This is a genomic window from Paenisporosarcina sp. P4_D4, from assembly GCF_056401835.1.
Window position 1 is genome coordinate 1 of sequence record NZ_JBFUIO010000015.1, and the last position, 45,709, is coordinate 45,709.

Here is a 45,709-nt window from a genome sequence, read left to right on the forward strand (position 1 = left end):
CAATAAGGAAGCCCCCTTCCATATGATTAATAGATGGGAAGACTCAATTGCCAAGAAACACCGAATCGATCGTTAATCCATCCAAACTTTGGACTGAATGGATAGGCACCCAGAGGCATTAACACTTCTCCGCCTTGAGATAATTTCTCGAAAGCTTGATCAATTTCTTCTTCGGAGTCACATGTCACAAACAATGAAATCGACGGGGTGAATGTAAAAGCATGCTGAACATAACTGTCACTAGCCATGAACTCTTGTCCTTTAATAGAGAATATAGCGTGCATAACTGAACCTTCTTTGCCGCCTTGGTTCGCTTCGTAACGAGTAATATTAATGATTTCGGACTGATCAAATAGTGACGTATAGGTATTGATTGCTTCTTCCGCAGCCCCTTCAAACATTAAAAATGAATGAATCTTTTGTTTTGCCTGTTCCAATGTAATCGCTCCTTGAGAGTGAATTTTTTTTGTGTAAGCGCATAAAAATGAAAACACGACTATCTTTTTTCAACTCTTTCAATATTACCACCCGAATTGAAATACACGTCCATGAATTCTTCATATTTAGCAACCTTGTTTGTCAGTTCGATAGAAGCATTTCCAACAAAAGCCGACACATATACCATATCCCGAGACTTTTCGTAAACGTACCTGTATTCTATATCTGGATCGTCGTTGAAATATATATCTTTTACATATCCGGAATCGAAGTGGTCATAGAAATCTCTTTCGATTCTTGCTTCCCCCAGATTTGCCCCTTGTAATTCAATTACCTTGCCAATCCGATCATCCGCCAATTTTTTGTCATGAAACGAATTTAACTTAATCACCACAAAACAGATCAGGATGGTTGAAACCACTTTAAGGAGAAATTTGGGGAACTTCCTCATTATCATTTCGATGCCCCCATTTTATTTTTACATAGTCTATACAAAAAAACTTCTAGTCTGTTAAGCGTAGTTTACTATTAACCTATAAATTTTCATAGTTCCAGAGTAAATTTAACACCAACCCAGAGTGACTGCACATATTTTGCCAAGCTCCATATGGTATCCAAAAGGAGTGATTTTTTATGAACTGGCAACAAAAAATCTGGCACTTAATTGGTCAGCCGATAGGTGTTTCATTTACAAATGGTCAAGGAACTTCCGGTATATTATGCAATGCTGATGGTGATCAACTTTACATCATGGAGTACTTATATCACACGCAATTTGCGATTAAGCATTATGAATATCAAACGATTCAAGACATAAATCCATTTCCACCTTGTCAGCAGCGCTTATATTAAGTAGGAGACGCTGAAATGATCATCGTTAATGACATGTTAAGGTGAATAGATAAATGGTATAAGCCATTCTGCTTTTTTCATGCCTTCATGCTACAATAAAGGCAATTGAAATGGAGGAAGTTGAATGTCTTTACCAGTACAAAAAAACGACCGAATCACGGTTCATATAGAAGATCTGACGCATGACGGAGCGGGAGTCGCCAAAGTAAATGGCTACCCGTTATTTATCGTGGGCGCACTGCCTGGAGAAATGGCAGAAGTCCATGTCCTGAAAACCTTGAAATCGTATGGCTTTGCCAAATTGATTGAAGTTATCAAACCATCTGAACACCGTGTTGCACCACCGTGCCATGTATTTGATGAATGTGGAGGCTGCCAAGTTCAGCACCTATCCTACGAGGGACAGCTTCTGTGGAAACAGCAAATGGTTAAAAATGCGATGACTAGAATCGGCAAGCTGCCAGACGTGCCTGTCCTTCCTGTAAAAGGAATGGACAACCCTTGGCGTTACCGCAACAAATCTCAAATTCCATTCGGTTTGCAAGATGGACGAGTGGTCGGTGGGTTCTATAAAACCCGTTCACATGAAATTGTCGACACGGATATCTGTATCATCCAGACCGAAGAAGCGGACGACATCCTGCGTGAACTGAAGAAAGAACTAGGCAACCTAGGCATCATGCCGTATGAAGAAAAATCTCACCAAGGGATGCTGCGACATGTTGTTGTGCGCAAAGGCCGTGCAACTGGTGAAATCATGGTCGTGCTCATTACGAAGAAAAAGAAATTCAAGGAAAAAGACGAAGCAGTGGCCGTTATCCAACGTATCTTGCCACAAGTCACTTCCATCGTTCAAAACGTAAACGAAGAAAAAACAAACGTTATCTTCGGCGACAAGACCATCACACTTTGGGGCAAAGACGCCATTGAAGATTTGATCGGTGATGTGCGTTTTGAAATTTCAGCTCGATCATTCTACCAAGTGAATCCAGAACAAACCGAAGTGTTGTACCAACAAGCACTGGACTACGCTCAACTAACAGGTGGAGAAACCGTCATTGATGCCTACTGCGGCATCGGCACCATTTCTTTGTTCCTCGCTAAAAAAGCGAAACAAGTACTGGGTGTGGAAATCGTTCCACAAGCCATCGAGGACGCTAAGCGAAACGCTGAAATCAATGGCTTCACGAACACTTATTTCGAAGCTGGCCCAGCAGAAGTCGTCATCCCAAAATGGTATAAAGAAGGAAAAACTGCCGATGTACTAGTAGTCGATCCTCCACGTAAAGGATGCGACGAAGCATTATTGCAGACGATTTTGGAACAAAAGCCGAAACGTGTTGTTTATGTATCATGTAATCCAGGTACCTTGGCAAGAGATTTACGCATATTAGAAGATGGTGGATATGTTACGCAAGAAGTACAACCAGTCGATATGTTCCCACAGACGACACATTGTGAAGCGGTGGCTTGGTTGGAGTTAGTATAATATATAGAAGAACGTATTTCCCATCGAGGATACGTTCCTTTTTTCATTTGGATTTATATTTTTTGACCGAGAGTTTGAAGTTGTATCCATAGTGAGAGGATTTGAGTTCGAAATGATAGATAATTTTTGGCGTGATTTACCACGACCATTTTTTGTACTTGCACCAATGGAAGATGTGACAGATGTTGTTTTTCGTCACGTAGTAAGTGAAGCCGGTCGACCGGATGTATTTTTCACAGAGTTTACAAACTCGGATAGCTATTGTCATCCAGAGGGCATGAAAAGTGTGCGTGGCCGTTTGACTTTTACAGAAGATGAACAGCCATTGGTGGCACATATTTGGGGGGATAATCCCGAATATTTCCGTCAAATGAGTATTGGCATGGCAGAGCTAGGATTTAAAGGCATTGATATTAATATGGGCTGCCCTGTACCTAATGTGGCATCGAGAGGGAAGGGTAGTGGCCTTATTCTGCGTCCAGACGTTGCGGCAGAACTTATTCAAGCAGCAAAAGCGGGCGGACTGCCTGTCAGCGTGAAAACACGACTTGGCTATGAGGATGTAAATGAGTGGGAGGAGTGGCTAACGCACATTTTAAAACAGGATATTGCGAACCTTTCTATTCATTTACGTACAAGAAAGGAAATGAGCCAAGTAGATGCGCATTGGGAGCTAATTCCGGAAATCAAAAAATTACGTGACCGTATCGCACCAAATACGCTGCTAACAATCAATGGAGACATTCCTGACCGTCAAACTGGGATGCAGCTTGCTGAACAATATGGTATTGATGGCGTTATGATCGGGCGAGGTATTTTTAAAAATCCTTTTGCTTTTGAAAAAGAGCCAAAAGAGCATAGCAGTAAAGAATACCTTGATCTTTTAAGACTGCAGCTTGATCTTCAAGATCAATATGCGGAAGCACTGCCACGTTCAATCACAGGGCTTCATCGTTTTTTCAAAATTTATGTCAAAGGATTCCGTGGAGCTGGTGAATTAAGAAATCAATTGATGAACACGAAATCAACAGATGAAGTGCGTACATTGCTTGATAACTTTGTAAAAGAATGTTGATGTTAAACAATAGCAGATGGCAACGAGAATCTATAAAAGATTCTCGCTGTTCCGTCTGCTTTTATTTCTAACCTTTCGATTAGGCGGTGCAATAACTCTGGTGTTAAACTATCCAACTTTGTAATGTGAGCAAGCTGTTTCTGAATTATTATCACTTGCTTATGGTTTGAGGAATTATTAAGTTTCTTTTCTAATTCCAATTTAGTGTGACCAAGTTGCTGCAAAATCGACTCATTTTGCTGTATTACCTCTCTATAGTCTTGCTGGGTAATTATTTCGCTGGCACGTAGTTGAATGAAATTTGTTTTCTGTTTTTTTATAGTGCTTATTTATAGTGTTTATTTGCAAGTAAAAGGAATGGCTTATGGAAAAACAATTAGACATTAAATTTAAAAATCCTTAGTAAATTTGACAATGATTATCAATTTCATTTAACATGAATTAGTTACATTAAATTGACATGATTTTTGTTTTTTAAAAAAATCTACTTTTTTATTTCTTAATGTATTAGATTTCTATTAAGATATCACTTTCAAGAACTATCAAAGGGGTAAAATATAAATGAACTGGAAAAAAAGCGGATTATGGATTATTATTTTTTTCACTGTAAAAGGTACGCTTTCTACACTATTAATTGTTACAGGTGCTAAATATTTTAATTTATCATATATGCAAATTTTAGTACTAGTACTGGTCTTGTTACTGATTTCTCTAACAGGTCGTAAATTCCTTCATAGACGTAAACAAACCAGTAAAGCAAAAATGTAAAACGGAGTGCCAAAGAATTGGCGCTCCGTTTTTGTTATATATTTAGCATATGCTTCTACTTGTTGTGGAGGGACCAAAGATGGTGGTGGTGAAGTTGGTGCTCCTGCATCTGGTCATTTACCTATCAACTTGTACTCACATACATGTGTATTTTAGCTATAAAAGATTTACTTACCCTTATGGTGTCATATAAGTATTGATCTGCATATGGTACACCAAGTAATTGCCAAGTGATTATAGAGGCGAAGTCCTTTCTTCTAATGGATGAGATCGAATTGTTACGAATCAAAAAGATATGAATTATGGAATCGTATCATACATTTATGGAGCCTAACTTTTTTTTTACACATAACAATAATTTTATAGGGAGTGGTTTGGGCTGGTATGCTCATTGTGGTAGGGCCATATACGAACAAGTAAATTTCGGTTTGCAGGATTTAAGGTGAAGGTTTGATTGTTCGGTAATAATATCGGGGCATAAGATATTACTTAATAAATACTAATAAACAGTAGCTAGAATTCTTTTAGAACGTAGGAAAATGATGATTATAGGTATTATGTAAAGGAGCATGTTATGAATAATTATTACGATTGGACGGATATGAATCCTCCGAATGTAGTTTCGTTTGCTCGTGGAGATGTAACTGGGGATAGAGTACCTGATAATGTCTATTTAACCGGCATAATGACTCCAGATAGTCCATTTATTCAAAATATCACCCTGCTCGTTCAAGATGGAAGATCCGGAGAGTTAAGAAGTGTCTCACTTCGTGAAAATGCAGGCTACAATCCTACTGTATTCTTGGGGGATTTTACTGGGAATGGAGTAGATGATATTTTCATAAGTATTGCTACAGGTGGTAGTGGTGGAATTATGTACCATTATATTTATTCCTTTGTGGATAATACAGCACAATTATTATTTGATTTTAATGTATATAATGAGCAGTACCAATATGAGGTTACTTATCAAGATTATTACAAAGTGGAAGTTGTTAGCATGATAAATAATAAAAAGTACATTATAGACATCTCAACAAAAGGCAGCGAGTATTTAAATGAAATATATGATGAAAATGGCAAACTGAAGAGTCCTATTACTGGATTTGTAAATCCTCTTAGTGGTTTATATCCTGTAGATTTTGATTTAAATAAACGGTATGAGCTATTGGCCTATCAGAAAATTACTGGAAGATATAATGCTGATTCTTTAGGGTTTGTTTTGAATACTTTAGCATGGTTGGATAATAGGTTTGTTTTGCAAAATCAGTATGTTGCTATTTTGGGATATTAGGATATCAAATTTAAAACCTCATTTAGATACACCACGGGGAACCTTACCACAAATAAGTGCGGTTTTAAATTAAATTAAATAAAAAACTAAGGCTGATTTTCTTTACTAAAAGAAAATCGGCCTTTATAAATCATATACAGATTTTTTCATGTACTTTTATTACTGTGTAGTTAATCCACCATTTTATTTAACAATCTAGGCGCATAGATCTAATAGATCAAGCGTCTTTTTTTTGTGTCAGATTGTATTATTCTACGGACTGTTCTTGCGAGAATATATGATAACGTTAATCAAATGAATTTCATATTTATGAAATTATTTCATAATAGATTGAATTTTACTCTGATATATATTATATTATTCACGAATATGAAATTTGGGGTGAAGAGATGAATATAGGAATGGAAATAAAGAAATTGAGGACTGAAAAAGGAATTACTTTGAAAGAGTTAAGTGAAAAAAGCGAACTATCTGTTGGATTTCTGTCTCAATTAGAAAGAGGGCTTACTACCATAGCTGTGGATTCACTTGAAAAACTAGCTGATATTTTGGAAGTACATTTAACACATTTTTTTGATTATCCACTTAAAAGGAAAGATATGGTTTTAAGAAGTTATGAACAAAAAATAATGGATTCAGTAGAAGGTGGTTTTATTAAGTATAGTTTAAGTACAAATTTGGAAAATAAACAACTTGTTCCAAGGCTTATAGAAATTCTTCCTCAAAAGAAAGATGAAGAAATATTATCCTATAAGCATGAGGGAGAAGAGTTCATTTATGTTTTAGAGGGTATATTAACAGTTTACATAAATGGTGAGAGGCATGAAGTATATCCTGGTGACAGTGTTCATATGGACTCAAATATTGCCCACAATTGGGCTAATTATACTAATAAAATGGTCAAGCTTATAGCTGTTAATACGCCTAATTATATCTACAATAGAGGATTTGATAATACAGATGCTTACTAGTAAAGACATTATATAAAGTTAATAGAAAGTGGTAATTACAATGGATAAATTAATATTATATCTAATTGGTTCTTTTTTTGTAATCGGAGCTATTGATTATATTACCGGAAATCATTTGAAACTAGGTGGGAAATTTGAGGAAGGCATAAAGACCATGGGGGCTTTAGGGCTTGGCATGATAGGAATAATTTCATTAGTCCCTATATTTACAAATTTTTTATCTGTTGTGATTATTCCAATCTGTAGATTTTTTCATCTAGATCCCTCTATAGTTCCAGCAGCATTTTTAGCTGTAGATATGGGGGGCTATCAAATGGCTAATAAGCTAGCATTGACAGAGGAAATGGGGGCATTCTCAGGAATTATCATTGCATCTACTTTAGGAGCCACAATTAGTTTTACAATACCTGTCGCGTTAGGGATGCTTTCTAAAGAGGATGAAAAATACTTTTCTAAGGGTGTGTTGGTTGGAATTATTACTATACCAATAGGATGTCTTGCAGCAGGCTTATGGCAAAAAATAGATATCAATATATTAGTATGGAATCTGGTACCTATATTTGTTTTTGCCATTATTTTAGGGGCAGGATTATTAAAAGTTCCTCATGTTTTTATAAAAGTTTTTAATGTATTTGGAAAGCTTATAGTGAGTTTGAGTACTGTTGGGTTACTTTTACAAGGTATAGAAGTGATATTTGATGTAAGGCTTGTATCAGGATTAGCACCACTATCTGAATCTACTGTTATAGTAGCCAAGATCGCACTTGTTTTAGGTGGAGCATATCCTATGCTAGCGCTTATTAATCGAATTTTTAAAAATAGTTTTGAAAAAATAGGGGAGAAATTTGGAATTAATTCAGTGTCAGTAGCAGGCATTCTAGGAAGTTTAGCTAGTAATCTGCTGATATTTGGAACATATAAGGAAATGAATCCTAAAGGAAAAGTGGTATGTACTGCCTTTGGAGTAAGTGGAGCATTTGTATTTGGTGGCCAACTTGGATTTGTGTCAGGAGTAGCACCAGATATGATAGGAGCATTTATAATATCAAAGCTTACAGCCGGAATAATTAGTATAGTACTAGCCGCATGGCTGTATGACCGTGAAAGTAAAGAATTTAGTCTTAAGGAAAATGGAGGTATTAGTAATGAATATCAGAGATAGGGTCGAAAAGTTAAGGCAGCTAATGAAAGAAAATCAAATGGATGCTTATATAATTCCCAGTTTTGATGCACATCAGAGTGAATATGTAGCAGAACATTGGAAATGTAGACAATGGATATCGGGATTTACAGGGTCAGCAGGTACTGTAGTTATTACATTAGAGGATGCTGGGTTATGGACAGATGGTAGATACTATATTCAAGCTGAAGAGCAGCTTGAGGGTTCAGGAATCAGATTATTTAGAATGATGGATCCAGGGGTACCATTTTATTCAGAATGKCTAACAGATGTTCTTAATGAAGGAGGCATTGTGGGCTTTGATGGAAATGTTTTTTCAATTAATATGGTTAAAAAGATGGAAAAAGATCTAAAAGCAAAGAGAATCGCATTAAAAATGGATCAAGATTTAATTGGTGATCTGTGGGAAGATAGACCGGAGATTCCTAAAGGACCAATGTTTACTCATGACATAAAATATGCAGGCAAATCACGAGTAGAAAAATTAAGTGAAGTAAGAGAAGAAATGAAAAATAAGGGAGCAAATTATTATATTTTAACTTCCCTTGATGACATTGCATGGCTTTTAAATATAAGAGGAGCCGATGTGCCTAACAATCCAATTGTAATAGCTAATGTAATCGTAGCAGAACATAAATGTTATTTATTTATTGATTCTTGCAAGGTTCCCGCTTTGGTTAAATTAGAACTGGAGGCTGAAGGAATCGAGTTAAAAGCGAATCATGAAATACAAACATTCTTGAGAAATCTTTCAGACGGAGATGCCGTTATTTTAGATACGAATAAAACAAATATCAGTTTATATAATGCCATTAACAGTAATACAAAGAAAATTGAAATTCCTAACATCACGACTAATTTAAAAGCTATTAAAAATGAAGTTGAGATAAAAAATTTAAAATGGTGTGAAATAAAAGATGGTTTAGCCATGGTGAAATTTATAAAATGGCTAAAAAACTCTGTAGATAAAGAAGAAATTACAGAGATTACTGCAGAAGAAAGATTAGAAGATTTCAGAAGGGGGCAGGAAGGATTTGTTGGACCTAGCTTTGATACGATAGCGGGTTATAAAGAACATGCTGCGATGATGCATTATAAAGCCAATAAAGAAACCCAATATACTCTTAAGAATGAAGGTCTTTTTTTAATTGATTCAGGCGGACAGTATTATGATGGAACAACAGATATTACAAGAACGATTGTTTTAGGAAAACTTACCGATGAACAAAAAAGAGATTTTACTTTGGTGTTAAAAGGATTTATTGCATTAAGCTCAGTAAAATATTTATACGGAGCAACAGGCTCTAACTTAGATGTTTTAGCAAGACAACCAATTTGGCAGTATGGTTTGGACTATAAATGCGGGACTGGACATGGGGTAGGTTTTTTCTTGAATGTTCATGAAGGACCACAAAGCATAAGGAATGATAATAATAATGTTATATTAGAAAAAGGCATGATTATTACGAATGAACCCGGAATTTACCTCGAAGGTAAATATGGAATTAGAATTGAAAATATGATGTTAGTAGTTGAAGACGAGAAAACAGAGTTTGGTCAATTTATGAAGTTTGAAACAATCACGTATTGCCCAATTGATTTAGCCGGTATCAATAAAGATATGTTAACAGAGAGTGAAAAGCAATGGTTAAATAATTATCATCAAGAGGTATACACAAAGCTAGCTCCTTATTTAAATGAAGAAGAGAGAGTATGGCTAAGGGAAGAAACTAGGGAAGTATAAATAGGTATTGCCGAATACAAGTAATATTTATCACCTTAAAGTATAAAATCAATGAAATTCACTAACCTTGCAGATTCATTTAAAGTACAAGTAGAAATTACAAAAGAGACATATGGCTTAAATGGAATTCTAGGTGTTTACTTTATGATTAAGTTGGATCTAATCATTGATTTTAGAGAAAAAGCAGCGATTCGAAAATAAAAAAAAATTCATATAGATGTGCCACGAAGAAGCGTATCATAATGTTATTCAATAATATGGCACTGTAATGGAGCAATGAAAAATAAGCCTAATTTCTCAGCGTTAAAATGAGAAATTAGGCTTTTTAATATTGAATTTTCCTTAACCATAGTAGGCTTCCGATTAAAAGGGGAAAAGTTCCATTCTCTCGAATAAAGCAAGAGTTAGTGCAGCGAATAATTAACCCCCTCAATGAAATTATTTAATGAAAAGGGCGGCACCAAGACCATTTACTTATTTATATTTACTTTCTCTTATTATCATATTAATCAAGGATTTACATCAATCATCTAAACTTATAAGAGTAATAGATTTTATAAGGAGATGAGCAATATGAAGAGGAAAAATTTTATATTAGCAACAATGGCTACCCTTATGGTGTGTTCAGCGGCAAGCCAAGTGTCAGTTCAACCAGCCTCAGCCGCTATAAACCCGTCTTGGTCACACAACTCGAAGAGCTTTGGTCCCAAAGAGTTTGATCTTCAGGCGCACCGCGGCGGACTTGGGCTCACCGTTGAGTCCACAATTGCATCGTTTTCCAAGGCCCTCGAGCTCGGGGTGAGTACACTCGAACTTGACGTGCAGATTACCGAAGACCATCAAGCAGTTATTACTCACGACCGTAAGATATCGGGTGCCAAGTGTAAAGACAAAGGCCCGGCATTTGCTGGCGACCCCGAGTACCCTTATGTTGGCAAGTATATAAAGGATCTAACTCTTGCTCAGGTACGTACGCTGGACTGCGGTTCACAAATGTTGCCGCAATACCCAGGTCAGGCCCTGAGCACTGGTGCACAGATACCACTTCTATCCGAGGTTTTCGATCTTGTCAAGCTCTACAACGCTAATAATGTCTGGATGAATATCGAGACGAAGGTGGAAGCCGGGGCACCGGAGCAAACAGCTCCACGTGAAGAATTCGTGCAGATTGTTGCCCAAGAGGTTCGCGAAGCCGGAATGCTTAACCGAGTTTCAATCCAAAGCTTCGATTGGGGTGCGCTCATGCGAATGAAAGAGGTTGAACCTCGCTTGCCCCTAATCGCACTGACTAACGGTCCTCAATTCCTGCAACCAGGTCAGCCGGGTGCATCTCCTTGGTTGGGTGGTATTGACATAGACGACTTTGGGGGAGACCTCGTTGCGGCGGCCCACTCGTTCGGCGTTGACGCCATTTCACCAGTTCATGGTTTCCCGCAGAATGGAAAAGTCACTGATGAGAGCTATGTGCCATATGTGACAAAGAGTATGGTTCAGGATGCGCACAAGTACGGCATGAAGGTCATTCCGTGGACAGTCGACGACGAGCCTACTATGGACAAGCTTATCGATGATGGCGTAGATGGAATCATCACTGACTACCCAGACCGCCTACGTGTGGTCATGGAGCAGCATAATCTTAAACTACCTAAGAGTTATTCTGCTCGCAAAGAGTAATGGAAATGAAAAATTTTTATATAGTTGAAAAAGGAACCTGGACTATAGATAGAGAATACTTACATGATAGAAACTCCTTTTATCAAGGTGGAAGAATGTCCATTTGCCTTTGGTGAAAGACAATGTATGTAACAATTAATAGGAGGTAATTATGGGGAGATTAGTTCATTTCGAAATTCATGTGAATGACATGGAACAAGCAAAGAAATTTTATGGAGAGGTATTTGGATGGTCATTTCAAGATTATAGTGAATATGCAGGAATGCCTTACTTTGGAGCTGTGACTGGTGATGAAAAGGAACCTGGAATCAATGGCGCTTTAATGCAACGTCAAAGTGCTCCGCCGGAAACAAACCAAGCTTTAAATGGATTTGCTTGTACAATGGGAGTGGAAAATTACGATTTAACGGAAGCAAAAATTATTGAGAATGGCGGCAAGGTCGCAATGCCCAAATATGCTCTGCCTGGAATGGCATGGCAAGGATACTATAATGATACCGAAGGCAATATATTCGGAATTCATCAGCCCGATGTGAATGCAAAATAGAATCTTTAACCCTATGGCATTTACATGAAAAGACAGCTTCTCCGGATTAAAGGAGAAGCTGTCTTTTTTGCACTAATGATAGGGATGATGATAATCGTATTCTAATACAGAAGAGATGCCGCAGAAGAGGATAACTTCTTGTTCCACTTCACACTTAGAAAACTAGGATCGTCACAAAACCTCAATAATAGAATGAATACTAGAAGATAAACTCGACTCTAGCAGTTCGTTCTAATCCGATGCTACTAAAGAGCCTCCTTGATCACCTTCTTGGAATACAGAACTGACAATAGTCCAAAGATCGAATACAAAGCTGTGTAAATCCCCATGACGATAAACATCGGAGCCCATAGCTCGGTCCCGAACAGGAACCAGCCTGATTGGACCGCAAAGTAGCTGTGTGCGAGTCCCACGATTAAAGGAATGCCGAAATTGAACAGCTGTTTATAGCGGATTCCTTTCAGCAAATCGCTTTGTGTAAAACCAAGCTTTCGCAGAATGGTGTAGTTCGGTTTTTCTTCATCACTCTCGCCCATCTGCTTGAAGTACAGGATACAGCCGGAAGTGATTAGGAAAGTGAGCCCGAGGAATCCAACAATGAACATGGCTAGGCCCATCGTATTCTTCTGCTTCTTGCTTATATCCAGGCGGGAATCGTTGTTATAGTTGCCACTTAATCCGTTTTCTGCAAACAGTTCATTCGCACGAACGATTTCCTTTTCATCGGCTATGTCGATGCCGATATAAACCATGGATTCTTTTTGAATAGCGGGATCCACATCATTTTTCAATCGCTCGAACACAGTTTTGTCGACGACAGCGATTGGAAGTCCACCATCCGTGAAGTACCAGGAGACGACGAAGTCCTTCTCCATCCCTATGAACTTCTGTGGTATACGTTCTGTTTTGCCAATCAGCTCAATGTTTCCTGAGTCTTTAATTTTGATGATTTTCTGGAGCAAATTGCTGGTCCCAGTGAAGACCGTTTCATCCTCCTTGACATCAATGCTTTTGACACTGCTGTCGCTGACGACAGGAAGCGACATGGCAGCTGCATCCTTCGCAAGCTCCGGCAGTTCTGTTTCCATAATGTCTGAGGCATTGATTTTCACAGTGAGGACGTCGATCAAAGTTTCACGGTACTTGATGCCCTCTGTCTCAAGTGAATACTTGAATTTATCAGCGGCAGCTGTATCCGTCAGTGAAAAGTGAGCGGGGGAATAATCCGTTGCCGTCTTTTCTGCTGAATAATAAGAGATATAGCTTAAGCACAGCAAGCCAATTGCCAGTGCCGATACTGCCGTGATAATCGTCAGCAGCAGTGCGTTTGATTTCAGCCTAAACTGGATGGAGGACAGTGACAGCACTTCATGGACGGTTAAATGACCATCTTTTTTCTTTCGGATCAAATTGGCAAGGAAACTGACCGACCCTTTATAGAACAAGTATGTCCCGATAATGACTGAAGCGAGTGTGTATGCCATGGCAATGAAAAGCCCAGTCATCCCCGAGAAATCGCCTTCGAACAATCTGGATGATACGAAGTATCCTGAACCGATTAAAAACAATCCTGCAATGCCAATGGTGATTTCCCATTTGGATGTTTTCTTCACATGGCTTTCTGTGGAGGAAGTCAAAGTGAATAAGGATAATATGCTTTGCTTTCGGATGAACAAATAATTCATCACCAAAATCAATAAAAAGATCCCGATGAAAACAGCCAGTGTCTGGATGAATGCCTGTGTTGAAAACTGGAGGGTGGCCGCAGTATCCACTGCCGTCAGTTTAAATAGAATCATCAAAGCCAATTTAGAGAATGAAAACCCGATAAAAATCCCCAATACGATCGAGCTAAAATAAAGGATGAGATTCTCGATGCTTAGGATGCGGAATATTTTCGCTTTGGTCATGCCGATTAGTTGGAACAAGCCGATTTCCCGGCTGCGCCGTTTGATGAAAATCGTATTGGCATACAGCACGAATATTGTAACAATCGCCACGAGCAGGATGGAGGCTACACGGATGGAAGCCCCGCCTTTGATTGTGCCTTTCGTTGCATCCATCGCCGGATCGTATTGCAGGGTGACGAATGAGAAATACAGTGCGACACTGAATACGAGTGCAAATACATATAGATAATAATTTTTGAGATTCTTTTTCAGGTTGCGGAAGATGATGATGTTAATGTTCATTCTGAACTCCTCCAAGCACACCCTGCGTTTTGATGATATCTTCGAAGAACGTCTTTCTGGATTGATTCCCTTTATGCAGTTGCGTATACACTTGGCCGTCTTTGATGAAAATCACCCGGCTGCAGAAACTGGCAGCGGTAGGGTCATGTGTCACCATGGCAATAGTTGACTGTCTCTGCCTGTTCAATTCACTCAGTTTGTTCAGCAAGTCTGAAGCGGATTTTGAGTCAAGAGCGCCGGTCGGCTCATCCGCGAAAATAATGCTTGGTTCATGGATGAATGCCCGTGCTGCGGAAGTCCGCTGCTTTTGGCCGCCTGATATTTCGTTCGGATATTTATGCGCAATCTCCAGAATGCCGAGCCCACTAGCCAATGCCGTAAACTTGTCTTCGGCTTCCTTTTTCGGCAATTTGGTGATTGATAGCGGTAGTAGGATATTTTCCTTTACCGTCAGAGTGTCAAGCAGGTTGTATTCCTGGAAGATGAAACCGAGATGGTTTTTGCGGAACTCGGCCAGCTGTTTCTCCTTCATTCGGTTCATTTCACTGCCATTGATCTGGATGGTACCTTCGCTTACATGGTCGATAGTGGAAAGAACATTCAGCAAAGTCGTCTTGCCGGACCCGGATGCGCCCATGATGCTGACGAATTCTCCCTTCTGGATACTGATGTCTATGCCTTTCAGTACTTCCTGTCTATTTAACTTGCYGCCGTAGCTCTTACGGATTTTTCTTGCTTCCAATATGTTCATATGTCCATACTCCTTTTGTTTTGTTGGGATGAGTTAATTATAAAAAGGAATGACATGTTAATCCTGCGATTGGCCGAACAAAAAACAAAAGCATGTGACACTTTTGTCACATGCCCTGTAAGTTCACAAATTCATTTTGTCTTGGGAATGATAAAGTGGCAGTCGTCCCTTGGCCAATCTGAGACTCCACATCAATTTTGATGAGAAGGGGGGCAGCTGCTTTTTTCGCCAAATAGAGGCCGATGCCGGTCGAGGCCTGTTCCYGGTGATTGGTCGTTGAAGTGAACCCTTTGTCAAAGATTCTTGGAAGGTCTTTCGGATCGATTCCTCTTCCTTGGTCCACTATATCCAGGAAGGTCTGGCCGTCTTGACTGTAGCTTCGAATCTGGATGTCGCTTGCCTCACTATATTTGATAGCATTGGTCAACAGCTGTCGGATGATGAAGGACAGCCACTTAGCATCACTCAGTACGTCGGTTATGTCGAGCTGTATGTCAAAGCCAATGCCTTTTTGTATGCACCATGATTGCACGGTTTTGATTTCAGTGAAAACAATCGATTCAATATTGATTTGTTCGATATAAAGGTCGTTCTCGATGACCATCAGACGTTTTTGGTGGAGTTGCTGGTCCAAAAGTAAGTGAATCCGAAGCCATTCTTGGTTCAGCTGGGCTTTCAGCGATTCATTTTCGACGCGTCCAATCATCAATTGCATGGCGGTCAAAGGAGTTTTGACTTCATGAATCCAGGATAGAAGATCGTCTTTCTCCTGCTCCAAATGGATGCGGTTTTCTGACAGCTCTGCTTTCAGCAGCGCAGTTTGCTCCGTGATGCTGCGCTCGACAATTGTTTCAAAAGGGCTAACAGGTTCGGCAACTTCCGAAAGGTCGAGGCTGCTTTCCCAATCTTCCAGGCTTCGGTAAAATCTCGTTTCTTTAATATAACGGAAGCACAAAAAGACGACAAAAAGTAGGAAGGACAAGAAAGAAATATAGAGTATGGGGCCGAATGGGATCGCCGCATCAATATAGGCAATGAACAGGCCGAAAACTTGCAATGCAGCGAACAGGAGAATCCAGCTGACTCGTTCGGTCAGGAAGTTACGAATCATAATTCTTTGCCTCTTCAAGCGCCATATATCCCTGTCCGACTTTCGTTAGTATGTATTGTCCGAGTCCTAGCTCATCAAGGCGCTTGCGCAGCCGGTTGACATTGACCGTCAGCGTATTGTCGCTGATGAAGCGCTTGTCGTCCCAAAGGCTGTTCATCAACTGGTCCCTGGTGACGATTTTATTCTTCTGCTCTATGAGGAGCTGAAGGATGAAGCTTTCATTCTTGGTCAGTTCAATTGATCCTATATCATTCGAAACCGTATTCTTTTCAAAATCAACCGCGGCACCGCACCAAGTCCTCAGGCTTACAGGATCAGAACTATAGTTGTAAGCACGGCGAAGAATCGCCTGGATCTTCGCAATAAGAACCTCAAAATGGAAAGGCTTCTGGATAAAGTCATCAGCCCCAAGCTGCATTGACATGACCATGTCTGTGGGATGGTCACGGGAGGACAGGAAGATGATTGGCACATTCGAATGCGACCGTATCATCCGGCACCAATGAAAGCCATCAAATTTGGGCAGCTGGATATCAATAATGACCAGATCAGGCTTAACGGATATAAACTCATCCATGACATTGTTGAAATCATGGATTCCGAAAACTTCGTAAGACCACTGCGAGAGCCTGTCCTGTATTTCATCAAACAAGGAAGCATCATCTTCAATTAACAACAATTTGAACAAAAAAATCACCACACAGCCGTTTAGTATTACTTAAATTGTATAGCAATTTCTGTCAGTTTGCTAATTGAAATTAACAGCAAGCAAACGAAAAACACTGCCCGGGGGCAGTGCTAATATACGTTCATTAATTTATTGATCTTGTTTTTGAAGCCCTCCGTCATCAAGGAATCTAATACGCCCGATTTTTCCTTCTTCAGGACAAATGGCATCTCCAGTAATTTTAAATTCCATGGATTTCTCACCTTTTTTGGTGTACTCAACCAGCACGGTAAAATCGTAAGTTAGAGGTGTATTCGGGTTTTTGCTTTTTATCACCTGAATGTCGAGGACCTTTATTTCATAAGAATAATCTTCCCCCATGTGGTGAGGATGCAACGCAAGGGATCTAATGTAGAAATCATACTCGCTATCCGTGAAATATGGTCCATACGCCTTTTTAAAGAAATCCATATAAGCCTCCCGTTCAGGAGTGCCTTCTGTTGGGTCCGAAGTATAGACCGTTCCTTCTGCATCATTTTCGTAAATCTCATCATATTTTTTGGAAAGGTTTTCCCATGATTTTATATATTCCTCATTCGGAACCGTATAATCATGTTCAATTACAGCCGTGATCGCAGCTATGTTTTTTTCATCGTTCAACACAACGTCATCCGCGCCTTGATTTTCAACTTTTTCATCGGTCGACACAACTGTAGTTTCACCTTGAACTTCAGTTTTTTCCTTCGTACAGCCAGTCATCAGCAAGCAAGCAATTAGCATGAAGCCACTTATGCACCTTAGCTTATGCAATATCCCATTCCTCCTTCATTTAATACACCTTTCCTTGGTATACGAATCAGCAACTAAAAAGTTTCAGTATTCTGATAAATATTCCTGTTTATGGAAAGGGTGGACTTAGCCACTTTAGATCGCAACAAAAGAAGGACCGGTAAGCAAAAGCTAATGGAATTCGGCTTTACAAATTTCTGACTATCTAGTTTACACGGAACATTCGCAGACTTGAACGTTGAGCAAAATAGTAATATGAACACAAAAAACTGGAGCCCCCAAAAGGCTCCAGTTTTATCGATTCAAATATTTTTAAAGGAAGATGGCGTCGTTTTCCTTACCACTGTTCTATGACTTTTACTTCTTGGTTGTATGTCCAATTCACTTTGCAGTCCTTTCAGCAAGGAGTAGCACATGAAGATCATAATGATCGCAAATGGAAATGCCGCTGCAATAGATGCAGTTTGCAATACTTCTAATCCACCCGATATTAGCAGGACAGCTGCCACTGCGGATTGAATGATGCCCCATGTCATTTTGATTTTATTGGAAGGATTTAATGTTCCACCTTCACTCAGCATACCTAATACAAATGTAGATGTATCTGCAACGGTTACGTAATAAATGGCAACTAGAGCAAATCCCATGATGCTTAATACGGAACTTAACGGAAGATGATCAAAGAATGTGAAAATTGCCAGAGACACATTGTCCTTTATATAAGTGGCCAGTTCATGGTTTCCTGAGTCGACTACCATATCAAGAGCGGAACCGCCAAAGATAGACATCCAAATACATGTACCAAGGGTCGGAACGATTAACACGCCTATGACAAACTCTTTTACCGTTCTCCCCCTCGATATTCTAGCGATGAACATCCCGACAAATGGTGCCCATGCAATCCACCAAGCCCAATAAAATAATGTCCAGGATGCAATCCATTCGCCTTCACCAAATGGTCTCATCCTTAAACTCATTTGGACAAAATCATTGATATAGAGCCCAGTAGTATTGAAGAATACTTTAATGATGGTCAGGGTTGGACCGACAATAAGAATTAATAATAAAATGGCAAACGATATAATCATTGCCGCATTGGATAAGTATTGAATGCCCTTCTCCAAGCCAGTGTTGATTGAAATGAGGAAAATAACTGTAGCCACGACAATGACAATCAGCTGAACAGGTAACGTATTCGGAGCACCGAATATGGAATGCATCCCTGCAGTAACTTGCAAGGCTCCAAGGCCAAGAGATGTTGCAATGCCAAAGACAGTTGCAAATACCGAAAGAATATCAATTGTTTTCCCAATGGGTCCATAGATTTTATCTTTCAGAATCGGATAGAAAACAGAACTAATGGCTGCAGGCAGTTTTTTGTTGTATTGGCAAAGAGCAAGAGCCAGTCCAATAACCGTGTAAATCGCCCATGGATGCAGACCCCAATGGAAAAAGGTATATTTCATGGCAGTATTGGCTGCATCAATAGTATAGCCTTCTCCGTATGGAGGGGTCGTATAATGGGTGACAGGCTCGGCGACACTCCAGTAAACAATCCCTATTCCCATCCCAGCTCCAAACAACATAGCTAGCCAGGAGGCGGTATTGAAATCAGGCCGGTCTGTCGTTTTCCCTAACCGAATATGGCCATATTTAGAAAACAACAAATAGATGGAAAAAATCACAAAGAAAAGGGTAGCGCCGATATAAACCCATCCAAGATAATCAATCGATGCATTATAAATGGTATCGGTCACTTTCGTAAGAAGATCTGTGAAAAAGATCCCCCATGCAATAAAGATTAAGGTCAGTAACAGTGAGATGATAAATACACTGTTTTCTTTTAGCTTGTTAACGTTCATGGAAACCTCCAACAGAAATAAAATGTGAAATTAAAAAGGCAGATAAGTCCGATTGTGAAGATGAAATATAGAAATCATTGATCAAGAAGGTTATATAGAAATTCCCATTTTTCAGTGTTCATCAACTCTTCAAGTGCCAACTCTAAATTGCCACCGAGAAATACAGAATTGCCTTGGATGGCAATAACCATTGCTTCGATTGATTCATCTTTATCATTGCTTCTATACACATCGCCTATAGAAGGTAGCATATCAGCATTAAAGTTTGACAGGTCATTCAAGTTACTATCATCAATATTTTGAAGGTCTCGGTATTCAATCGGGTTGCTGTGTTCATGGCGGCCCGGAACCATCAAAAGATACTCATTATGCTTAACCCCGTTAGACTTGCTTGTAACAACCCCTTTAGATTCAGCGGATGCCACTACCTCAATTTCATTTAAAGAATAATGATCCAAGTAATCAGGGTTGGGGTGTGTAATTAAGATGTAATCTCCTTCTTCAGCTTTTCGATCCTTGCTGAGGGTATAGATGTTTTTATTGAAAATAAAGCTATCCAGCTCCTTTGGCTGGTACTTATCGATTTCCGCCGCACTGCTTAAATGCTGTGATAAATCCCTCAATTTCATAAGATGGACAGATTTTCTATACATAGGTTTTACCGAATAAACCTTGTGCAATTCATTTTGAAAATATACAATTTGCCCTTTTCTAACCTGATACAGTTTCACAGAAACCTCACCCTCCAAATAATTACGCATTTTATTTCTAGTTTTTTTATAGACCCTATGATTATTTAAGGATACTAAATGTCCATATTAAGTATCCCCTAACCAATTAAACTTAAACATAAACATTGATTTACAGAAAAATTCGACTGTTAGATAATAGAGGGAATTCTAGAGAGGGAATATTTCCAAACAGTAAAATTCCATGTAATGCTAATTGGCTAAAGGATGTACAGAAAAGACTAAGAATTTATAGCCAGCAATCTTCATATGTTTAATTTACATATGAAGGAGGCTTTAAAATGTTCGAATATAGAAATAGGCATTCTAAAGGCTTCATGCATCACAATGATGAATTCCATACATCATCAATTAATTTAGAGATTAAAAACAACTTTGATATGATTATGGAATTTACTCAATCAGTTTTGAAAGAGGTAAAGGATTTTAATAATGGAATACATGAAGAGTATAATCATCCATTGATCGATGTTATTAGATTAATTGGAAAGCAACTGCAATCTATCTATTTATCGAATCTTTTATATGTAATAGATGAATCCGATTTACCGAGTTTATATCCAAAAGAAGTGCTATTTGATCCAATAACCAGGATTTCTTTGGATGGTACAACGTTTACAGATGTAATGAGAGAACTAAAAACGGATAGGGTCATTTCTTTAGATCGGGATTTAGTACTACCATGGTCTTGGAAAAAATCTAGGTTGGTCACTTGTATTGCTCTGATTGGGGAAGGAAGAAGAATGGGGCAGTGGCGTCAAGATCACAATAATCATTATGTGGATTTGTGGTTACCAATGGGGGTAGCATTTGTTTATGGAGGAAATCATTCAATATCAGCTGGTATCATACAAGGCAAAGGAGAAATAATTCCTAGGTATGTTTATGACATTAGTGATGTGTATGATTATGTGTATTGTGATGGCTTCCACTATTATCGAATCGAAGATGGGTCCATCATTTCTAAAGTTATAAATGCTGAATTTGCAGCGATTTTTGAAATAGGCCGAATGATGAGGGAAATGTCCATAAGTTATTAGCAGCCGAAATTGCATGTTCGGCTGCCTTATTTTTGAGTGTGTCATCATGTGGGTATTTCACATACCAAAACAATCTTTTTGAAGATATTATTTCAAGGTATTTTAGTATCTGGCTGTCCAATCAGGACAGCCTTTTATAATGGGAAATAACTGCTTTGGTTAAGGAAATATTTTTAAGGCTACATTTACAATAAGTTTTGGCATAAACAAGAAAACGCTGTAAACATTAAAATCACCAGCGTTTTCTAATAGATGGGTGATTATTTATTGGGCAATAGTTGGAAAATGAGTTAAATGTAGTAATATATAAGAATAACAAAGATTTGTCGAAATTTAAGCAAAGTGAAAATAAGTAAAGGGTGCCCGCGTAATGACTACGAATAACAGAGAAGTTGGGGAACAGGGTTAAGGGGGAAGTATTTTGGAGCTGAAAATATGGGAGATTGATTTTGATGTGATTGGTCCTGTATCAATTGAGAGAGATATACGTTTTAAACAAGAAAAAGGATTTGATCACCATCAATTCTATAGTGATATAGCACTGTCAAAAAGCCATTATGGTTTTAAAGCAACTATTACGGCTTATGCAGATACTATAGATACTGCTGAAACGGTTGCTAATGTTTATTTCGGAAGAATGAGAGATGTTTTATCTCTATCAAATGATATACCTATCCAATTACATAAATATGAAGGTAGTTTGAATAGGACAAGGAATTTTACAAGTAGAAGGATATTAACAAAATCCAATATCATCACCGCCTTTAAAATGGCTAGAGAATTTGAGTCTAATCAGCCAAAACTTTTAAGAGCGATTGGGTGGCACTCTAAGGGCAAGGTATCGCATAATGCAATCGACCAATTTTTCGCTTTCTGGAATGTGATAGAGATACTCGGAAAGGAATTTCATACTGTAACACCTCGAACAGAGGATGGAGTGAAAAATCAAATTTATCAGTGCTTTATAGATTATTTTGGAGAGATAATAGATTGGGATTTACCAGATGGTTGGATAGATTCCATGTATGAAAAGAGGAATAGGATTTTCCATGGTGCTGAAGATAACACTCTCGAGGCCATTAAGGAAACGTCGAATATGATTCCCCTATTAGAAAAAACATCAAAAATGTTAATAGATGAAATAATTGATAAAAAATATGATAGGTCTGAATTTCAATACTTTGAGTTCTAATTTTTAGCAGTTCCAAGAGATTAATATAGTATGTTAACAATAGGCATACAATAGACACCGGTGCTCTCCATTGCAACGTGAGTACAGGCATGCTCCTTAATCCAATCAATTAACTGTAATAAAAATACAGTTTTAGCTGGTCATATTAAGTGTCATGGCCATATTACTCGTCATCAGTTTGATTTATTGGATTACTTCTAACAATCCGGGTTCCTTTCCACTAAGCAAGAATTGATTAAGGAAATCAATCACATTTTCCCGCAAGCAAATGTAAAAGAGATTCAGGACACCATCGAGCTTGATGAAAAATATGTATTTGTTCCGTTTATATCGGAAGAGAACAAATATGGAGTCAGTCAATGGGTATGGCAAAAAAGAGAATGGAAACTTGCGAGAGTCAATACAGGAGGTGAACCACATTCATGGCGTATTGAGGATGGAGATTTTTCCACTAGCCACTTGGTGTGGAACATTGCTCCTGAAACATCCATTGAAAAGCTAGAGTTCTATCTGATAAAAGATTGGTCATTCCACATTTCGGAAGGTATCGATTACTATGATCCAGGTGTTCAGCTTGAGGAATTAGTTGAACTCTCGGACACATCATTCGGTGCCATGCCATTGCCGGATAGTTGGTCATCCATTTTGGCTGGATGGCCTATGATCGTTCAGGCAAAGTGCTTCCTACTGTTAATGCGTTGAATGGAAGTGGCTTTACTGGTGGCGATGAACACATTGAGCATATCAGGTTCCTGGATGAGTTAGAGATTGAGACAGTCGAGTAGCAATTGGAGTAATTATTAAATTTCCGAGAACCCAAAATATGAGCCTATTCAGATGGAGAAAGAAGATGTGTTGATTAATGGGAAGGTTATTGGGGTTATAAAAAGTCAGTAAGTTGATTCAAAAAGAATGAAAAACGGCGAATCCTGTAACCCTACCGTGTTTGTTTTTGATATAGGGTAGTAAGAATGTGAGTATTTAAAAAGCTCCACATATGTGGAGCTTACTTAGATTTTATTAAGAATCCAATCTTGGATTTCATCTATTAAATCTAGTCCAACTTTTAAAGTTCCGAGGACTGTGCCTTTTCCGATGATTTTTAACTCTGGTGCAATCTTAATTCCTTCAATACTATAGCTAACTGTATCAATATGGTGAAGCGGAATTCTTACTGTATTAATCAATCCAGCACTCTTTAAATATCCATTTTCAATAGATATTTTGTTTTGTTTCCATGAATATTCATTATCAGTTTTTGTTAATGCACTTCCGAACAATCCCATCATTTTGCCTCTTTTCAAATTTAACTTACATGTAAATTTTACAAAGACAATTAATGAATTGAAAGCAAATTATCTATGGTAAATTATGGGCGCGTAATTATTTGTTACAATTTTAAAAAATGGTGGCACTTTTTCCTCAAAAATGTACAGGTACCAATAAGAGAAAAGGTGCCAGCCACTGTAATTCATTTAATCCATTCACGATGATCTTAAATATCAAGTACCACAAAAAGTCCGATAAGAACTTGCTGAATCCCCAGGCACCATACAATAATCAGCCTTTTCACTCGTATGTTCAAAAGGACTCGAAAGAACTTCAAGCAACTTCTCCATCACGCCATAATCCCCACGTTCAACTGCAGCTTCCAGTGCTTCTTCTACCCGATGGTTACGAGCAATAATTGCAGGATTAGAATTCCTCATCAACTGTTGAGAGGAATCTTTTGATTCTTCTTGTCTACTTAATCTCGCCTGCAAACGCTCATTCCACTCTACAAATTCTTCACTGTTGAACAGGTCCGTATCTTCTAGTGTATCTAAAGTGAGTGCACGGAACGTATTCGTATAATCCGCATGATGCTTCTGCATGATATTTAAGAAATCTTCAATCAAGGTTTCATCCTCTTTTTCTTCATTAAAAATTCCTAGTTTTGCTCTCATTCCTGCATACCAGTTTTCGTGATACAACTTGTTGAATTCTGCAATCGCGTCTTGGGCTATTTTGATTGCTTGCTCCTGATCGTCATGGAACAACGGCAATAATGTTTCTGCAAGGCGCGCTAGATTCCAGCCTGCCATGTATGGCTGATTGCCGTATGCATAACGACCTTGCTGGTCAATGGAACTGAATACCGTTGCTGGATCGTATTCATCCATAAATGCACAAGGACCATAGTCGATGGTTTCTCCGCTGATGGTCATGTTGTCAGTGTTCATTACCCCGTGAATAAAACCAACGAGTTGCCATTTGGCAATTAAGTCAGCCTGACGTTTGATGACTTCTTGGAGTAACGAAAGATATCGATTTTCATTACCTGCAACATATGGATAATGACGCTCTATTGTATAGTCAGCTAGCGTCCGGACGTCTTCAATTCCCCCGAAATTTGCAGCGTATTGAAAAGTACCGACACGTAGATGACTGGCAGCGATACGGGTTAGAATGGCACCAGGCAGTTCGGTTTCGCGGATGATTGACTCACCGGTTGTCACTACTGCGAGGCTGCGGGTGGTAGGAATTCCAAGTGCATGCATGGCTTCGCTGATGATGTATTCGCGCAACATAGGGCCAAGTGCCGCTCGACCATCACCCCGGCGGGAATAAGGTGTTGGACCCGAACCCTTGAGTTGAATATCAAACCGTTCACCTGATGGCGTGATTTGTTCGCCAATCAGCAGTGCACGGCCATCTCCTAACATGTTAAAATTCCCGAATTGATGCCCAGCATAAGCTTGAGCCAGTGGTAATGATCCTTCAGGAATGCTATTGCCTGCAAGCTCCGCTACGCCGTCTTTACTTTTTAACTCATCAATATTCAATCCAAGTGATTCTGCCAAGGAATCATTAAAGATTATTAACTCCGGTGAGTGCACAGCATTTGGGGTGATCTTGGTAAAAAATGAATTAGGGAGTCGGGCATAACTGTTGTCTAAGTTCCATCCGTTTTCAATTGCAGCTTTTTCTTTAGTCATTGTATCGCCTCCATATTTCTTGTGATTAAATAATCATTTAGGTATTTCTATGATATTGAGTACTATGCTTTATTCACTGAACAAGGACATTCTATTTTAGTGTTTTCTACTGTACTTTTATTATACCCATGCTACTTCTAAATATCGCTCTTGAAACACCTTTACGCATGTACCGAACTTTGAGTGGTTGAAATGTTCTATTTAAATGAAGAACCGGTTGTACTGAATGGTGAAAAGGTTGAAAAGCTGATAGGAAGAGTCCCAACTAATTCATATGAAGAAGGCTTGAAACAAACCATTGCATTTATGAAACAGAACCAATAGAAAACCATTTCAAGTCCGTTGTCAGCTTGGCACTTCATTTCTTTTATCTCAAGATTTTCATGATACGATAGGGATAGATAAAACAATGAAGTGGGGGGAGATTCAATGTTCCTGGAAAAGATAAAAAATGGATTAAATCAAAATCAACCTCTGTTTATTGGCGAGGAGACCGCGATGCGTTCGGCAGTTCTGATTCCGCTTGTTCAAGTGGAGGGAGAATGGCATGTTCTGTTTGAAGTGCGTTCACTGACGATGAGAAAGCAACCAGGGGATATCAGTTTTCCAGGTGGACGAATCGATCCGACCGATGCATCCCCAATGGACGCAGCTATTCGGGAAACACATGAAGAGTTGGGAATTGATCCATCAGCCATTCACGTCCTGGGGCAGATGAGCGTCTTTATACCAACGTCGTCATTGGTGGTCTATCCATTCGTTGCGACCATTGATCACCATCAAACCTATTCCTTCAATCCAGATGAAGTGAAGGAGACATTTACAATCCCCGTCAAATGGTTGTTGGACCATAAACCATACGTGCACATGGTCCCCGTTCAACCGATGCCGATGGAGGATTTTCCATATGATAAGATCGTGAACGGCAGTGAGTACCAATGGAGAGCACGGATGATGGAAGAATGGTTTTATGACTACGAACAGTATACGATTTGGGGTTTGACTGCACGGATTTTAAAGCATTTTATTGAAACGGTATCAAATCAAATAGCGCCCTTATCTACAAAGAAAACGAGCGATGATTAACTCACCGCTCGTTTTTTTTATCGTATTTCAACTGAAACAATTTGCTCAATGTAATTCGATGATGGTCAAATTTACATTCATTAGCATTAAATAAAAGTGTGACTTTAAAACGATTACCCAAGGAGGCCAAATCAGTGAAAGAAGGCATTCCAGACCAAGGAGAACAGAATTCTATATCGCCAGAAATTTATGCAGCAAAACTAGCAGTGGTTGCAGGAGTAATTTCAACACTTGCAGAAGCATTAGAAACGTTCGCTTCTATAATAGATCTTGAAAATACCATTGAAAGTGAACGTCAAGATAAAAAAAGTCAAGCAGATCAAGAACGTCAAATGGCTGACATGCAAAAACAAATTGACTACCTAACTAAGGAAGTCCATCGATTGAAAAAATGATTATGTTTTATAAAAAAGTACTGTTTGGTTCTTATAAGAAATAACATCCCATTTTTCTTCTTGAACTACCTGCCACGATTAGTTGAATATGAAAAAAGCTGCCTAAGCAGACCACTTAGGACCCTTTCTTGAAACCTTATTTTCTTTTTCATTAGCCCTAGAACTAAACAGATCTTACTGCCTATCTTGTAATTCCCCTTTACTTCACTGTCAGTTCTTCCAATACAAAGTACTGATAGGACAGACAATTTCTATGTGATGAATTAGATTTTTGTTACATAGAAATATATAGAAGTATCTAAACGTATAAGGAGGAGATTTTGTGCACGAGCATGAAATTTTAGGCATAAGATGGAACGACAACAATTTACATGTTCACCAATATTCCACGGAAACGACGATAAATGATGGTCATTCACATTTTGTTCAGGGAACGACTACCCCAACAAATTTCGCGATGGACCATGTTCATTATTATGAGGGAAATACCACTTTTGTAGGGCATGTTCATCATTTTTCAGGTGATACGGGACGTCCTATTTACTTGAACGATGGAACACATTATCATGAATTTTCAGGAACCACAACTTTTAATGACGGACATGTCCATTATTACTCAGGAATTACAGGAAGAAATATGTCCTAGCAGCCTTACTGAAAAAACAAAGACATACAATCAATAAGAAATGAGCGGTGACTTAGTCACTGCTATTTTTATTTTTAGAATAGGCAAACAGGTGATTAACAATAATAACAGGACAATTCATGTACTTTGTAGAATCTACTAATAACTCTAAAAGATAGGAAGTGTGGGAGTATGTTTCATGCAAAAGATGTTTTAGCGGATCAGTTGTTAGCAAATGCGAATGACCCTAGTTGGTACGCTCCATTTTCAGAATCAGTGAAAAGTTTGTCTGAGGAAGAAGCATTTTGGAAGCCAAACGAAAATAGTAATAGCATAGCTGAAATAGTACAGCATCTCTTATATTGGAATCAAACATGGCAAACAAGGTACCAAAAATCTCACGTCAATGCCGTGCCTTCTATAGGAAATAATGATAAAAGCTTTATCATTCCTGAACATCAAACATTCACCGATTTGAAAAAACAACTGTTAGAAGTGCTATTACAATGGCAAGGTTTATTAACTGAAGAAAAAGTTGAAAGTGAAGTGAATGGTTTCCCTGAACATGTGGAGTGGTGGGCAGTACTCGGTAATGTCTCAACTCATAACGCCTATCACATTGGTCAAATCATTTATATTAGGAAGTTACAAAATAGCTGGAAAATAGAAGAGGAATAATAAAGTTTTTTTGTTTTAAGATTATCTTCTTTTCTTAAAGGGGTGTATGAAATGAATCAAACTGAATATGAATGGGTCAAACAGACTCGAGAAATCGTTTTCGATTTTTGTAGTGAACTAGAACCAGATGATTTTACTCGCCAAGTGGATGGCTTCGGTTTTCAAAGTCTAAGAGACTCACTAGTACATATATCAGACTGTTATTATGCTTGGTTAGGTTCCTATATTTTATTAAAAACGAAGAAGCCACTTTCGGCAAAGGACGATTTAGCCGAAATAGGTTTGGATGAAATAAAAGTTCGTTTTAATCAAGTAGATGCGTTTGTAAATGAGGTATTTGAAGTATTCTCGAATCACATGGATGTGCCAATTGAAAGAGAGATTCCCTGGAGAGTAGGCGGAGAAATCATATCTATGACGCCTGCTAAACTGCTCATGCATGTCATTACCCATGAATTTCATCACAAGGGTCAGATCGTAGCTATGGCGCGTCAAATGGGGTATGAACCCCCAAATACAGATGTGCTAGGAACTAGTGGTTAGAGAGATCTAGCTTCTCTAAAATCTAATTGCTTTGGAGAAATTGATGGTTAACAAGGAGGGATATTCTTGGGAACAGAACTAAAGTTTAGAATTGCAACAGAACAAGATTTGGAGAAAATTGTGGAAATGCTGGCTGATGATGTTTTAGGTAGCAAGCGAGAACGGAACGAAAGGCCACTTCCAGACAGCTATCTCAAAGCGTTTGAGGCAATTAATGCTGACCCTAACAATGAGTTGGTGGTAGCTTGTCGCGGAGATGAAATTATCGGAGTTCAACAAATTACATTTACTCCTTATATTACACATCAAGGTGGATGGCGGGCTACGATTGAAGGTGTGAGAACATCTTCTTCTGAACGTGGCAAAGGACTCGGAACCGAACTAATTCGCTTTGGGATTCAACGTGCTAAAGAGCGAGGTTGTCACTTGGTTCAGCTCACTACGGATAAAAAGCGGGAAGATGCCTTACGTTTTTATGAAAGTTTAGGCTTTAAAGCAACCCATGAAGGTTTAAAGATGTCCCTTTAATTTTTCACCTGGCATTTGATTACTTAGGATTCAAATGCCAGTTGATAAAATCACTTGATATAATTTAAAACCTTTTTCAGGACGTCTAATGTTGTCATCATCCAAAAGCCGTAGCATTCTTTCATCCTTATGTACATATGGTTCGGGTAAGTGATTTTGTACAATACATTTGAGGTGTTGAGAATGAAGATTCTAAAAATCGTATTTGAAACCGTGAACATTCACGAAATGAAAAAGTTTTATACGGAAACTTTGGAGATGTCAATTGTAAGAGAAAATCAAAGCTTCTTTACCGTAAGAGCTGGAAATACACTTATTACATTTCAGCAATCTCCCAATGTTGAGGCTCCTCTTTACCACTTTGCATTAATAACCAGTTTACCTTTCTATGAATACATGTTTAAGAAATTGAAAAAATGTAACGTCATGATTTTGCCTAATTCTGAAGGGGAATTAAGCGGGTATTGGAAGGGGAAACAAGTTTACTTTACTGATCCTGACGGGAATATTGTGGAAATCCTTGAGCGCGAAATTCTTGAAAGTGAAGGTTGGTACGATGTTTGTGAAGTCGGGCTTCCTTGTGCAGATGTGAAGGACATGAGTGATTTCTTGTCATCGATTAAAAATGTAAATCAAACTGAATCAGATAACTTTAGATTTTATGGTGATGATGTTGGGAGTTTTGTGGTGGTGAAAGAAGGCCGGCATTGGTATCCGACAAACCGACCAGCTACGATTCATCCAATAATAGTGGAAGTTGAAGGCAATCATTATCAAGTATTGAAACATTCAGATTTGCCTTATACGATTAAAGTGAAAAGTCCTTGGTCCAATAGCCTTCCCGTGGTGCAGATGAGAATCGCCAGACCAACGGATCAACTCGAAAGAATAGTAGAGTTTTATGAAACAGGGTTGGGTCTCCAAAGAGTAGGAGAGTTCTGGAACCATGACGGATATGACGGGGTGATGTTAGGGCTTCCCGACAAAAACTATCACTTGGAGTTTACGAGTCATGTATCAGGGACGCCATGCCCAGCACCAACTAAAGACAATTTACTTGTTCTTTATTTACCGAATTGGGATGTAATTACCGATGTTGCTAAGAGGTTAGATAAGATGGGATACCCGGAGGTTGAAGCGGAAAATCCTTATTGGCAAGGCGATAGCATTACAATTGAAGATCCGAATGGATGGCGGGTTGTCTTGTTTTGCTCGACTGGGTTGTAGCAACAGCTGCACCTTTAAAAGTATGTCACAAGCATGTATAGCAGACAAAGCAGTTAGGAGATATCTTCCTAACTGCTTTGTCTTTTGCATGTCTAATACCTATCGATTGCTATTACCCATTCTTCTCATCGAAATATTCTCATTTACCATGTTATACATGGACTCAACACCATCCTCAGATGCAACAAAATCAAATGCATTTTCTGCTTGAATGCCCATGCTGCTTGCTTCTTTTGCCGCATCCATGTTGGCTCCGATGAAAATGAACTCCCATTTCTGTTTATCTTCCTGGTGTTTAATTAGCTTTTTCACTTTTTCATGCGTAAATTCACGGCTTGCATTTTCCATTCCGTCCGTTGTAATGACGAATATGAATTTGCCCGGTTTAAGATTTTCTGGTGTTTTGGATAATCTGCGGTCGACATCCAAAATGGTTTTCCCGACTGCATCAAGCAAGGCAGTTGAACCTCTTACATAATAATCTTCACTAGTTAGCTTTGCACCAGCTGCATTAATGCCGTTCCACAAAATTTCATATTCGTGGTCAAACAGAACTGTCGTAAGGGAGACTTCTCCATCGAGTTCACACTGCTTTTCAATAAAGGAATTGAAACCTCCGATTGTATCTTTTTCTAGTCCAGACATCGAGCCACTTCGATCAAGCAAGAAAATAATTTCTGTACGATTGTTATTCAAAGTCATCATCCTCTTTCGTTTGTTGGTAAGATAATCATAACCAGTTTTTAAATTGATTTGGTCGCCTGCAAAGCGACATTTTAGGAGGCGGATGTTTTTGCTCAATCAGCACATTTTGAATGAATTAGCAGAGTACATACAGAATCACTTACATAACGAGATAATGACCATGACATTAGAGTCGCAAGTGGATTTGGAGTACTGCCGACAATCTGAAAATATCACGATTGATTTGGAGGACTATATAAAAAATCATCGCAAGCCTACATTGAATCAAGTGTTATTTCGCTTCATTGATCATGCCGGAGTGAGTGATGTCGATATTTACAAAAAAGCGGGAATCGATCGCAAACTGTTTTCGAAGATTCGCTCCAATACTGACTATCGTCCAAGTAAAAATACAACCATTTCGCTGGCTTTGGCATTGCAGCTCGATAGCGATGACACTGAAGAGCTTTTGAGTGCTGCAGGATACTCATTATCAGACAGCAATGTCTTTGATTTAGTCATCCAGTACTGTCTGGAAAATAACATTCACGACATGTATTCGGTCAATGTAGCGTTAGATCATTTCAATCAGAAAACATTATAGGGGATTGAGACTGCTTAAGAAGTAAGACAGAAAATAGAGGTGTTTCATTAAATATGTTAAGAGAAAAGAAAGTGCGTGGAAAAACAAGGAAGTTCCGTAATTTTAGAAACAATATTGAAGAATGGTCACAATCGCTACCAGTCCCACCAGACTTAAGCCCTTCGTATCTTGGATGTAGATCCTATAGTTTTGATGATATATACGAAGATTTTGGGGATTACAGTAAGTTTCCTAAATCCCAAAAAAGAGAGTTCTTACAAATGATTATTAACTTTGTTAAAGCATTGCATGATTTGAAAACAGAAAAAGAAAAGGAATATAGAATCATCTGTTTTCTACCGATACCAGATTTATATCGAGTCTTGGTTATGGTCGGTTACACTCAAGCTGGATTAGAAAGTTTTTATGCAGGATTAAATCATAACGGCGAATTCAATAAAGTATTCCCACCCTCTACTAATGTCCAGTATCTTCAAAATGAATGGGGTCTGCATATACCTGATGGATTAGAAGTTAAAGGATTCGAGGGAAATGATGAATCTTTTGTAAGAGACTCCATTTGGTTTATTGGAAACGTAAACTGATGAAATATCAAGGACTAATGAACGTATTTGGCAATATCAACTTCTGCTGAAATTGCAGAACAGAAATCAGAATCTTTAACTACACATCATAAAACTCGGAGGTGTCAGGTGTCCATATGTATGATCCAACCGTTTTCGAGAACTTAAAAGTCGCATTTGAAAATCAAGTGTACGACCTGGATACGATCGAACGAAAAGTTGACATTACAAACCGGGTCGATCGAATGGATTTCTCCGTTATGGGTAGATGTTTTGCCATCCAATTTACATTGGTCGGTCAACCAGAAGTGACAGCGGAAATTGTTTTGGAAGCGTCTTTGGAAGAGTTAGCTGCTGAGATTTTGGAGAAGCCTGATACAAGTCCAGGGTGTTCCCTCGTATTAAGATTTCATAAACGTGTTCAACAAGTATCCGAGCAATGCATGAAGATCGAGCAAGCTTTGCATGGTATATGGGAACCAGGCCAAAAAGTAAAACAAATATTGAGTTTTGAGTATGGACAGGAAGCGTCAAGTTACTTGAACAAAATTGAAGTGGCATTTAACCACAAAATCAATGAAGAGCACATGGGGGAGCTGGAGGATTTTCTTGAACATGTGTTGGAAACGTTGGTCGTGTTGACTGATATTTAGCATGTACTACGAATTATAGCTTTTCAAACTATTCACGACCTCACTTCCTTGTTTTAAAGTACGGATGATCTAATTTTGTACAACCTGGAGAGGAATTCTGTCAACCTGGAGAGTGATACTGTCTACCTGGAAGGCCAAATTGTCAACCTGGTTTCGAAATTGATTGCGTGCCATCATAAATCACACCATATTTACTGTGGTTTTGAAATCAATCAAAAAAAAGCAGTTAGGAGATACTTTCCTAACTGCTTTTTCTTATGCTTCTCCGTTTTTAGCTTTCATCCAAATCCATCTTGAATTGAATGTTGTACGTAGACTCAAATCTTCTATAAATCCTGCGCCTGTGTAGCATTTTTGTGCACGGCTATTTTCAGGCTCGATTCTTAAAAAAACCCATGGGTAATCATAGGCTAGACATTCCTTCTGAAGCATTCGCACAAGTTGTTTTCCGATTCCTTTGTTGCGATAGGAAGGGTGGACAATCAAGTGAGCCAGTTCCAAGTCCTGCTCTTCAACGTCTACCCAAATTTCTCCATAAGCTACAGGCTGTTTTTCCTCCATTAAAATGTAGCCAAATTGGTCAGGAGCTTCATGCCAGCTACGATACATATCCGCAGAATAAACGTCTTCACCTGTTGCATAAAAACAATCTGTATCATTTTGTAACCAATCAGCGATTGTAGGTTCATCCGATAATTTAGCATTTCTTATTTCCATTATAACTAGCTCCTTACCAACAGGTATTTGATGCATTAAATTATATACGAAAACTAGATGGAGCCATCTAGTTAGCTGCTGTTGGGAATAATGAATTTCTTTTCTGAATTCTAGAGCATATAATTATTTTGAGAAACAATACAAGATTCAGTAACTTCATAGAGATGTATCTTAAGAAAAGAGGACAAACCCATGTCACCAAAACCTGATGATTCAGGAGTCAACAACAATCAATCTGATTGGATAAAGAGTTATGTAGATTCTCCAGAAAAACAACAACAGCTATATCGAAGGACTTTATGGATTGTAGTCATTTCGCAAATATTCGGAGGGGCAGGTCTAGCTGCGGGAATAACAGTCGGAGCACTCCTTGCACAGGAAATGCTAGGAACGGATAGTTTTGCAGGAGTTCCTGTCGCATTGTTTACACTAGGTTCTGCTGGGGCTGCACTGGTGGTAGGGAGACTTTCTCAACGCTATGGGCGCCGTTTTGGACTCGCGACTGGATTCCTTGCAGGTGGTATTGGGGCAATTGGTGTGGTGATTGCAGCGTTGACTAACAACATCTATCTGCTTTTTGCTTCCTTGCTAATCTACGGTTTCGGCACTGCTACAAATCTACAGGCACGTTATGCGGGTACTGACCTGGCAACTTCCAAACAGAGGGGAACTGCAATCAGCATTGCCATGGTTTCCACAACGCTCGGTGCAGTTGCGGGTCCGAACTTGGTCGGAGTCATGGGCAAGTTTGCTACGTCACTTGGTGTCCCGGCACTGTCGGGTCCGTTCATTTTAGCAGCCGCAACTTATATTGTTGCAGGTCTGGTACTTTTAGTTTACCTTCGTCCTGATCCTCTCGTCGTAGCAAATGCTATTGCAGATGCGCAGATAAAGAACGAGAGTAATCTAGTTGATACGACTTCCCACACATTAACAAACAACAATCGAGGAATCGTTCTTGGAGCAACCGTTATGGTCATAACCCAAATGGTTATGGTTGCCATTATGACCATGACTACCGTACATATGAGGCATCACGGACATGGATTGGATGAAGTCGGAATGGTCATTGGCCTTCATGTTGCGGCCATGTATCTGCCCTCCTTGGTGACCGGAGTTCTCGTTGACAAGTTTGGAAGAATGGTCATGACCATCGCTGCTGGTGCCACGTTAATGGCTGCAGCAATTGTAGCGGCTGTTGCACCCGCCGATTCTATGCTAGTACTTATCATTGCACTAGTTCTCCTAGGTCTTGGTTGGAACTTTGGATTGATCTGTGGCACAGCGTTAATCGTGGATTCAACTCACCCAACCGCTCGTGCAAAGACTCAAGGGAAAGTGGATGTTTTGGTAGCATTAGCAGGGGCAACCGGAGGAGGCTTTTCCGGAATGTTTGTGGCTCTAACTAGTTACTCCACTCTGTCACTTGTTGGAGGTTTCCTCTCATTACTGCTCATTCCAGTTGTCATCTGGTCACGTAAACACACAAAATAAGATAAAGGGAGTTCAATTCGCAAATGAATTGAACTCCCTTTGTTTATTGAAAATCAACCAATGGCTCTGTAAATTTATGTTAAAATAAATAAAGTGAAAATTTAATCTTTTGGGAGTGGGGAGACATGCCAATGGAACAGGAAACAATGGGTATGTTAGTCGTTGGGTTTTCGATCGTAATGGGTATCGCGTTTATTGTGGTATTGAGATTGTTATTCTCAAAAAAACTAAAACCATTCAGAGCGGCGTATGCATTGGTCCTTGGCTTTTTTGTATTTTTTTGTTTGGYCGTAAGCCAAGCACTAAAGGCGATTGCTTTTGATATAAACCATCCAATGGCATCCGAAGAAATCTCTCTGCTAATAGGATTTGCTGGGGTTTTATGGGCAGTAAGTATGTTGTTTTTATTGTTGGGGCTAATCAAGCTTTCATCTGTCAAAAAAACAACAGTGGTAATCAATAATTAAATTATTGATCGCCTTTCATTAAATCTAAAAGGTTTTGAGAAAGGAGCACTACATGGAAATTAAGTTTAATGATTTTTTAAAAGAAGAAATAACAATCAATGAAATACAGGTCGCTTTAGAAAACGGTGAAATAACCTCAAAAGAGATGGTTATGTATTACCTTCACAGAATAGCCAAGTATGACCAGGACGGTCCAAAAATAAATTCTGTCATTGAAATAAATCCGGATGCCATATTTATTGCAGAAGCAATGGATTATGAAAGAAAAACAAAAGGAACGAGGGGGCCTTTACATGGTATCCCAGTTTTTCTTAAAGACAATATTGAAACAAGTGATTCCATGCATACCAGTGCAGGAACACTTGCACTAGAAAATAATATTGCAATGAAAGACGCGTTCCTTGTTCAAAAACTCCGTGAAGCAGGTGCAGTCATCCTAGGTAAGTCAAATATGACAGAACTGGCTAATGGCATGTCGAATGAAATGTGGGCAGGCTATAGCTCCAGAGGCGGACAAGTATTAAATCCATATGGAGATGCGAACCTTTTTGTCGGTGGATCAAGTTCAGGATCAGCCGTTGCTGTTGCTGCAAATTTCACCGTATTGTCTGTTGGCACTGAAACAGATGGTTCCATTCTGAGTCCTGCAATTCAAAACTCTGTTGTTGGAATTAAACCAACAGTAGGTTTAATCAGTCGCACAGGGATTATTCCTTTTACATATTCACAGGATACAGCCGGACCTTTTGCAAGAACGGTTACTGACGCTGCTATCTTATTAGGTTCCTTAACAGGTTTCGATAAAGGCGATCCAGCTACATATAAAAGTGAAGGTATTTCACTCCAGGATTATACGGTCTATTTGGATTCCAATGGATTAAAAGGTGCCAGAATCGGCGTATTCAATAATGCTTCTGACGATTACCTTCAATCAGGAGAATATGATAAAACTCTGTTTATCAATGTACTTCAAACCTTACGTGGCGAAGGCGCAGAAGTCATCGAGGATATCGAAATTCCTTCCTACCATCGGGAATGGAGTTGGGAAGTATCTATATATGAACTAAAACATAGTTTAGGAAATTATTTATCCCAGTTACCATCCTATGTTCCAGTTCATTCTTTCACAGAACTAATCCAATTCAATAAACAGCATGAACAGAGGGCATTAAAATATGGTCAGGGTAAGTTGGAATATCGAGAGACCTTACCCAACACGTTAAGAAATCCTGAATATTTGAATGCGAAATTGGAAGATCTGTATTTTTCGCAGGACATGGGTATTGATTTTACTTTGAAAAAATATGACCTTGATGCAATCATTTTCCCTTCTTATATTGGTTCCACAATATGTGCAAAAGCTGGGTATCCGTCTATTGCTATTCCTGCTGGATACATGGAAAGTGGTAAGCCATGTGGTATTACTTTTGCTGGTGCTGCTTTTAGTGAAGGGTTACTAATCAAACTCGCTTATGCTTTTGAACAAGCTACTAAACATCGGAAACCACCGAAGTTAATTTGAGATTAAATATGGAGGTGTTACATTGAATAGTCCTATTCTAAATCAAATCGGAACGGTCTTTATTCCAGTAAGTAACATAGAACAAGCTCGAGATTGGTATTGTGACATATTAGGTGTACCAGCAGATGGAGAAATTCTGTTTGGTCATATTTATGTAATACCTATGAATGGTACGGGGATTGTATTAGATAGCAAAATTTTCTCTGAAGAAAATATATTTAAAAACCCTGTATTCCATCTCAATACAGAAAATATAGAAGAAGCTTTTCAGTACATGAAGAAAAACCAAGTTGAGTTAACAAGTGATATCGAACATAATCACTATTTCAATTTTAAAGATCCTGATGGAAATCATTTAATGATTTGTAAGTGTTAAGAACATTTTACGATAATGAGTCCTAATAAATTAAAGGGAGTAATAAATAATGAGTTTTCAAATTACAAGAGAATTAAATAATGACGACAAAAATCACATTAATAATGAGCTATATAAATATAACTTAGCTCATTTTCCAGAGGATTTAAGAGGGCGGTACGAACAAATCAATTTATTTCTTAAAGATGAAAATGGTCTTGTTCGTGGTGGTTTATTAGGTGAAGTGTGCTGGAATTGGTTAGAAATCCACACTTTAATCGTTGATGAAGAAACTCGGAAATTCGGATATGGCTCCAAGCTATTGATGGAAGTCGAGCAAATCGCATTAGAGAAAAAATGCGATTTCATCAAGGTAGATACATTAAGTTTTCAGGCCTTAGATTTCTATGAAAAAAACGGTTATCAAGTATTCGGAAGTATTGATAATGTGGGCAGAGAATTCACGCATTATTATTTAAAAAAGGATTTGAATATTTAATAGTAGGCGATATGAAAAGCTACAAAAAGTAATATATTTCGAAGTCATCGGAGGTACATAATGGAGTTTTATCAATTTAATAAAGAAAGTGGTAAGCAGATTTCAAAATTCAACTCAGATTTTATTATGTCTCGTATTATTCAAACTGATAAGACAACTAACATTGGTTGTATGCATTTAGACAAGAATGGTATTGTAGGCTATCACCAAGCGGTAGTTCCACAACTCTTGTTGATCTTATCCGGAGAAGGTACTGTTCGTAATGATAAAGAAGAATACTTTAAAGTCCAATCTGGAGATGCTGTATTTTGGGAGAAAGATGAGTGGCACGAAACGAAATCAAATGATGGATTAACTGCAATTGTTATTGAAAGTACAGAACTAAATCCTTCTTTATATATGCCATTAAAGAAATAGTAATAGTTTTGCTAACGGGTGTTTTACATCAAAATCGTTGAACGATAATGGAGGTAGACATAAATGAGAATTCAAAAAGCAACATTAAACGAACTTGAGTCGCTAACAGAACTATTTGATTTATACAGATTGTTCTATGAACAAACGTCTAATTTGGAAGGTGCAAGAGAGTTTTTGAGAGAAAGGTTGATTAACGAAGAGTCAGTAATTTTTATAGCCTTCGATGAGAATAATCCTGTTGGTTTTGTTCAGCTATATCCAACATTTTCATCAGTTAGTATGCAGCGGTCATGGGTGTTAAATGATTTATATGTGAAAGAAAATGCTCGTAAAAAAGGATTAGCTGTGAATCTAATAAAGAAGGCAATTCATTTTGCAGAGGAAACAGGCGCAAAAGGAGTTTCGCTTGAGACAGGTAAGGAAAACATAACAGCACAAAGACTTTACGAAAAAATTGGATTTATAAAAGAGTCAAATAGTTTTTATTATTTTTCAGTTTAATAGTAATCAAACCAACGAGTGCGGCAAATTAAATTATTTGAAAACAGTTTGGAAGGCAAAATAAATTGGATTGATAAAATATCTAAAAGAAGGATAGTTCAAGAAAGGATTGTTAATTTACGATGAAAAATGCAGGAAATTTGAAGACAAAAAAGGTCATAGAGTGCGAAATTGATAACGAAATAACTGAGAAGATTCAAGAGTTATTGACTGAGAGTTTTCATGGTATTTATCCAAACAATAGAATTTATTTTAAACAAGTGCCTCATTTTAGATTCTTAGTCTTTAACGAGGATAAACACCTTCTTGCACAGGTTGGGTTAGATTACCGAGTTATGAACCTTAATGGAAAACTTATAAAAGTGCTTGGGATAATTGATTTATGTGTTTCACAGGAATCCCGTTCAAAAGGAATAGCTTCACTTTTACTATTAGAAATTGATAAGTACTGTGTAGGGAAGGATATTGATTTTGTAATTTTATTTGCCGACAATCAAACATTGTATTTAAAGAACGGCTACAAATCTGTTAAGAACAAATGTAAATGGTTGAAAATCGATGATAGAAATCAAACTATACTGGGAATAGGCTATGAAGAAATAAGTGAATTGATGATTAAGAAAATGGGTATGAATGAATGGACTGATGGCGATATAGATTTTCTAGGTTATCTCTATTAAGATGGGGAATTAAATTAAGAATTGAATTGAATCCTGGTGGGTGATGAAGTATCATTTTTCGTCAATTACGGCGCAATGCTTTCCGTTATGTCCTCTACAAACGTTTTAAAAAATATATCCATATCATATAGAGAACTAATGTCTATAACTTTTAAAATCTCCTGGAAGTTTTATAATCTTCGAATGTCCCTCCTTTATCTCCTCTTTACTTTCTATTTATAAAAATCCTTTTATTTACATAGCTTTTACTTCTGCTTCATAATGCACATACAATTCTCCCGTAAACTGATGATGGAATATATTTACTTGGGAGGAATTTTGCTAGATGAACAAGAAATTTTTGGTCCCTATAGCGTTGATGAGTAGTTTAACATTTTCCACAGTAATCCCATCACCAACTGAGTTATTGCAGAAAAGCCAAACACATGTCGAGGCCGCAGCATTCTCTCCAATCCTCATTACGGAACTGTTGCCTAACAGCAATAATGTAGCTGATACGTCAACGGATGCGTTTGAGTTTATCGAACTATATAACAATAGCACCCAATCGATTGATTTAAAGAATTACAAGTTAGTCTACGGATATCCAGATGGGAAAATGGTAGATTGGACATTTAATGAAGACAAAGCGATTGCTCCAGGCGAGACACTCGTCGTGTGGGTCAAGAATAAAGCAAATACGAATCTGACTCTTGCAGATTTCAATACTGAATTCAATACCCAGTTATCGGAAAGTCAGTTTACCTACATCGAGTCGGATGGAATGGCAAACTCTGATGAGCGAACGATATCGGTTGCGGATATGTCCAACAATATTTTCACTTCAGCAAAATATGTAAAAGCTGATGTCGGCTTAAATAAAGGCATTCAATACAAAGCCGGGGAAGACGGGAAAACGATGGACATTCTTACGTCTTCAGAAGCACCGACACCAGGTAGATTGATCACGGGACAAGCCCCTGCAGACCCAATAGTCGAGGATAAAGCAGCGCCTGTCATTGCACATCAACCGATCGACAAAGTGGCGGTTGGTGAACCACTTAACATCAAAGCAGTGGTTACGGATGAAACAAAACTCGAAAACGTAAAACTGTTTTACAAACTGACGGAAAATGGCAGTTGGCTTCATAAGGATATGGTCGGTTCATCTGAAGAAAATACGTTTGAAACCCAAATCGACCAATCGGAAATATTGACGAACAAAGTAACCTACCGCATTGAAGCATTTGATGGGCAAAATACATCCAAGACAGAAGAATATCAAGTGTTGATTGAAGGTATGGACGTTAACCCACAAAATGTTCCTGCACTTCTTGTGACAGAGCTCGTTCCAGACTCGACGAATGTTGGATCACTGGATGGCTATGAGTTTATCGAAGTGTATAACAATTCGGCAGAAGCCATTAACTTGAAAGATTACAAGATTCGCTATCGTTATCCAGCGGAAGGTCCGGAAGCGGACTTGATATGGAAAGCAGATAAAGAGGATATTATCCTGCCTAGTGGCAAAACCATCGTCTATTGGATTAAAAATGCGAGCAATCAAGAAAAGACTGTGGCTGATTTCAACCAAATTTACAATGTGAACTTGATTGAAAATGTAGACATCGTGGAAATCCAATCTGGAGGAATGGCCAACTCGAGTCATCGCGGTTTAGCCATCGCAACAAATACAGGCATTGATATTTCATCTGCCTATTATTACGACCAGCCGGATGTAGATGACGTGGCTGCGAACAAAGGCATTTTATACACGTATCCTTCAGATGGCAAATCCACTGTCATGAAAAAATACAGCCACAGCTTGGAAAATGCGACACCAGGGAGCCTATCACCAATCCAGATACCAAAAGCCAAGGTTACTTTTACTGAGGATAAAACAGCGCCTTCAATCAGCGATTTGACTGAAGCTATCCCGACGTCGGGACACGAAAATCTTGATCTTTCATTCGATGTAACGGATGAGTCCATGGTCAAAACGGTGCGTCTTTTCTATAGAACAAATGAAACCGACGAATATCGTATGGTCGATTTAACCAAAACCTACGATTCTACTGTTTATTCTCATACGGTTGCTTCACCAGAGTTACTTGGGAAGGAGAACTTAAGTTATTACGTTCAGGTATCAGATGGCACAAATGAGGTTGCTTCGGATGTTAAGAAAATCGAAATATTAAACGACGATTCGATTGTAACAGGATTGAACGTGGAAGATGGCTCTTATTTAAGTAAAACGGTTTTGCTGAAAACTTATGGCAAGGATTCAAAACTATTAATTAATCAAAAGGATGTCACGGACGAAACCAAACCTGCGCTACCAACACAGGCATACTTCGCCTTTGATGCGAAAAATGTCAATCTATACTTTAAAAACGGGGTCACGATTGGTAATGAAACGCTCCACATTTTCGATGACACAATTAACACTTATACAACCTTGACCATACCGGTGGATCCTGATCACTTTAAGCAAGGACTCGATACCAAAATATCGATACGTGCAGGTACAAAAGTGTCTCCTTTCGATACAAATTCAGAAGAAAATCGCGATGACTTCTATGTCAAAAATGTACGATTAGTTTTAGCGGATGGTACCACTCTTTACGATCCTCAATTCAAAGATATCGAAAAAGAGCTATCGGTCGGAGACGGTGCGAGTGCCAAGCCGGTAATTGATTTCAGCTTCCATCTGCCGGATGAGAAATTTAGTGCAAAAGCCTACGCTTGGGACACAACTGCAGAAACTGAAGGAACGCATACGGTCGAAGCGCAGGATGCAGAAAATACAAAAGCTGAAGTTATTATCGATAACAGTGCACCAATCATTACCCCTTCGATTGAAGAAGGAAAGGAATACAAAGGTGCCTTTATTATTCAGGCAGAGGTTGAGGATAAGTACTCTTCAGTTGAAAGCGTGACTGCGTTGCTGGATGGGGAAAAAATCACATTGCCTTTTGAGACGTCATCCGCAAAATTGGCACAAGGCAAACATACAGTTTCATTCACGGCAAAAGATGTTGCCATGAATGAAGTACAAAAAGATATTCACTTTACCGTATTGGAAGAAAAACCATACATGCCGAAAATCATTTCTCCAGTAGATGGTACGGAAAACGTCAACCCGAACGAGACGAAACTGCAAGTGAAAGTGACAGACCCTACAAAGGATGAGCTGAATGTTTCATTCTATAAAGGACACAAGTTTGAAGCGGATGCAGAGGAAATCACAGTATTTGAAAACAGTGCAGACCGGGAACCGCCTAAAGAGCTGATTCCAGCAGGTGAATCCGTTGTCACGGCAAAAGATAAAATGGCCAAAGTGGACGGAGAGTACATTGAAACTACTTCACTGGATAAATTCCCGTATCACCGATTTGAAGTTGCTGTAGGGGAAAATCTTGATAAAGATGACGAAATCGTCCTGAACTGGGAAGGGAAATCACTGATCGGCCGTAAAGTATCAATGTACGTTTGGAATCATGTAAATGCTTTATGGGAACTGCAGGAATGGAAAGTTGCAAAAGATGACAAGAACTTCATTTTACATGGATCCGTCAACGGGAAAGAGTTTGTCAAGGACGGAAAAGTACAAGTGATGGTACAGGATGAAATTGCGTCCACGACGGATTTCGATTATTCGTTCATCTGGATGTCGGATACACAATATTATTCCGAAAGCTACCCACATATCTTCGAAAGAATGACGAAATGGATGGCTGAAGCGAAACAAAACCTGAACTTGAAATACGTTTTCCATACAGGTGATCTGGTCGATGAAGCCGATCAGCCGATTCAGTGGGAGCGCGCGGATACATTCATGGGCACGCTTGACAATGCAGACATTCCTTACGGTGTATTGGCAGGAAATCATGATGTCGGTCACAAAACAGGGGACTATAATGAATACAGTAAATACTTCGGGGAACAAAGATTTATGGACAAGGATTATTATGGGGAATCCTATAAAGACAATCGTGGCCATTACGATCTGATCAGTTCTAATGGCAATGATTTCATCATGATGTACATGGGCTGGGGAGTGAATGAAGAGGATATTGCATGGATGAATGAAGTCCTAGCCAAGTATCCTGAAAAGAAAGCCATTCTTTCCTTCCATGAATATTTATTGGTATCCGGCAACAGAAGCCCAATCGGTGAAGAAATATTCAACGATGTCGTCAAGACGAATGAAAACGTAATTGCGGTATTGTCAGGTCATTACCATGACGCTGAAACACTGATCGACGAAATCGATGATGACATGGACGGTACGGCTGATCGGAAAGTGTATCAAATGCTAGCCGATTATCAGGGCGGACCTGAGGGCGGACAAGGCTTCCTGCGTCTTATGAAAGTAAATCCGGTTGAAAACACCATCCAGATGCAGACCTACTCACCTTATCTAGATCAGTATAACTACTACAATCCGGTAGACTATCCAGGAAAAGATGAATTCATGATTGAAACGGACTTGACGCCGAAAGAAAAAGTTGTTGCTACAGATATGTTCAAGGCAGAAGTATTCACGACTGAACGAATCGGTGAAGTTAAAAACATCACGGATGGTTCGATTGCGGAAGTAAATTGGAATAATCTCGAACGTTCGACTAAACATGGCTGGTATGTTCAAGTGAAGGATTCATTTGGCGGAGAAATGCGCTCTGATGTTTCCGTGTTCACAACAGGTAACCAAGAAAGTGATAACGGTGGAAACGACAATTCTCCTGCGCCTATCCCACCAGTTACAGACGAACAAATCTTTAACGTAAATGAAGGCCAAATAACAAAAACGAATGATTCTTGGACTTTTGACCAAATACCAACTTCCGATAGCGTGAAATGGGTCATTCCAAAACAAGTAATATCCAATGCAATCATTGCGGACACCCCCCTACGTTTCTTGACGAAGAACGGTCATGAAGTTGTGTTGCCAGTTGAAGCTGCGAAACAATTGCAGCAGAATCGAGATAGCATCTCGATTATTTCAACTGTTAAGGCTGAAAAAGAAGCCGGTCTTCCAACTGGCAATCGTTACACGGATATTGTGGACATCGCTTTAATGGCAGGAGATAAAGAGATTGACTCACTTGAGTATCCAGTCGAACTGAAACTGAAGTTAGCTCAAACTATTAATAAACATCGAACGACAGCAGTCTATTACGACAATGGAGCGAATGCGTGGGTTTATGCTGGCGGGCATGAGAAGAATGGCTATTGGACCGTTTCAACCAAGAATCCATCCATGTTCACGGTCATGTCTGCAAAGGTCGCATTTAAAGATACTGCCAAGCACTGGGCTAATAAAGAAATTGACTCAATAGCTTCACGCTTTATAACAGAAGGTAAAACAGCTGAATTATTTGCACCGGAACAAAAATTGACACGTGCTGAATTCGCCGTCCTTCTTGTAAGAGCACTGCAAGTGCCTTTGGAAGACTATAAGGGAACATTCAAAGATGTCCCAGCTTCAAAAAAATGGGCAGCCCAACAAATTGAAGCGGCTCATCGCATGGGTATCGTAAACGGTAAGGACGACGGCTCATTCGATCCAGACGCAGATATCACACGTGAGCAAATGGCGGCCATGATGATGCGTGCTATTGACTATTCAAACCCAGAACTGACGACGAATTTGCCACAAAAAGACAAATTCAAGGATGACTTGAAAATCAGTAAATATGCGAAAGAGGCAGTAAGCAACGCAAGTAAACTGGGCTTAATCAATGGTCGATCAAACGGAACGTTCGATCCTAAAAAGCAAACGACAAGAGCGGAAACAGCGGTAGTTTTATATCGCATGCTCGACAAAATTGAATCTGTTGAAAAATAATAAATAAAGATCAAAAGGCTTCCGCACCTCTTTGGCTAATGTATCGTCAGCAAGTAAAAGGACACGTTGGGATACCATTCGTCCTCTTTTTCGCAGAAGAGGTTCTTTGCACCTTTCGCTGGTGGGCTAGGAGTAAACATCGCCAAGTAGGTAGCGATTTCGTCGCCATTATCAAGAAATAAAAAAGCGTCAATAAAATTGCAAAAAGACACCGCCAATCATTCAGAGAATTTTTGGCGGTGTCTTTTTGCATGGATTCTAATTTCTTAGACTAATAC

Annotated in this window: 47 protein-coding genes and 2 pseudogenes; 35 read left to right on the forward strand and 14 right to left on the reverse strand. The window is 38.9% G+C overall.

Annotated features, from left to right (window positions below):
* Positions 1–26: 26 nt before the first annotated feature.
* A complete protein-coding gene (locus AC1DSL_RS06080; protein ID WP_477531548.1) occupies positions 27–437 on the reverse strand; it encodes a VOC family protein in 411 nt (136 codons plus the stop codon).
* A gap of 59 nt (positions 438–496) precedes the next feature.
* Positions 497–895: a DUF3139 domain-containing protein gene (locus AC1DSL_RS06085; protein ID WP_477531549.1), complete on the reverse strand. Its 399-nt coding sequence runs from the start codon at positions 893–895 to the stop codon at positions 497–499.
* A 176-nt stretch (positions 896–1,071) separates the two neighbouring features.
* Between AC1DSL_RS06085 and AC1DSL_RS06090 the strand changes: the two genes are divergently transcribed.
* The 4 genes from AC1DSL_RS06090 (at position 1,072) to AC1DSL_RS06105 (ending at position 4,622) form a co-directional block, all read left to right on the forward strand.
* The gene (locus tag AC1DSL_RS06090) at positions 1,072–1,290 is read left to right on the forward strand and encodes a hypothetical protein (RefSeq protein ID WP_016429389.1); all 219 of its coding nucleotides are present in this window, start codon (positions 1,072–1,074) and stop codon (positions 1,288–1,290) included.
* Between the two features lie 124 nt (positions 1,291–1,414).
* Positions 1,415–2,779 carry a 23S rRNA (uracil(1939)-C(5))-methyltransferase RlmD gene (gene rlmD, locus AC1DSL_RS06095; RefSeq protein WP_342542951.1) on the forward strand — a complete coding sequence of 455 codons (1,365 nt, stop codon included), beginning with the start codon at positions 1,415–1,417 and terminating at the stop codon, positions 2,777–2,779.
* 112 nt (positions 2,780–2,891) lie between these two features.
* On the forward strand, positions 2,892–3,854 hold the full coding sequence (locus AC1DSL_RS06100; RefSeq protein ID WP_477531550.1) for a tRNA dihydrouridine synthase: 963 nt from the start codon (positions 2,892–2,894) through the stop codon (positions 3,852–3,854).
* A 561-nt stretch (positions 3,855–4,415) separates the two neighbouring features.
* The gene (locus AC1DSL_RS06105; protein WP_016429386.1) at positions 4,416–4,622 is read left to right on the forward strand and encodes a hypothetical protein; all 207 of its coding nucleotides are present in this window, start codon (positions 4,416–4,418) and stop codon (positions 4,620–4,622) included.
* 278 nt (positions 4,623–4,900) lie between these two features.
* On the opposite strand, the pseudogene AC1DSL_RS06110 reads toward AC1DSL_RS06105, so the two are convergent.
* Positions 4,901–5,093: pseudogene (locus tag AC1DSL_RS06110) on the reverse strand (hypothetical protein); the annotation flags it as partial.
* Between the two features lie 103 nt (positions 5,094–5,196).
* Between AC1DSL_RS06110 and AC1DSL_RS06115 the strand changes: the two are divergent.
* The 7 genes from AC1DSL_RS06115 (at position 5,197) to AC1DSL_RS06145 (ending at position 12,032) form a co-directional block, all read left to right on the forward strand.
* The gene (locus AC1DSL_RS06115; protein ID WP_477531551.1) at positions 5,197–5,916 is read left to right on the forward strand and encodes a VCBS repeat-containing protein; all 720 of its coding nucleotides are present in this window, start codon (positions 5,197–5,199) and stop codon (positions 5,914–5,916) included.
* Positions 5,917–6,305: 389 nt separating this feature from the next.
* On the forward strand, positions 6,306–6,887 hold the full coding sequence (locus AC1DSL_RS06120) for a helix-turn-helix domain-containing protein (RefSeq protein WP_477531552.1): 582 nt from the start codon (positions 6,306–6,308) through the stop codon (positions 6,885–6,887).
* 40 nt (positions 6,888–6,927) lie between these two features.
* Positions 6,928–8,049, forward strand: coding sequence for an ethanolamine utilization protein EutH (eutH, locus tag AC1DSL_RS06125; RefSeq protein WP_477531553.1), 1,122 nt, complete (start codon positions 6,928–6,930; stop codon positions 8,047–8,049).
* Positions 8,033–9,811 (forward strand): aminopeptidase P family protein, encoded by a 1,779-nt coding sequence (locus AC1DSL_RS06130; RefSeq protein ID WP_477531554.1) that lies wholly within the window; start codon positions 8,033–8,035, stop codon positions 9,809–9,811. The genes eutH and AC1DSL_RS06130 overlap by 17 nt, the downstream gene beginning before the upstream one ends.
* 51 nt (positions 9,812–9,862) lie before the next feature.
* Positions 9,863–10,012 (forward strand): hypothetical protein, encoded by a 150-nt coding sequence (locus tag AC1DSL_RS06135; RefSeq protein WP_158268345.1) that lies wholly within the window; start codon positions 9,863–9,865, stop codon positions 10,010–10,012.
* Positions 10,013–10,384: 372 nt separating this feature from the next.
* Entirely contained in the window at positions 10,385–11,485 is a 1,101-nt protein-coding gene (locus AC1DSL_RS06140) for a glycerophosphodiester phosphodiesterase family protein (RefSeq protein WP_477531555.1), read from the forward strand.
* Positions 11,486–11,636: 151 nt separating this feature from the next.
* On the forward strand, positions 11,637–12,032 hold the full coding sequence (locus AC1DSL_RS06145) for a VOC family protein (protein ID WP_477531556.1): 396 nt from the start codon (positions 11,637–11,639) through the stop codon (positions 12,030–12,032).
* A gap of 245 nt (positions 12,033–12,277) precedes the next feature.
* Here AC1DSL_RS06145 and AC1DSL_RS06150 read toward each other — a convergent pair whose 3' ends face one another.
* From AC1DSL_RS06150 to AC1DSL_RS06180, 7 genes are all read right to left on the reverse strand, one after another.
* Positions 12,278–14,224: an ABC transporter permease gene (locus tag AC1DSL_RS06150; protein ID WP_477531557.1), complete on the reverse strand. Its 1,947-nt coding sequence runs from the start codon at positions 14,222–14,224 to the stop codon at positions 12,278–12,280.
* Positions 14,214–14,975 (reverse strand): ABC transporter ATP-binding protein, encoded by a 762-nt coding sequence (locus AC1DSL_RS06155; RefSeq protein WP_477531558.1) that lies wholly within the window; start codon positions 14,973–14,975, stop codon positions 14,214–14,216. The genes AC1DSL_RS06150 and AC1DSL_RS06155 overlap by 11 nt, the downstream gene beginning before the upstream one ends.
* A 106-nt stretch (positions 14,976–15,081) precedes the next feature.
* Positions 15,082–16,086 carry a sensor histidine kinase gene (locus AC1DSL_RS06160; RefSeq protein WP_477531559.1) on the reverse strand — a complete coding sequence of 335 codons (1,005 nt, stop codon included), beginning with the start codon at positions 16,084–16,086 and terminating at the stop codon, positions 15,082–15,084.
* Positions 16,076–16,774: a response regulator gene (locus AC1DSL_RS06165; RefSeq protein WP_477531560.1), complete on the reverse strand. Its 699-nt coding sequence runs from the start codon at positions 16,772–16,774 to the stop codon at positions 16,076–16,078. Before AC1DSL_RS06165 ends, AC1DSL_RS06160 begins: the two co-directional genes overlap by 11 nt.
* A 129-nt stretch (positions 16,775–16,903) precedes the next feature.
* On the reverse strand, positions 16,904–17,563 hold the full coding sequence (locus AC1DSL_RS06170) for a hypothetical protein (protein ID WP_477531561.1): 660 nt from the start codon (positions 17,561–17,563) through the stop codon (positions 16,904–16,906).
* A gap of 281 nt (positions 17,564–17,844) precedes the next feature.
* Positions 17,845–19,404, reverse strand: a complete 1,560-nt coding sequence (locus AC1DSL_RS06175; RefSeq protein ID WP_477531562.1) for a glycine betaine uptake BCCT transporter — start codon at positions 19,402–19,404, stop codon at positions 17,845–17,847.
* A 74-nt stretch (positions 19,405–19,478) separates the two neighbouring features.
* Complete coding sequence (locus tag AC1DSL_RS06180; protein WP_477531563.1) at positions 19,479–20,135, reverse strand: hypothetical protein; 657 nt, start codon at positions 20,133–20,135, stop codon at positions 19,479–19,481.
* A gap of 299 nt (positions 20,136–20,434) precedes the next feature.
* Between AC1DSL_RS06180 and AC1DSL_RS06185 the strand changes: the two genes are divergently transcribed.
* From AC1DSL_RS06185 to AC1DSL_RS06195, 3 genes are all read left to right on the forward strand, one after another.
* Positions 20,435–21,193, forward strand: a complete 759-nt coding sequence (locus AC1DSL_RS06185) for a DUF6710 family protein (RefSeq protein ID WP_477531564.1) — start codon at positions 20,435–20,437, stop codon at positions 21,191–21,193.
* A 421-nt stretch (positions 21,194–21,614) separates the two neighbouring features.
* Positions 21,615–22,385 carry a hypothetical protein gene (locus AC1DSL_RS06190; RefSeq protein WP_477531565.1) on the forward strand — a complete coding sequence of 257 codons (771 nt, stop codon included), beginning with the start codon at positions 21,615–21,617 and terminating at the stop codon, positions 22,383–22,385.
* Between the two features lie 231 nt (positions 22,386–22,616).
* On the forward strand, positions 22,617–23,087 hold the full coding sequence (locus AC1DSL_RS06195) for a hypothetical protein (RefSeq protein ID WP_477531566.1): 471 nt from the start codon (positions 22,617–22,619) through the stop codon (positions 23,085–23,087).
* Positions 23,088–23,395: 308 nt separating this feature from the next.
* On the opposite strand, the gene AC1DSL_RS06200 is transcribed toward AC1DSL_RS06195, so the two are convergent.
* Both AC1DSL_RS06200 and AC1DSL_RS06205 read right to left on the reverse strand, forming a co-directional pair.
* Positions 23,396–23,674: a hypothetical protein gene (locus AC1DSL_RS06200; protein WP_477531567.1), complete on the reverse strand. Its 279-nt coding sequence runs from the start codon at positions 23,672–23,674 to the stop codon at positions 23,396–23,398.
* Between the two features lie 213 nt (positions 23,675–23,887).
* A complete protein-coding gene (locus AC1DSL_RS06205; RefSeq protein ID WP_477531568.1) occupies positions 23,888–25,363 on the reverse strand; it encodes a protein adenylyltransferase SelO in 1,476 nt (491 codons plus the stop codon).
* 192 nt (positions 25,364–25,555) lie between these two features.
* Here AC1DSL_RS06205 and AC1DSL_RS06210 point away from each other — a divergent pair, with 192 nt between their 5' ends.
* The 9 genes and pseudogenes from AC1DSL_RS06210 (at position 25,556) to AC1DSL_RS06250 (ending at position 30,445) form a co-directional block, all read left to right on the forward strand.
* Positions 25,556–25,687: a hypothetical protein gene (locus tag AC1DSL_RS06210; protein WP_477531569.1), complete on the forward strand. Its 132-nt coding sequence runs from the start codon at positions 25,556–25,558 to the stop codon at positions 25,685–25,687.
* A gap of 105 nt (positions 25,688–25,792) precedes the next feature.
* On the forward strand, positions 25,793–26,449 hold the full coding sequence (locus AC1DSL_RS06215; RefSeq protein ID WP_477531570.1) for an NUDIX hydrolase: 657 nt from the start codon (positions 25,793–25,795) through the stop codon (positions 26,447–26,449).
* 134 nt (positions 26,450–26,583) lie between these two features.
* A complete protein-coding gene (locus AC1DSL_RS06220) occupies positions 26,584–26,844 on the forward strand; it encodes a hypothetical protein (RefSeq protein ID WP_477531571.1) in 261 nt (86 codons plus the stop codon).
* A gap of 322 nt (positions 26,845–27,166) precedes the next feature.
* Positions 27,167–27,490, forward strand: a complete 324-nt coding sequence (locus AC1DSL_RS06225; RefSeq protein WP_477531572.1) for a YmaF family protein — start codon at positions 27,167–27,169, stop codon at positions 27,488–27,490.
* Between the two features lie 171 nt (positions 27,491–27,661).
* The gene (locus tag AC1DSL_RS06230) at positions 27,662–28,147 is read left to right on the forward strand and encodes a DinB family protein (protein ID WP_477531573.1); all 486 of its coding nucleotides are present in this window, start codon (positions 27,662–27,664) and stop codon (positions 28,145–28,147) included.
* 51 nt (positions 28,148–28,198) lie between these two features.
* Positions 28,199–28,690, forward strand: a complete 492-nt coding sequence (locus AC1DSL_RS06235) for a DinB family protein (RefSeq protein WP_477531574.1) — start codon at positions 28,199–28,201, stop codon at positions 28,688–28,690.
* A 66-nt stretch (positions 28,691–28,756) separates the two neighbouring features.
* Positions 28,757–29,218, forward strand: a complete 462-nt coding sequence (locus AC1DSL_RS06240; RefSeq protein WP_477531575.1) for an N-acetyltransferase family protein — start codon at positions 28,757–28,759, stop codon at positions 29,216–29,218.
* 183 nt (positions 29,219–29,401) lie between these two features.
* A pseudogene (locus AC1DSL_RS06245) lies at positions 29,402–29,725 on the forward strand (VOC family protein); the annotation flags it as partial.
* Between the two features lie 345 nt (positions 29,726–30,070).
* Entirely contained in the window at positions 30,071–30,445 is a 375-nt protein-coding gene (locus AC1DSL_RS06250; protein ID WP_477531588.1) for a VOC family protein, read from the forward strand.
* Positions 30,446–30,544: 99 nt separating this feature from the next.
* Here AC1DSL_RS06250 and AC1DSL_RS06255 read toward each other — a convergent pair whose 3' ends face one another.
* Entirely contained in the window at positions 30,545–31,147 is a 603-nt protein-coding gene (locus tag AC1DSL_RS06255) for a vWA domain-containing protein (protein WP_477531589.1), read from the reverse strand.
* Between the two features lie 85 nt (positions 31,148–31,232).
* Between AC1DSL_RS06255 and AC1DSL_RS06260 the strand changes: the two genes are divergently transcribed.
* From AC1DSL_RS06260 to AC1DSL_RS06270, 3 genes are all read left to right on the forward strand, one after another.
* Positions 31,233–31,733, forward strand: coding sequence for a hypothetical protein (locus tag AC1DSL_RS06260; RefSeq protein ID WP_477531576.1), 501 nt, complete (start codon positions 31,233–31,235; stop codon positions 31,731–31,733).
* A gap of 53 nt (positions 31,734–31,786) precedes the next feature.
* Entirely contained in the window at positions 31,787–32,317 is a 531-nt protein-coding gene (locus AC1DSL_RS06265; RefSeq protein WP_477531577.1) for a DUF3916 domain-containing protein, read from the forward strand.
* A 116-nt stretch (positions 32,318–32,433) separates the two neighbouring features.
* Entirely contained in the window at positions 32,434–32,949 is a 516-nt protein-coding gene (locus AC1DSL_RS06270) for a hypothetical protein (protein WP_477531578.1), read from the forward strand.
* Positions 32,950–33,204: 255 nt separating this feature from the next.
* On the opposite strand, the gene AC1DSL_RS06275 is transcribed toward AC1DSL_RS06270, so the two are convergent.
* The gene (locus AC1DSL_RS06275) at positions 33,205–33,666 is read right to left on the reverse strand and encodes a GNAT family N-acetyltransferase (RefSeq protein WP_477531579.1); all 462 of its coding nucleotides are present in this window, start codon (positions 33,664–33,666) and stop codon (positions 33,205–33,207) included.
* A gap of 192 nt (positions 33,667–33,858) precedes the next feature.
* On the opposite strand from AC1DSL_RS06275, the gene AC1DSL_RS06280 reads away from it, so the two are divergent.
* From AC1DSL_RS06280 to AC1DSL_RS06320, 9 genes are all read left to right on the forward strand, one after another.
* Positions 33,859–35,160, forward strand: a complete 1,302-nt coding sequence (locus tag AC1DSL_RS06280) for an MFS transporter (RefSeq protein ID WP_477531580.1) — start codon at positions 33,859–33,861, stop codon at positions 35,158–35,160.
* Positions 35,161–35,291: 131 nt separating this feature from the next.
* Positions 35,292–35,627 (forward strand): hypothetical protein, encoded by a 336-nt coding sequence (locus AC1DSL_RS06285; RefSeq protein WP_477531581.1) that lies wholly within the window; start codon positions 35,292–35,294, stop codon positions 35,625–35,627.
* A gap of 52 nt (positions 35,628–35,679) precedes the next feature.
* Complete coding sequence (locus tag AC1DSL_RS06290; protein WP_477531582.1) at positions 35,680–37,149, forward strand: amidase family protein; 1,470 nt, start codon at positions 35,680–35,682, stop codon at positions 37,147–37,149.
* A 22-nt stretch (positions 37,150–37,171) separates the two neighbouring features.
* The gene (locus AC1DSL_RS06295) at positions 37,172–37,525 is read left to right on the forward strand and encodes a VOC family protein (RefSeq protein ID WP_477531583.1); all 354 of its coding nucleotides are present in this window, start codon (positions 37,172–37,174) and stop codon (positions 37,523–37,525) included.
* Between the two features lie 49 nt (positions 37,526–37,574).
* Positions 37,575–38,003 (forward strand): GNAT family N-acetyltransferase, encoded by a 429-nt coding sequence (locus tag AC1DSL_RS06300; protein ID WP_477531584.1) that lies wholly within the window; start codon positions 37,575–37,577, stop codon positions 38,001–38,003.
* 60 nt (positions 38,004–38,063) lie between these two features.
* Positions 38,064–38,420 carry a cupin domain-containing protein gene (locus AC1DSL_RS06305; protein ID WP_342542984.1) on the forward strand — a complete coding sequence of 119 codons (357 nt, stop codon included), beginning with the start codon at positions 38,064–38,066 and terminating at the stop codon, positions 38,418–38,420.
* A gap of 63 nt (positions 38,421–38,483) precedes the next feature.
* Complete coding sequence (locus AC1DSL_RS06310; protein WP_477531585.1) at positions 38,484–38,921, forward strand: GNAT family N-acetyltransferase; 438 nt, start codon at positions 38,484–38,486, stop codon at positions 38,919–38,921.
* Between the two features lie 122 nt (positions 38,922–39,043).
* Positions 39,044–39,601: a GNAT family N-acetyltransferase gene (locus tag AC1DSL_RS06315; protein WP_477531586.1), complete on the forward strand. Its 558-nt coding sequence runs from the start codon at positions 39,044–39,046 to the stop codon at positions 39,599–39,601.
* Positions 39,602–39,926: 325 nt separating this feature from the next.
* The gene (locus tag AC1DSL_RS06320) at positions 39,927–45,431 is read left to right on the forward strand and encodes an S-layer homology domain-containing protein (protein ID WP_477531587.1); all 5,505 of its coding nucleotides are present in this window, start codon (positions 39,927–39,929) and stop codon (positions 45,429–45,431) included.
* Positions 45,432–45,709 lie beyond the last annotated feature (278 nt).

Coding starts and splice junctions, on each gene's coding strand:
- AC1DSL_RS06085 (WP_477531549.1), bottom strand. CDS start 895: ATGATAATGAGGAAGTTCCCCAAATTTCTCCTTAAAGTGGTTTCAACC.
- AC1DSL_RS06090 (WP_016429389.1), top strand. CDS start 1,072: ATGAACTGGCAACAAAAAATCTGGCACTTAATTGGTCAGCCGATAGGT.
- rlmD (WP_342542951.1), top strand. CDS start 1,415: ATGTCTTTACCAGTACAAAAAAACGACCGAATCACGGTTCATATAGAA.
- AC1DSL_RS06100 (WP_477531550.1), top strand. CDS start 2,892: ATGATAGATAATTTTTGGCGTGATTTACCACGACCATTTTTTGTACTT.
- AC1DSL_RS06105 (WP_016429386.1), top strand. CDS start 4,416: ATGAACTGGAAAAAAAGCGGATTATGGATTATTATTTTTTTCACTGTA.
- AC1DSL_RS06115 (WP_477531551.1), top strand. CDS start 5,197: ATGAATAATTATTACGATTGGACGGATATGAATCCTCCGAATGTAGTT.
- AC1DSL_RS06120 (WP_477531552.1), top strand. CDS start 6,306: ATGAATATAGGAATGGAAATAAAGAAATTGAGGACTGAAAAAGGAATT.
- eutH (WP_477531553.1), top strand. CDS start 6,928: ATGGATAAATTAATATTATATCTAATTGGTTCTTTTTTTGTAATCGGA.
- AC1DSL_RS06135 (WP_158268345.1), top strand. CDS start 9,863: ATGAAATTCACTAACCTTGCAGATTCATTTAAAGTACAAGTAGAAATT.
- AC1DSL_RS06140 (WP_477531555.1), top strand. CDS start 10,385: ATGAAGAGGAAAAATTTTATATTAGCAACAATGGCTACCCTTATGGTG.
- AC1DSL_RS06145 (WP_477531556.1), top strand. CDS start 11,637: ATGGGGAGATTAGTTCATTTCGAAATTCATGTGAATGACATGGAACAA.
- AC1DSL_RS06150 (WP_477531557.1), bottom strand. CDS start 14,224: ATGAACATTAACATCATCATCTTCCGCAACCTGAAAAAGAATCTCAAA.
- AC1DSL_RS06175 (WP_477531562.1), bottom strand. CDS start 19,404: ATGAACGTTAACAAGCTAAAAGAAAACAGTGTATTTATCATCTCACTG.
- AC1DSL_RS06185 (WP_477531564.1), top strand. CDS start 20,435: ATGTTCGAATATAGAAATAGGCATTCTAAAGGCTTCATGCATCACAAT.
- AC1DSL_RS06200 (WP_477531567.1), bottom strand. CDS start 23,674: ATGATGGGATTGTTCGGAAGTGCATTAACAAAAACTGATAATGAATAT.
- AC1DSL_RS06205 (WP_477531568.1), bottom strand. CDS start 25,363: ATGACTAAAGAAAAAGCTGCAATTGAAAACGGATGGAACTTAGACAAC.
- AC1DSL_RS06210 (WP_477531569.1), top strand. CDS start 25,556: ATGTTCTATTTAAATGAAGAACCGGTTGTACTGAATGGTGAAAAGGTT.
- AC1DSL_RS06215 (WP_477531570.1), top strand. CDS start 25,793: ATGTTCCTGGAAAAGATAAAAAATGGATTAAATCAAAATCAACCTCTG.
- AC1DSL_RS06230 (WP_477531573.1), top strand. CDS start 27,662: ATGTTTCATGCAAAAGATGTTTTAGCGGATCAGTTGTTAGCAAATGCG.
- AC1DSL_RS06235 (WP_477531574.1), top strand. CDS start 28,199: ATGAATCAAACTGAATATGAATGGGTCAAACAGACTCGAGAAATCGTT.
- AC1DSL_RS06250 (WP_477531588.1), top strand. CDS start 30,071: ATGAGAATCGCCAGACCAACGGATCAACTCGAAAGAATAGTAGAGTTT.
- AC1DSL_RS06255 (WP_477531589.1), bottom strand. CDS start 31,147: ATGACTTTGAATAACAATCGTACAGAAATTATTTTCTTGCTTGATCGA.
- AC1DSL_RS06260 (WP_477531576.1), top strand. CDS start 31,233: ATGTTTTTGCTCAATCAGCACATTTTGAATGAATTAGCAGAGTACATA.
- AC1DSL_RS06265 (WP_477531577.1), top strand. CDS start 31,787: ATGTTAAGAGAAAAGAAAGTGCGTGGAAAAACAAGGAAGTTCCGTAAT.
- AC1DSL_RS06270 (WP_477531578.1), top strand. CDS start 32,434: ATGTATGATCCAACCGTTTTCGAGAACTTAAAAGTCGCATTTGAAAAT.
- AC1DSL_RS06275 (WP_477531579.1), bottom strand. CDS start 33,666: ATGGAAATAAGAAATGCTAAATTATCGGATGAACCTACAATCGCTGAT.
- AC1DSL_RS06280 (WP_477531580.1), top strand. CDS start 33,859: ATGTCACCAAAACCTGATGATTCAGGAGTCAACAACAATCAATCTGAT.
- AC1DSL_RS06290 (WP_477531582.1), top strand. CDS start 35,680: ATGGAAATTAAGTTTAATGATTTTTTAAAAGAAGAAATAACAATCAAT.
- AC1DSL_RS06300 (WP_477531584.1), top strand. CDS start 37,575: ATGAGTTTTCAAATTACAAGAGAATTAAATAATGACGACAAAAATCAC.
- AC1DSL_RS06305 (WP_342542984.1), top strand. CDS start 38,064: ATGGAGTTTTATCAATTTAATAAAGAAAGTGGTAAGCAGATTTCAAAA.
- AC1DSL_RS06310 (WP_477531585.1), top strand. CDS start 38,484: ATGAGAATTCAAAAAGCAACATTAAACGAACTTGAGTCGCTAACAGAA.
- AC1DSL_RS06315 (WP_477531586.1), top strand. CDS start 39,044: ATGAAAAATGCAGGAAATTTGAAGACAAAAAAGGTCATAGAGTGCGAA.
- AC1DSL_RS06320 (WP_477531587.1), top strand. CDS start 39,927: ATGAACAAGAAATTTTTGGTCCCTATAGCGTTGATGAGTAGTTTAACA.